The organism is Streptomyces sp. NPDC003691, from assembly GCF_053981115.1.
On sequence record NZ_JBSFNQ010000011.1, the window covers coordinates 1 to 55057 of the forward strand.

Below are 55057 nucleotides of genomic sequence, written 5' to 3' on the forward strand. Positions count from 1 at the left end.
CTGCGCTGAGGGTGCCCGGGAAGACTCCCCGGTGCAGGCTCCATTCCCGGCCCAGCAGCGTGAAGGAGTCCGGCAGGTCGTCACCCACGAGGGCGACTTCGGCGTAGTGGTCGGACAGCTCGATCCCGACGAAGCTCCGGCCCTCCCGCAGGGCGGCGACTCCGGTGGAGCCGGAGCCGGTGAAGGGGTCGAGGACGGTGCCGCCGGGGCGGGCGACCTGGACGAGCTGGCGCATCACCTCGACGGGCTTCTGGGTGATGTGGACCCGGTCCTTGCGGGGCTGGGAGGCGACGTAGTGGCCGGGGAGGTAGAGGTCGCGGGTCTTGTCGAGGGTGCCCTTGACGCCCCAGAGGATGAACTCGGAGTCCTGCTTCGGCCCGCCCTTCCTCGGCCGGGACGCGGGCTTGATCCACGGGATCGTGCCGGACCAGGTCCAGCCCGCCATCTGCAGCGCGTCCGAGGTGGTCGGCTCCTGCCGCCAGTCGGTGAACACCATCACGACGGCGTGCTCGCGGGCGGCCCGGTAGGACTCGGTGAGCAGGTCGGTCAGCCAGGCTCGGTACGAGCGCTGGTCGCGGTTCTCTCCGGGGAAGTTCGCCAGGTCGTGGCCGGCGTCCCCGCTGGTGTACTTGGCGCGGGCCGTGCGGGCGGTGCGCTCCGAGGACGTCCGGCCGCCGGAGTTGTACGGCGGGTCGGTGATGACGGCGTCGACGGACTCGTCGGGCAGGGTCTTCAGGACGGTGAGCGCGTCGCCTCGGTGCAGGGTGTACGGCACGGCGGTTTCTCCTTCGGGAAAGACGGCTGCACGCCCAGCCGCGCGGGGCGGGGAATAGGCGTGGGACCGCTCGGAAACCCGGCGAGGGGTGAGCGGTGCCGCGAACAGTAGCCGTCTTTCCCGGCCGTACCCAATGACGTGATCCGGGGTTCCGGTGTCGTTTGGTGCGGCCGTATTTCCCTCCTACAGTCCCCCTCGTGTTCGCCGCTCCGGGTTCTGGCCTGGGGCCGGTTGAGCTGTGCTGTTGCGTGCTGTCCCGTCCAGAAGGCCGGGGTGCGGCTCTGTTTCGAAGGGGGCTTTCGACATGTGGCGGGTGAGATTACGAGGGCGGCTTGCTGCCGCTTCTGAATGACGGGCCTGGTGTCCGGGAGTTAGCCGCTCCCGGACACTCACCCGGCCCTCTTCTTCTCTTTCTTCTTTGACCCGCCCGATTTCCGGTGACCTTTCGACGAGAAAGCCGGGGCCGGGCGGCCTGCACGCAAGGAGCCGTTATGCGGCATGCCCAGATACGCCCGTCGCCCGGTTCGGCGGGGCGGTCGTGAAGAAGGTCGCGTTGATCGCGGGCGGGGTCGCGCTGGCCCCGCTCCTGCTGATCGCCCCGGTCGCCGTCGCCCTGGTCGGCGCCACCAGCGCCCAGGCCACCTGCGACACCGGTGCGCAGGGTGTGGATACGGGGGCGGTCGCCGCGCAGGTGGAGTCGATCCTGAACGGCGGGGACGGCGGCGGTGTTTCGGTGCCGGGTCTGACCAGCCCGAAGGAGCAGATCCCGCACGCGCGGACGATCCAGGCCACCGGGGTGGCGATGAAGGTCCCCGTCCGCGGGCAGATCGTCGCGCTCGCCACCGCCCTGCAGGAGTCGGGCCTGCGGAACCTGGACTACGGGGACCGGGACTCGCTGGGGCTGTTCCAGCAGCGGCCGTCGATGGGCTGGGGCACCCCGGAGCAGGTCCGGGACCCGGTGTACGCGTCGACCAAGTTCTACGAGGGCCTGCTCAAGGTCTCGGGCTGGGAGTCGATGACTTTGACCCAGGCCGCGCAGGCCGTCCAGCTCTCCGGTTTCCCGGACGCCTACGCGAAGTGGGAGCCGCTGGCCACCGCCCTGCAGAAGGCCATCGCCCCCACCCTGACCGGCGACGAGACCACCGATCCCGGTGCCTCCGCCCCTGGTGGTGGATGTGGTCCCGGCGGGGACGGGTCGGAGTTCGGTCCGATCCCAGCCGGGGTGCTGCCGAAGGGGTACGAGATCCCGTCCGATGCGCCGAAGTCGGTGCAGACGGCGATCCGCTGGGGCCTCGGCGCCCTGGGCACCCCGTACCAGTGGGGCGGCACCTGTGCCGATCCGCGGGGGCAGGACCCGATGGGGCGGTGCGACTGCTCGTCCCTGATGCAGATGGCCTACAAGGCCGGCGGTGTCTCCCTGACCCGGACCACGTATACGCAGGTCAAGGAGGGCAAGGCAGTCAGCGCGAAGGCGCTGAAGCCCGGTGACCTCCTCTTCACCCGGGGCACCGCCCAGGTTCCGGAGCACGTCGGCCTGTTCATCGGCTCGGGTCTGATCCTGCACTCCCCGCGTACCGACGACGTCGTGAAGATCGCCACTCTCGCGGAGTGGCGGCCGGACATCCTTGCCGTCCGCCGCGTCGTCTGACGCCCTCGCGTCACCCTCCCCCTCCCTCTTTCCCTTCCTCTCGGGCATTCGTATGCCCTGAAACAGGAGTTTTGCGGTGAACATCAGCCAGTCGGGGCAGTTCCTGGCCTTCAACCCCGGTATCAAGCCTGCGGACGGCGGTCTGCCGGGCCTGGATGTCCTGAAGGACGTCATCAGCTCGATCAACCTCTTCGGGATCATCGCGGTCGTCGGGGCGCTCGCGGTGTCCGCGCTGGTGTGGGCGTGGGGCCACCACTCCGGCGGCCACCAGGCCGAGGCGAACGGCAAGAAAGGCACCGTCGTCGCCGCCGGGTGCGCGCTGCTGCTGGGCGCGGCGAACGGCATCGTCAGCTTCTTCTCCGCGATGGGCACCCAGGTCAACTGATGCCCACGCACGAGAAGAAACCTTCCTCCCACCGCAGCCCGAGGGGTTCTCTGGTGCCGGGCCCGGGGTCGTCGGTGCTGCACCGGTCCCTGATCGTGGCCGTGGTGCTGGCGCTGCTGACCGGCCTCGCCGGGTTGGTCGCCTTCCTCACCCGCGAGGACGCCCGCGATACGGCGACCCCGGCGTCTGCGCCGGATACGCGGCACTCGGCTCCGCCGGCCCCGGCACCGGTGAAGGTCCCGAAAGGGGGCCAGGTGGCGGCGCCCGTGAGCACGTCCGATCCGGTGGAGTTCGCCAAGGCCGCCGCGAAGGTCCTGTGGTCGTACGACACCCGCCGTCTCTCCCAGGCCGAGCACGTCGCCTGGCTGAAGAAGTGGATGACGACGGAGACGAAGTACGCGGACTGGTCCTCGGTCGCCGACCTGGTGCCGGATCCGGTGCTGTGGTCGCGGATGGGTGACCAGGCCCAGTACGCGACCGCGACGGTCGGCGAGGGGCACTTCCCGCAGGCGTTCAAGTCCGCGCTCGCCGCCGATCCGGGGGCGATCACCGACGCGTACATCTACGCGGTCACGGTCACCGGCCGCCAGTCGATCGCCTGGACCGGCTCCGACAAGGGCACCGGCGCCGAGGCCCGCTCCTCGACGCTCGCCGTCCAGTGCCGCCCCGACCACAACTGCCGCCTCGCGGCCGTCCTGCCCACCACCGCCCCATAAACACCCCGCACGAAAGGAGGTGAACCATGCCTTCAGCATGTGATCTGCCCCTGATGAACACCGTCTGCGACGCCGTCGGCGGCGTGGCGAGTTCGACCGGCCAGGCCATCACGGACGGCATCGGCGCCTGGATCGCCAAGTCCATGGGCGAGATGGCCCAGGCCGCCGCCGACCTCGCCGCCCAGGCCGTGGACAAGACCACCGCCGTCGACCTCAACGCGACCTGGTTCCGCGAGAACTACGAGCTGCTGCTGCCGATCGGCCTCGTCATGATCGTCGGCACCTTCTGTCTCCAGTTGATCCGGGCGGCGTGGCGGCGGGACGAGCGGGCTCTGTTCCAGGCCGTGACCGGCACGGTGGCGGGGGTGTTCTTCGCGTTCGCCGCCATCGCCTGCACCACCATCGCCCTGACCATCGTGGACGCGTTGTCCGCGGGGTTGTTCAAGGCGGCGAACAGCTCCGTCGATGATGCGATCCGCCGTGTCATCAAGGTCAATTCCTACGGGGCGATGTACGGGCTCGGCTGGGGCATCCCCGCGATCGTCGCCCTCGGTGCCACCATCGGCGCCTTCCTCTACTGGGCCGTCATGGTCGCCCGCAAGGTCGGGATCCTGATCTTGGTCACGTTGGCGGTGTTCGCCGGGGCCGGCGGCGGCTGGGAGGTCGCCCGCCGCTGGCGGCGCGGCTGGATCGAGGCCACCAGCTCCCTGATCGTCAGCAAGCTGCTGATGACGATCGTGTTCCTCCTCGGCGTCTCCGCCATGGGCAAGACCGACCCCGCCGACGGGCTCGGAGCCCTCTCCGACGCCATGGCCGGAATCGTGATCATGGTCCTCGTCCTCCTGTGCCCGTACGCGACGTACAAGTTCGTGCACTGGGCGGCCGAGGGCGGCGGGCAGGACGATCTGCACCGCACCGGCGTCGCCGGGGTCGCGGTCGCGGCCGGGGCGGCGAAGACCGCAGGCCAGCTCGCCATGCAGGCCGGGACGGGTATGCCCGCGCCGCAGGGCCCGGCCAAGGTGCCCGGCCAGGGCGCCGGAGGCGTCGCCGCCGGGATCAACCCCGCCGGAGGCAGTAACACCTCGCCGGAGGGGATCAGCGGGGACGAGCCGCCGCAGACCACCTTCCGGTTCGGCGAGGACCCGAACGCCACCGGCGACAAGGGCCAGCCCCTCATCCGCCGCCCCCGGACCGACGGTGACAAGGGCCGACCGCTCATCCAGCGCCCCGGCCAGCCCACCGGCACCGGCGGCTCCACCGGGGGAGCTACCGGAGCGACCAGCACACCGGGCCCCACCGGGACTGCTGCCGCGCCCGTCTCCGGCACGGCTGCCCCGGGTCCCGCACCCGCTGGTCCGGGAACCACCAGCCCAAGCGGGTCGGGCGGTTCGGCGACCGCGCCAGGCCCGGCGCCCACCGGGGCGCCGACCAGCCCTCCGCCGGTGATCCAGGCGGTGTCCACCCCGCCGACCACGCCCCCGCCGGCTCCGCCGGGGCTGAGTCCGCAGGGCGGTACGACCCCGGCCCGCTGGGTCTACCCGCAGCCGCCCACCGGTCTGGGCGGCTCGGGCCCACGGTCCTGACCGGCTGACCGGCATCCCCTGGGGGCGGACCTCTCCGATCCGCCCCCAGGGGGCACCCCTCTCTTCTTCTTGAAGGACGACCCCACCTATGCACCCTGATTCCACGGCTCCCGTCGCTCCGGCCACGGTGAAGTTCCCCCACCGCTCCCGCCGGGGCGTGCTCCTCGGGCTGACCGCGCCGCAGCTCGTCGCCGTCGCCCTGACCGGCCTGCTCCTCCTCGCCGTCCTCATGTCCACCGGCGTCCCCGGCGCACTGAAGCTCATCCCCCTGTGGACCGTGATCCTCGCGGCCGTGTTCGTCCGCTACCGGGGACGCTCGCTCGCCGACTGGGCCCCGATCGCCTGCCGCTACACCCTGCGCCGGGCGAAGGGGCAGCTCGTGTGGCTGACCCGCCCCTCGTCCCGGCCCCGGCGGGAGGGTCTGCTCCACCTCCCGGGCACGGCCGCGTCCCTGCGGGTGGTCACCTCCCCCGACCGGCACACCGGTGCCGTCCACGACCCGCACCAGGGCACTCTGACTGCGGTCGTCCGGGTCTCGTCGCGGGCGTTCGCGCTGCTCGACCCGGCGGCCCAGAACTCGAATGTCGCCGGGTGGGGCCGCACCCTGGCCGCGCTGTCCCGTACCGGGCACATCGCCCGCGTCCAGGTCCTGGAGCGGACGGTCCCTGACTCCGGCGACGCGCTCCAGCGGTACTGGACCGAGCACGGGAACCCCGGCACCCACCTCGCCGGGCCCGTCTACACCGATCTCCTCACCGCCGCCGGGCCCGCGGCGGCACCGCACGAGAGCTACGTCGCCATCGCCCTCGACCTGAAGGCCGCCCGCCGTCTGATCAACCAGGCTGGCGGCGGCTTGACCGGGGCGTTCTCCGTGCTGGCCCAGTTGACCGCGGCGTTCGACCAGTCCGTCCGTAACGCCGGTCTGGTCCCGGGCGGGTGGCTGACCGCGGGCGAGATCGCCGCCGTGATCCGTACCGCCTACGACCCGAAGGCGGGCGCCGCGCTCGACCAGTGGTCCCCGGGTGACCGGGCCCAGGCCGATCCCGCTGCCGCAGGTCCGGTGGTGCTGGTGGAGAAGGCGGACCGGATCGAGACCGATTCGGCCCACCACGCCACGTTCTGGATCGAGAACTGGCCCCGCATCGAAACCGGCGCGGGGTTCTTGCACCAGCTCCTGTTCACCTCCGGGGTCCGCCGCACCCTTTCCCTGACCTACGCGCCGAAGGGTCTCGACGCCGCTTTGAAGGATGTGCAGCGGAAGAAGGCGACGGTCATCGCGGATGCGGCGGAGCGGCAGCGCAAGGGCCAGGTCGACTCCGAGGAGGACAACGTCGAGTACGCGGACATCAAGAACCGCGAACGCGAGCTGATCGCCGGCCACGCCGACGTCGCCCTCACCGGCCTGGTGACCGTGTCCGCGGATACCCCTGAGCAGCTCAACTCCGCGTGCGCGGCGATCGAGACGGCGGCCGTTGCGGCGCTGGTCGATCTGCGCCCGCTGACCTGGCAGCAGGCCGAGGCGTTCACCAACGCCGCGCTCCCCCTCGCCCGCCCGTGACCCGGGGACCGAGATACCGATGCCGACCGACCTGGCGTTCGCCACCGAGGCCCTGGACTTCCACCGGGCGATCACCGTCCCCGACGGCCCGCTCGCCGCCACCCGCCCCGAGCTGGACGCCCTCCACCAGCACTGCCTCGCCCTCTACGCCCTCCTCGACGCCCACACCACCCGCACCACCCCCCTCGACCAAGCCGGAGGCGAGGCCCTCCGGGCGGCACGGGTGCGGATGTGGCAGGCGGCCGAGCACCTGCACACCGCCTGGCACCGCGCCCCCACCACCGACACCGACCGGCTCCTCGTCCGCGGCGGGTGCCGTCCCCGGCTGCCGGTCTGCGGGCGCCACCTGCGGATGTCCGTACGGGTCCGCCGTACCCACACCCCCGCCGAACTACGGGCCCCGTTCACCGGCCCCGACCGCCTCTGAGCCTCTGACCGACCGGAGTACCCACCGATGTCTGTTCGCCCCCGGGCTTCTGCGAGCCTGCTGTTCACTCCCCACCGCGCCGACCGCCGGACCAACCGGCGCGCGAAGGTGGAGTTCACCGCAGCCCAGGCCAAGGCCCGCCACGCCGTCCGCCCCCAGGATCGCCGTACCGCTACCGGGCCGGACCCGGATCTCCAGCCGACGTATCCCTCATCCGGCCGTCCGGGACCGGCCTCCGCCCGCGGCGGGCACCTCAAGCTCCCGGCCCACCGGATGACCACCGCCGTCGCCAGCGGCGCGTACCCCTTCCTCGCCGAGGGCGGGCTCGGCCCCCAGGGGATCTATGTCGGGCAGGACGTCCACGCCGAAGCCAGCTTCTGCTACGACCCCTTCGCTCTCTACGGGCGGCTGGAGGGGTTCACCAACCCGAACATCCTGCTCGCCGGGATCATCGGCATGGGCAAATCCGCCCTCGCCAAGAGCCTGGCTCTGCGGGCAACCGCCTTCGGCTACAAGGTGTATGTCCCCTGCGACCCGAAGGGGGAGTGGACTGTCGTCTCGCGGGAGCTGGGCGGGCAGACCATCGCGCTGGGGCCCGGCCTCCCCGGCCGGCTGAACCCGCTGGACGCGCCGGAGAAGCCGTACGGCATCAGCGACGAGGACTGGACCACCGAGGTCCGCAAACGGCGCCTGCTCCTCCTCGGTTCCCTGGCGAAGACCGTGCTCCGGCGAGAGCTGCACCCGATGGAGCACACCGCCCTGGACATCGCGCTCGACCAGGTCGTCGCCTACACGCAGCAGACGGGGACCACCCCCCTGCTCGGCGACGTCGCCTTCGTTCTTGGCTCGCCCCAGCATCTCGACGCCGCCACCGGCGAATCGTCCGGGCGGCTCGGGCGGGCCGCAGAGGACCTCGCCCACGCCCTCCGGCGCATGATCCACGGTGACCTGGGCGGGATGTTCGACGCGCCCTCCACCGTGCGGTTCGACCCGTCGGCGCCGATGCTCTCCATCGACCTGTCCCGCCTCGGCGGCACCGGCGACGACACGGGGCTGGTGCTGGCGATGACGTGTGCGTCGGCGTGGATGGAGGCGGCGATCTCCGACCCGACCGCCGGGCGGCGTTGGGTGATCTACGACGAGGCGTGGCGGGTGATGCGGCATGTCGCGCTGCTGGAGCGGATGCAGTCCCAGTGGAAACTCTCCCGGGGCCTGGGCATCGCCAACGTCATGGTCATCCACCGGCTGTCCGACCTGCTGACCGCGGGCGAGGCCGGCTCCCGGGGCCGCGCCCTCGCCGAGGGCCTCCTCACCGACTGCTCGACCCGGATCATCTACCGGCAGGAAGCCGACCAGCTCGCCTCCGCCGCCACCCTCCTCGGCCTCACCGGCGTCGAAACCCAGGCCGTCTCCGCACTCACCAAGGGGCGCGGCCTGTGGAAAGTCGCAGGCCGCAGCTTCATCACCCAGCACCTGCTCCACCCGGCCGAACGGCAGTTGTTCGACACGGACGCCCGGATGTCCGCCTGACCCGGGCCCTCTCTGAAGGGGCCGCCATCCTGGGGTCCGATGGCCCCGTCATTCCCTCCCCCGGACGGCGCACTCGTCTGAAGGAGTGGGCACAGGAGTGGGGACCGGTCGTCACCTGGCACCGGGCGACGGGCTGAACACGGTCGCACGGCTCTGACGAGCAGCACGGGTGAGCGGGCGGACACTCGGGACGTGGTTGATGGCCCGGCACCGGGGACCGCCGTCCCGTCACGGAGGTGGGGCCTCTACGGCCTACGCCTGTGTGGTGCAGACGGGTGCGGCGGTGACGCACACGGTGACGCTGTCGGTGTTGTCCGCCTGGTCGGGGTCGTTTTCGCTGCCGGTCACGGTGGTGGTGTTGGTGACCCGGCCGGTGGTGATGGCCTTGGCCCGCAGGGTCAGGGTGGCGGTGGCGCCGTGGGCGAGGGCGCCGACGGCCCATTGACCGGTCGCCAGGTCGTAGGCACCGGTGGAGGATTCGGCCGAGAGGAAGACGAGGGAGGCAGGGAGCCGGTCGGTGACGGTGACGCCGGTCGCCGGGTTGGGGCCGGTGTTGCGGACGATGATCCGGTAGGTCACGGTCTGCCCGACGGTGACGGTGGTCGCGTCGGCGGCCTTGGTCACGGTCAGATCGGCGGCCGGGCGGACTTCGACGGCCGTCTGGTTGGAGGTGGCGGTCAGTTGTTCGGGGGTCGCCGCGAGACGGTTCTCATAGGTGGCCGAGGCCGTGTTGGTGATCCGCCCGCCGCCGCTCGCGGTGTTCACGGTGACCTTGTACTCCACCGTCGTCCCCGCGGGCAGGGCGGCGGTGTTGGCCAGCGCGCCGCCCTGCGTCGAGGACGCCCCGGTGCCGAGCCGGAAGACCACCTTGTTGCCCGTGGCGTCGAAGTTCGCCTGGTCGTCGCCGCTCTGGTCGGACTTCGCGCCGACGTTCGGCCCGTCCACGATGCGCAGGGAGCCCGGCAGGAAGGTGGTGCCGGCCGGGACGGCATCGGTCAGGACGAGGGCCTCGGCCGCGTCGCCGCCGGTGTTCGTCGCCCTGACCCGGTAGGTGAGGACACTGCCGACCTCCACCGGGCCCGCCGGGGAGACGGTCTTCTCCAGGACCACGGCCGGGGCGGTCCCGAAGAAGACCCCGTCCAGGAAGTTCCCGACCGCCGGGCCCCCGACGGAGGAGACGGAGCGGAAGGCGAACCGGGTCAGGGTCTGGCCCGCAGGGACCGTGTAGGTCCCGGTGTAGAAGCCCCAGGCGGTGGTGCCATCGCTGAAGGTCTGCTGCTGGACCACGGCCCCCGGGGCACCGATGTCCAGCGCCATGACATCCGTGCCCGCCCGCCCCCGGTGGTACAGCTTCCAGTAAAGCCTGGTCCCCGGCGTGGTCGGCAGATCCTGGTAGAGCGTGGACACCTGATACGCGTTCAGCTCGGCGAACTGGGAGCCCACGGCCGACGGTACGCCGCTGAAGCCGGAGCGCCACAGCTCGATCAGATGGTCGGTCGCGGTGGTGATCCAGCCGGGAACCTTCCTCGCCTGCGACTGGGTCGAGTCCGGCAGGATTTCGAAGCCGGAGTTGAGGACCGGCTCCTCGAAGCCGCCGTTGACCAGGGCGACCCGGAGCGGAGTGGTGGGAGGTGTGGTCATTACTCTTCCCCTTGATCGGTGCTGCTGGGGGTGCGTCCGGACGCCCGGACCACGGCCACGGCGGATCCGGGACCGATGGTGGATCAGAGCACAGTCGGATAAGTACGAAAAGCGACGCTGACAGCTCCTCGCCAAACCACCCGCACCGGGTTTAACGGACGGCTTCGCCGATGCCGTCGCGCAACCCTCTCCTTTCGTGTTTCACCCCCGTCACACCAGGCGCACCTCTGACTGTCGTCGCTCTCTCAAGCGCCCGAAAACATCGCCGCGCCCCTCCCTGAGCGCCCCTCGAAAGAGTGGTTTGCCGAACATCGGGCCGGTTCGGGAGCGCACCCCGCCAAGACCGAGACCCCAAGACCCCGGAGGGGCGGGGGTCACGCTCGCCCACTCACCCCGGACCAGACTCTCCTCGCCCGCACCAACCCTGTCGCCCATGCCCTCGACCGGGGGCGCACCGGATCGGCGCGGGGGCCGGGGCCGCTAACCCAAAATCCCCGGCACCGCCAAATCGGCGTCCCGGCCCGATCATCGGGCTCCCCGTGCCGGACTCCCGGCCGGGGAGGTCGCTGCCGAGGAGTGGGTGCTGGTGATGCGGTTGGAGCCCGATGTGGCCTTCGGGGCGCATCCGGAGTTCGGGGTGGTGGCGGAGACGGCGGACGAGCGGCCGTTCCTGGCCGAGGTCCTGCGCCGTCACCGGTTCGCCTACAGCGACCGTCTGCGGCTGTGGCAGCTTGCATCCGGGACTCCGTTCAACACGGCGCTGCGGATGGTGGCGTCGGCGTCGCGGGAGTTCCAGGACACGGGGCTGGCGGTGGTCGCCGACCCGAGGGTGATGCTCCCGCCGGCGGCCCCGGCCGAGGACGGGGCGCGGTGCGGGAGCCGCTGCCGGGGCTGTCGCTGACCGCGGTGAGTGCCGAACTGTCCGGGCTGGTGCGGGCGGTGGATGTCGCCGATGCCCTGGATCCGGTCCTGGACGAGGACCACGGGGTCTTCGCCGGGCTGGAGGACGTCTTCGCCTCGGCGGCGGGGTGGTGCGAGCGGCTCGGCACCGAGCACGGGCGGGAGCTGGCCGGGGAACTGCGGGCCGGTGTGCACCAGGTGGTCACGCTCGGCGAGCGGCTCCTCGACGTCCAGCTCTCGCTCGCGGTGATGCCGGACGCCCTCCCGCAGAACGCCCCGGCGCAGACGGTGGAGCGGTCCGCGGAGCCGGTGGTCGCCCACGCCGAGCGGGCCCGTGCCGCCGTCGCCGTCTCCTCCCGCCACCCGTTCACCCCAGTGCCGCCCACGGGCACGGCTGCCCTGTCGCTCCGGCAGGCGGCGCCCGCGCCGGGCCGTGCCCGCTGACCCCCTTCCCTTTCTCGTTCGACAAGGAGCACGTTCATGGCAGTCAAGACCGTCTGGCCCGTTGACCATGCCTGCGGGCACAGCGTCGATGCCGACCTCTCCGCCCGTCGGGCCGATCAGCGGGTGGGGTATGCCCGGTGGCTGGCCGGGCGGGACTGTACCGCCTGCTGGCAGGCCACCCGTACCCGGGACGCTGAGGCCACCGCGTCCTGGCTGGCCGGGCAGCGGGCCGCCGAGGCGGAGGCTGCACAGGTGTGGGAGGTGGAGTTCCGGATGCCGCCGCTGGAGGGCGGCGAGCGTGCGATGGCCTGGGGTGCGCGGTGTCGCCATCAGCTCGTCACCGCCGCGTACGCCGTCCTCGTCACCGAGGGCGAGATGGCCGAGGCGGAGTGGGCGGTGGTGGAGGACGCGGTGCGGCCGGTGACACGTGCCGGTTGGTGGATCAACCAGCGCGATGCCGAACCGGCGGATCTCCCGGAGCTGCTGGCCGCCGCCGGCGGAGCCGACCGGCCCACCGAGAACCCCCACTTCTGACCCTGCCCTTCACCCCTGGAGTCCTTGATGTCCGAGTCCGAGCAGCCGCATGTGGTGATCGTCCGTGAGCGGGGCGGCAATGTCGCCGCCATCCCCAGCGGTGGGTTCGCGCGGGCCGAGCACGGTGTCCTGGCCGTGGAGATGCTGCGGCACGCCGGGTTCATCGACGACCACAGCCCTCTCACCCGGAAGTACCGGCTGCACTGGGACATGGGCCGGGAGTACGAGAACCGGCAGGCCACCTCGGCGGCGAAGATGCTCACCGCGGCCGATTTCCGGGTCGACCTCGACCCCACCCTCGACACCGACCGGCTCACCACCCCCTCCGACCCCACCGGCCGTCGTGTCCTCGGGCAGCAGCTCCTGCGCCTGACCGACCAGCTCGCCGCCGCCCGGTCTCCGACGGAGGCAGCCGATCTCGCGGAGCACGTCCTCGACCCGCACGACGGGGTCCTGGTGCGGCTGTCGCAGTTCTTGGAGACCGCCGTCGAGGTCGTCAGGGACGTCGGCGCCGACGACGGCTGGGAAGTGGCGGACACGTTCGAGGCCACCGCCGAAGCACTCACCACGATCTCCGACGACCTGGACGAAACCGCCGCAGAGCTGCGCTCCCTGGACTCCGGTGATGCCGCCCCGGAGTGGCGGGCCCAGGTGACCGGGTACTACGCCACCGCCCCGGCCAGGGCTGCGGCCCCGCCCTCCGGTGAAACCCGGCCCGCGGTGAACCCCGGGCCCGCTCCGGGCCGTATCGCACCCCGCTCCCGCTGACCAGGAGGTACAGCATGACCACCGTCCCGCCCCCGGCCACCAACGCCGCCGGACTCGCCAACAACGCCCTGGCCTCCTTGATCGGCCGCCTGCTAGCGGAGGAGGAGACGAGCACGGTCGCCGCCGAGGTGCGGCCGTTCTTCGAACCCGAGGGCGGGGTACTGGGCAAGGCGGCCTCCGTCCTGTGGGCCGTCGGGGAGCACGCCCAGTCCCTGATCGTGTCCATGGCCGAGAGTGATCCGGCCTACCGGCTCTGGCACCAACTGGCCTCCGCAGCCGAACATCTGGGCGATCTCCAGACCGAACTCGCCGCCACCGCGGACACCCTCCATGCCCTGACCACCGGCCAGGGACCGGGGCTGTGGGAAGCCGCCCGCGCCCAGTCCCCTGCCCTCGGCGGCCGGACCGTCTCCCCCTCGCCAGCTGCCCCGCCGGCCTCCGCACCGTCCACCGTCCCGGACCGTGGCCGGACCCGGTGACCACCCTGTTTCTTCGCTGAAAGGTTCCTGCGTTTCCTTCCGCCATGAGGCGTCCGGCACCGATGCCGCGATCTACCGCAAGCCCCTGAGCAGCGAGGTGATCGCCGACGCCACCGATCCTCTCGCCCACCAGGTCCTGCGGGAGTGCGGGTTCACCGAGAACTCGGTGCCGCCGCTGTATGTGTGGCACGAGCTGCCCGAGGGCTTCTCTGTCGAGGAGGAGAGGATCCGGTCCATCCGTGCGGCGGTTCTCCTGCGGGCCGCTGGGTTCGACGCCGGCCTCGATCCGGACCTGTTCTCCGAGTCGGCGTACCGGGCCGTGCTGAACGAGGTCCGTACCAGCCGCGCCGACCGGAGCGCGGCGGCCACCGCCGCCTCCCCAGCCGCGTCCAACCGCGCTCCTGCCGTTCCGGAGCGGACCGCGTCTGCGACGGCCCGCCCGGCCACCACCATGGCCTCTTCCTCTTCCGTTCCTTGCCGCCGCTGAAGGAGTCCGCCGTGTTCGTGATCACCAGAGCCCCGGGCCGTCCCCGCCCCGCCGCCCGTCCGCCCGCTCCGTCTGGGACCGCTCTGTGTCTTCTTCTCGTCCTCCCTCGGCCACCACCGGGACCGACTTCCTGCTCTACCTGATGCTCGGCGCCGCCGCGCTCGGCATGGGCGCCGGAACGCTCGGTTGGCTGTTCGGCAATCTCGCCAACCTCCTCGTCGGCACGGGTGCCTGGGTCCCCTACGACCCGGCCGCCGCCCTGCTCCGTCCCGAGGAGGTATGGCCCGGCCTGCCCACGGCCGCGATCGTCGCCGGGTGCCGGGGCCTTCCCGCCCTCGCCCTGTTCACCGGCGGGTTCGTCGGCGCGAAGCTCTGGCTGCGCTGGCGCGGCGGCACCAGCGGCCTCGCCACCGCCCGGGACCTGGCGATCCTGCTGCCCAAGGAGAGCGCGGCAAAGGCCATCGGGCTCCGGCCCAGTCTGAAGGGCACGGCCCCGAAGGACGTGGCGCCGGACGACCGGGGCGTCCTGCTCGGCACCCTGAAGCCGGGGCGGGCGGAGGTACGTTCCTCGTGGGAGGACGTACTGCTGGCGATCATGGCCCCGCGTTCCGGGAAGACGTCCGGTCTGGCGATCCCGGCGATCCTGCGGGCCCCCGGCCCGGTGCTGCTGACCTCCAACAAGGCCGCGAACGACGCCTTCACCGCCACCGCCACGGCGCGGGCCGAGGTGGGCACCGTGTGGACGCTGGACCCGCAGCAGATCGCCCACGCACCTCGGGAGATGTGGTGGGACATCCTCGCCGACGCCCACGATCTCGCCGGGGCCCGCCGGCTGGCCGGGCACTTCGTCACGGCCTCGGTCGATGAGTCGTCCGCGGGAGACTTCTGGTCGACAGCCGCCGCGAACACCCTGACCGCACTGTTCCTGGCGGCGGCGAACGACGGGCGGCCGATCACCGATGTCCTGGCCTGGCTCGCCTCGCCCGCCGACCGTACCCCGGTCGATCTCCTGCACGACGCCGGTTTGGACGCGGTCGCCGCCCAGCTTCAGGGCACCGTGGCCGGCGCCGTCGAAACCCGCGACGGGATCTACGAGACCGCCCGCCAGTACGCGAGCTGCCTGCTCGATCCGGAGATCGCCGCCTGGGTCACCCCGCCCCGCCGCAGCGAGCGGATCGCCGAGTTCCGTCCCGAGGCATTCGCCGCCAGCCGCGACACCCTGTTCCTGCTGTCGAAGGACGGCGGCGGCTCCGCGTCGGCGATCATCGCCGCCGCCGCTGACGCGGTGATGCGGGCGGCGGTGATCCAGGCCGAGCGCGACGGCGGACGCCTCGACCCCTGCCTGCTCGCGATCCTGGACGAGGCCGCCAACGTGTGCAAGATCCAGGATCTGCCCGACCTCTACTCCCACCTGGGGTCCCGTGGCGTGATCCCGATAACGATCTTGCAGTCCTACCGGCAGGGGGTGCGGGTCTGGGGCGAGAGCGGCATGGACGCCCTGTGGTCCGCGGCGACGGTCAAGCTCATCGGCTCCGGCATCGACGACGCCGACTTCGCCGACAAGCTCTCGCGCTTGGTCGGCGATCACGACGTCCGCACGGTCTCGGTGTCCACCAGCGAGTCGGGCAAGTCGACATCCGTGTCGATGCGGCAGGAGCGGGTCCTGCCCGCAGACGCGATCCGCGCGCTCCCGAAGGGCTCGGCGCTGCTGCTGGCCACCGGCATCCGCCCCGCCCTCCTCGACCTGAAGCCCTGGTACAAGGAGCTGGACGCCGCCCGGCACGGCGCGGCCTCCGCAGCGGCGACGGCCGGGATCACCGAGCGGGCCCTCGCCAAGACCCTCGGCCGCAGCGAGCTGGGGCCCGCCGCATGAACACCCAGCTCCAGTACGGCCGGTGGAGACGGACTCCCACCACCGCGCCCCTTCCCTCGTGTCTCTTCTCCTGGAGTCCTCGTGCCCTCCCCTTCTTCCCGTTCCGGTCCACTGGGTGATGCCCCGGTCGTGCGCCACAGCGGTGAGTGGTGGCTCACCGCCCCCATCCTCTCCCTGCGGGTCGATGACCCCCTGTTCGCCGGGGATCTGGACCGGTTCGCCGCCGATCTCGCCGACGCCCAGCAGGCCGTCGCTGCCCTCCGCTCCCGCCGGGGCCCGGCGTGAACCCGCTGCACCGGGCCGAGCAAGCCGTGCTCGGCGCTGTGTTCCTCGACCCCGGCCAGCTTGAACGGCTCTCCCCGTGGCTGCGGCCGGAGCACCTCTACCGGCCCGCCCACCAGGCCCTCTATGCCTCCGCCCTCGCCCTGCGGGAGCGCGGCCACCCGGGGAGCACGGCGGCGGCCGGGTCGGTGCCGGTGTCCTGGGTGGCCGACGCGGTGACCGAGGCCGGCACCCGCACCCGGGGCGTGACGGCCTCGTACGCGCACCAGCTCGTCGCCGCCTGCCCCCGCCCGGAACACGCCGTGGTGTACGGGCGGATGGTGCTGGAGGGCGCCATCCACCGCACGGTCGCCGAGCACGCCGTCCGGCTCCACCAGGCCGCCCGCGCCGACACCGTCCGCGGCGGCGCCGAGGAAACCCTCCTCCGTGCCGACGCCCTTGCCACCGTGCTGGCCGATCTCGCCCGCCGCTGGGGCACCGACCCTCGGCCCGTCCCACCCCCGGCCCAACCGGAACCGGCACCCCGGGCGACCGCGGTGGCGGACGGAGATCTCCTCGCGGACGAGGAGTTCCTGCTGGCCTGCCTCGCCGCCCGCCCGGACCAGCTCGACGCGGTCGTCGGCTGGCTCCGGCCGGGCGACTTCGCGGACCCGGGGCATCAGCAGCTCTACCGGGCGCTCGGGGCCCTGCACCACCGGGGCGAGCCCGTCGACCAGCTCACCGTGCTGTGGGAGGTCCAGCGGCGCGGCGCCCTCACCAGCGGTTCCCTCGACACCGAACGGGTCCTCACGGTCTGCGACCCGCTCGCGGTCGCCGGGTCCGCGGAGCACTTCGGCGAACAGGTCATCGGCGCGGCCCCGGTTCGTACGGCAGCCGAGTCCGCCCGGCAGATCCGGGCCCTGGCCGAGGACGCGGCCCTTCCGGCGGGGCGGCTGATCGGGCACGCCCTGCACGCCCTGGGCCCGCTGGACGCGGTCCGCCGGCGGTGGCACACCGCCCGCACCAGCCCCGTACCCGAGAAGGCACCCGGTCCGGCGCGGTCGGCGCCCGGCCGCGCGGAGGCGGCGCGTGCCCGCAGCCGCCCCCGCCGCACCAACACACCCTCCCCGGCTGCCGCTCCGGTCCGCACTGCCCCCACCCGCACCTCCCGACGGAGCCCCGCATGAACGACCTCACCGGGCGGGCCGCCCTGGAGAGGGACGAGCTGTACGCGCTGGCCGACGAGGCCGAGGAACTCGGCGAGGAGATCACCGTCCCGGGTTCCCTCGCCGGTCTCCCGGACCTGGTCACCGCCTCCCAGGAACTCACCGCGCTGAACAGCCTGGTCAACGATCTGTCCGACCACGTCATGCACCGGACCGCTCTCGGTACCCCCGGGCCCGAACAGGCAGCGGCAGTCCAGGGCTGCACCGCCGCCGCCGAGCACGCAGGGCAGGCGGTGGCGAACTTCACCCGCGCCTACAGCCAGCTCGGCCAGCTCCACCACCGCGCCGCAACCCTCCCGGCCGCGAACACCCACGCGACCTTCCGCCTGCTCCGCCACCACCTGGAACTGTCCCGGGAAAACCTCGACTCCGCCGCCCTGGAGCTGCGGACCGCGGCGGACACGATCGACCGACCCCTGCCCCAGGTCAGCGCCGCGCTCAGCCGCTCGACCCAGCCGGCGCCCCCGGCCCGCCCCGAACACCGTGGCATCCCGGGCACCTGGGCCTTCCTCCCACCCCCGTCGGCACCCCGCCATGCACGCTGAACCGGTGCCGTCGGGCGAGCGGCTGATCGGGAGCCTGTGCTCCGGGTACGGCGGCCTGGACCTGGGCGTCCAGACGGTCCTCGGCGGCCGGCTCGCCTGGCACGCCGACACCGACCCCGGGGCGTCGAAGATCCTGGCCCGGCACTGGCCCGGGGTGCCGAACCTCGGCGACATCTCGACGGTGAACTGGGCAACGGTTCCGGAAGTCTGCGTCCTCACGGCCGGTTTCCCCTGTCAAAGACGTCTCCGTCGCCGGTCGCCGGGCCGGACTGTCCGCGGGCACCCGGTCCGGTCTGTGGCACCACGTCGCCCGCGCCCTCGCAGCCCTCCGACCCTGTCTGGTGGTGATCGAGAATGTCCGGGGGCTCCTCACCTCCCCCGCCGCCCCCACCTCTGGCGAGCTGGAACCCTGCCCGTGGTGTCTGGGAAACCATGCAGGTCAGCCTGCTGTGCGGGCACTCGGTGCCGTACTCGGCTCCCTGGCCGACCTCGGGTTCGATGCGCGCTGGCGCGTGCTTCGCGCCTCCGACGTCGGCGGACCCCACCGCCGCGAGCGGGTCTTCCTCACCGCCTGGCCCCGGGGCACCGCTGTTGAAGACGCCGACCAGCAACATCGGGAAGAACGGGGGCAGCCAGCACCCGGCGAAGAGGAAGCAGGGCGGGCACGGTCCGAATCTCGCGGACGAGGTGGAGTGGCTGCTGCCGACCCCGAAGGCGTCGGACGGGATCAAGGGCTCGCCGAACCAGCGGCACGGCAACGGCGACCTGACGCTTCCCTCGGCTGCGGCCCGACTGCTGCCGGCTCGGGGAACGAGCGGCCCCGGTGCCCCGAGCCCGGTGCCCCGGGCCCGGTCGGCGGTGGCCTTGACCCTGTTCACCGGGACGGACAGGGGTGGGGACCGTACACCGCCGCCGTCACCCGATGGGAGAACGCCACCCGCCCGGCACCGCCGCCGACGGACGGCGCGGGCCGTCTGAGTCCGGCGTTCGTGGAGTGGATGCAGGGCCTCACACCCGGCTGGGTCACCGCCACCCCGGCCTCGGACGGCCTGCGCAGCTCACCGCGCTCGGCAACGGCGTCGTCCCCCAACAGGCCGCCCGCGCGGTCGAACTCCTCGCCCCGCCCCTGGGCCACTGCGTCCACGGGGCGGGGTGAAAGGCCCCTCTACCCCGGGGTTCCCAGCCGGGCCAAACCGGGATTCATCCGGACCATCGGCAGCCCAACACCCTTCCGATCCGCGAAAAGTGAGGGCTGCCGATGTCCGAACCACTCCCCGACGAGCCGGTCCGTGTCGCGGACCACGACCTGAACGACCTGGTCTCCACCATGAACCGGCTCGTGACCGAGACCCAGCGGCAGGGCGAGACCATCGCCCGCCTCACCGGCGAGTACGACGGCGCAGGCGCCGAGGAGGGCCCCGGCCCGGCCGGTCCCTCCACTGAGGACACCCCGGCCGAGCCGGAGGGCCCGTCCTCGATCTTCATCCTGGCGCTGGCCGGGACGGCGTACGAGGAAGAACTCAAGGCCCTCGGAATCTGGGTGGAGCGGCTGCTGCTTCCGGTCTACGGGCGGGAGATCACCACCGGTCGCCCGTGGTGCTTCGAGTGGCGCGAGCACCCCGAGGCCATCGCCCGGCTCCACGGCCTGTGGCTGGCGTGGCAGCAGTTCACCGACACCGAGGCAGGGCTGGCGGGGCCTGCGACCTGGCACCGCGACCACCTCGACCCGACCTGGCTCCAGCTCCGCGCCCCCGACGGTCCCTTCGGGGCCTGCACCACCAGCCCGGCCCGGCGCAGCCACCGGCTGCTGGCCACGCCCGGCGACGGGGTGGAGGTGAACTGACCATGTCCACCAGCACCGAGCCCGACTACCGACTCGACGGCTTCACCGCCGCCACGGCGGAGGTCGAGAGGGACTTCTTCCACACGACACTCTCCGACGACTCGTTCGTGCAATTGGCCGCCCACCACAGTCCGGACGGCCGGGACAGCTACCTGCTGTTCTTCGACCAGTCGGCCACCTGGGGCATCCCCGGCAGCCCCGCATACATCGCCCTCCACCTCACCCGCGACGCCAACCTGGGGACCTTCCGGTTCAGCCAGGAGACCCACCCGCTGGCCCCGCTCGGGCAGCGGTGGCTGACCGGACAGGGCTGCCCGCCGGACGGCATCGGGCTGACGAACACCCACGGCCTGCAGCCCGCCGACCCCCTCACCACCCTGCTGGAGAACCGTCTGCGCACCGGCCCCGAGGATCGGCTGGAGGTCCTGGACCACTACACCAACGACGAGGAGACCTGGGCGCTCCTGCGTGACACCGACCCGGGCTCGGCGGAGCTGCCGTTCCGGGTGTTCCTCGAAGAGGTCAGCTTCCGGGAGAACACCTACACCGTCCGTGAAGGCGCCTTCGCCACCGCCGACGCGGCCGGTGACTGGCTCTCCGACCGGGACACCCCGCTGCCGCCCGCACCGGCCCTCTCGCGGGCCGAGGCCGCCGTCGCCCGCTCACCCCGTGCCCCGGACCGGCCCGCCGACGCGCCGAACCCGGTTCCCCCGGCCCGCCCGACCGCCACAGAGGCCGTCCGCACCGGTCGGGGGCGGTCGTGAAGCAGGCACGCTTCGGGTTCTCCGCCCACCCGGAAGCCCTGGAGGACCTGCGGAACATCCCCGGGAACATCCGGGATCTGGCCCTGCTGGAACTCCAGCACCTCGTCCACGGGAACGAGCGCGGGGCACGGATGCACCGGGAGCTGGCCGGCTGCCACAAGGTCTATGTCGACCCGCAGACCCGGTGGCGGATGGTGATCCAGTTCCGCGACTCCCCGCCCTCTTCGCAGCACCGGCGGGAGATCTTCCTGGTCGCGGTCGGCGAGCGGTACGACAACACGGTCTACCGCACTGCCGCCGACCGCCTCCGCCGGGAAGCCTCCGCCGGGGTGTTGGACCAGCGGGCCGAGGCCGCGCGCTCCCGCTCCGTGCACATGCGCACCGCCAGCGCTCAGCCACCAGAGGCTGCCGCGCCGACCGCGGCACCCGCCCCGGCCGCCCAGCGCCGTACCCGTTCCTGAACCGCCCTCCCCCTCTCCTGGAGTTGTTGTGCACGGCACCCCGCCGCCCGGCCTCGGTACCCGTCTCGTCCGCGAGACGCTCGGCGCCGACTCGGCCGCCGACCTCCTCGGCCGCCATCCCTTCCTCAGCCCCTACGGCCAGCTCACCGCCCTGATCGCCGACGCCGCGTTCAAGGTGGACGACCTCGACCAGCGCGTCCAGGAACGCACCGCGCACATCGCCCGGGAGCTGGACTGTGTCCGCGGCGGGCAGAGCGCCGCCACCCTCGGGACGGCCAGCACGGAGATCGCGCTGCTGTCCGCCCGGCGGGACCAGAGCGCCGACCACCTGCGGACCATGGCCGGCGCCTACCGCCGCTCCCTCGCCAACGACACCGGACACGCCCCCGCACAGGTGCAGGCGCTCGGTCAGGTCTCCCGCGCCGAGGCCGCCGTCTCCCGTACCTCCGGCGGACCTCCGTCAGCCGTGCCCCCGGTGCCGCCGATCACCGGCCTCCCCACCACCGCCGCTGTCCGCCGCACCCGCTGACCTGGGAGGAACCTCCGTGCCCACTCTGCATGCCGCCCTCGCCGGGCGGACCGAATCCATCGACCACACCCTGACCGTGCTCACCCCCCGCTGGACCACCTGGACCCTGCAGACCCTGCGCCAGCAGGAGTCGATGCGGGCGGCGGAGATCGGGGCGGCCATGCCGTGGAACAGCTACCCGACCACGATCCAGATCCTCAACCGCATGCACAACCAGGGGCTCGTGCAGCGACTCGGCCACGGGACGTACGGGATCACGGCGGCCGGGCGTGCGGCCGAACCGGTCCACCGGGCGCTCGCCGACTGGCACCACCAGAACTTCACCACGGTCACCGCCGACGCGGAACGCGCCGAGGACGTCCTCGCCCGGCTCCGCCCCGCCGGGACCACCGCCACCCTCACCGCACTGGACCGGCACGGCCCGCTCACCTACCCCGAGGTCGTCGAGACAACCGGACTCCACCCCAGCTCGGCCCACACCCGCCTCGCACGCCTGGAACGCGACGGCCTGATCCTCCGGGACTCCCCGGGGCGGGGCGCCCGGTACGGGGTGAGCCCGGCGGCCGAGCAGCTCGGCGACGCGTACGTGGCCCTGGCCTCCTGGACCCCTGGTGCCTCGGATCCGGGGGCGGCTCCGAACCGGCCGGTCGTCCTCCGGCCGCAGGCCGTGAGTAACGGGTGGGCGGCCGTTGCCGTTCAGCGCGCCCCCTCCGCGGCGGCGGTCCCGGGGCTGTTCTCGCACCCGCCCGCGGCCCAGCCCTTGGTGCCGGCCGCCGTCACCGCGATCTCCCGTCCGCCCCACACTCGCTGACCACCCCGCCCCGAGGAACGGAGCCCCCGCCATGCCCGCTGCTGATGAGATCGACGGGGACGTCTTCGTCTCCCCGGTGTACCTCGCCGGGTCCACCTACACCGGTGACCCCGCCCTCGCGCCTCTGCTGGAGGCGGGATTCACCATGGTCAGTGACGACCTGGCCAACGCCTATCTGTCCTCTCCGGACCAGAAGGTGCAGGTCGGGTGGCTGCCCGAGGGCGAGGACGACTGCCTGTGGCGGATCACCGGCCACGAGAGGCCGTTCACTCCGCCCCGGTGGCTGGCCACCTTCGACCACTACACCCCCGTCGAAGTAGTTGCCGCGTTCACCACCGCCCTCGCCGAAGACCACGCCCACGACGACAGCGCCTCCGTCCACCACCATCTTGGTGGCGGGAAGGCGGATCCGTTCCTCGCTCTGATGGAGGCGGGCTGGCGGGTCAACCACGGGCCCTACGTCAGTTCCAGTCGGCCCCCGGACCGGCACGCGCTGGTCAGCTACAGCCACGGGCGGATGAACCACTTCGAGGAGATCAACGACCAGCGCTCCCGGTGGACCGTCGGCGGCGGCGCCTCTGGCTACTCCTCCGAGTGGCTCGGCACCTTCACCAGCCACACCCCGACCCACCTGATCACGGCCACCATGACCCGGCTCGCCGACCCCACCCCCGTCCCCCGCTACAAGGACCACCTCCCCGAGCGCAATCGGGCCGCCTCCCGCATCACCCCGGTCAAGCCGCCGGTCCCCAGCCCGCTGGACATCCAGCGCGCGGCGGTCGCCCGCTCCCGCTCGACCGTGGCCAAGACGGTGATCCCCTCACCGACTCTCGTATACCGGACGACGACCGCGCTCCCGGCCGCCGCGTCGGCCCGGCGCCGCTGAACCCCGTATGGATACTCCGCCGTGCGGTGGTCCGCCGCTTCCGTTCCAGCCGGTGGCCTGGGCGACCGATCCCGAGCTGACCGAGCGCCTGCGCCGCGCGACCCAGGCCCTCCTGGACTCCCTGCCCACGGTCATGGAGGACGGCCTGCACTTCTCCGAGGCGCTCCACGGCGGCGCCCAGCACGTCTGCGACACGGCCGAACTCGACTACGCCTGGGCCCCGATGATCGAGGCCGAAACCATCCGGGCCGTGACCCGGGAGGCCGGCCACGGCGAGCTGACCCTCTTCACCCCGGACCTGTCCCGGGCCGTCGAGCGCATCGAGTTTCTCCCACTGGACTACCAGCAGCGGCTCGTCCAGCGAGTCGCCGACCGCTACGCCGACCCCGCCCGGACCCCTGGACGGAGCGTGGTGGCGACCGCCGTCTCCCCGGCCTGGGACACCACCCGGCCCCGGCATCCGGCCGGACCCAACGTCCTCCCCTTCACCCCACGCCAGGGGCCACCGCCCCGTTCCCCCAGCCGCTGACCACGCGCCGACCGGTGTCCCCGATGGCCGGTAAGAGCCCGGGGACACCGGTACGGCGGCGGCCGGTTTCCCGGAGTCGATCAGTGCTGAACCGCGTCCGATTCCGTTGCCTGCTCCTCCGTCGCGAGCGGGCCGACGTACTCCAGCGTCCACGTCTCCTGGAACTCGGGCTTGGGAGCGACGAGAGTGATTTGGGCCCCGCGATGTCCGGCGCGCAGGGCGAGCCCGGCGTCGGAGAGGATCTTGATGCCGCCGATGACCCGCTCGAAGGTGAACTTCGCCCACTCTGCCTTCGGCACGCTGTTGACGTAGAGCTTGTCCTTGGCGACCACGAGGCCCGCCGCTTCGTGGTAGGCGAGGTGGATCACGTACGGTGAGCCCGGCTCGGAGTTCGCGGGCTCGATGGCCCACTCCTGTTCGATCGGGAGCGGATTCAGCTGGTCGGTGATGACGGGCGCCCCGTACTTGACCGCGTACTCCGTGGCCGTCAGCAGGGACGTCGGGCCGATGATGTGCGCGTGGATCTTGTACTTGCCGGGCCTGACGGGAATAGCAGCCAGGGACGGACTCTCTTTCGTTCTCGGAACTGCCGGTGATCGGAAAGCGCCGGATGGCTACCCTCCGCTTCACTCCCTAAAGCGACGCAATTCGGCTGAAAAGGCGCAGAGGAATCAGCCGGGCCACCCTGGACCTCCAGCGACCCTCCGGAGGCCGCCGGGATTCCCGGAGACGAGAACCTGCGCCGCTCCACGGAACTCGCTGCTTCGTTCCCGGGGAGCGTCAGGGCGGATGAGGGTGGCGAGTTCTTCGACGGTCATCTCGATCCGGCGGCCGTCCGCGATCCGCGCCCGCGCCTCCGACGCCGCCTGGACGTCGTCGGTCAGCTCCGCGTACTCCCGGGCCTCGTCCCCGTTCACCCTTCCGCCTCCCTGTTGCCCTGCTTCTGCTCGAAGGTGCCGCTCGGGACAGCGTCCGCGGGCGGCACCTTCCTTCCCTCCGCTGGCCTGTCCGGGGCGGGATTCGCCCACGGCAGACAGCCGCCCGCCCGAACGGACTGGAACACGTCTCCGGACCCATGTTCAAGTACGGGTGTTGGGAAAAACCGCAGGTCAACGAAGGGATACCCGTACCCGTGGCGCACTCCGAACTCCTTCTTCCCCGCCCCGCGAAGCTCCACCCGCTCCACGCCCCGGACGTACGGGAATGGCCGCGCGGGTGCGGCTGCACGGGCCCCGTCTTCCCCTTCCTCGAAGCACACGGGTGGGCCGTGATCACCGACCCGGACGCCAACGTCCACTGCACCAGCCCGGACGGCGGGATGTACGTCGGGTTCCTCCCTGAAGCCCCCGCTGCCCGCCACGGCGACCTCTGGCACATCCGCACCCTCGACGCCCACGGTGAGCCCGTCTGGCAGCAGACCTTCCCCGACGGAATACCCCCGCAGGCCGTCGCCGGGTTCCTCGCCGGACTCATCGCCACCCCCACCGCCCTGTGCGGTCACTGCTCCTGATCCACCTCACCCACCCCCGCCGAAGGAGTCCCGTGTCCCACAAAGTCACCGTGACCTCGTACCACCCGGACAACACCGTCTGCCCGCCCCAACACAAGTACACGACCAGCAACAGACCCCTCACCGAAGGCTGCCCCGGCCGCACCGTGTTCTTCGCCATCTGCGCCTGCGGGAGCTGGTCCAGCACCGCCTCGGCGACCAAGGGCTACGCCGCCGAGATGGGCCGCCGCCACCGCGCCGCCCGCTGAACCGCCCCCCGCCTGTCTCCGAACCGGAGGTATCCATCCTGTCGAAGCCGCTGACCGTCGCCCAGCTCGTCCACCAGCTCCAGACCCTGAACCCCGCCCTCCCCGTCTTCCTCGCCGTCAACCCCGACTGGCCGTACGGCCACAGCATCGGCAAGGTCATCGAGTGCACCGGCCTGGACGGCCCCGCCGTCTACATCGCCGAGGACGGCCAAGACCACTACCTCCCGCCTACCGTCGCCGCCGAACTCGACTGGGCCGACGCATGACCCAGACCGCCACGGCTACCGGCCTCTTCCCTCTGCGCGAGGCCACCCGCCGCCCCATGCCGGACGGCTACCGGGGAGCCCTCGTCCGCGAGGTCTCCCCACACCCCGGCGACACCCTCCGCACCACCTGGCACCCCACCCCCACCGGCCGCCGCGACCGCCTCGGCCCCGGCGCCCTCCTCCTCGCCTGGACCCCGAGTTCCTCGGGCGGCATGGACGTCAGCGCCCACCTCGGCCTGAACACCATGGACGTCACCCTCGCCACCTGGCCCGGCCTCCGGGGCGACTGGAGCACCACCGTCCACCCCACCGTCTACGAAGCCCTCGCCCTCCACGCCGCACTCCGCGTCGCCACCAAGGCCCTCGCCATCCTCTGACCGCATCGCCCCACGACGAGGCCGCCCGGACTCTTCTGGGCGGCCTCGTCGTCGTGGCGTCTGGCCCTATGACGCGGTTTCCCTGACAGGAGCGATCCGCTCGCGGATACTCTCCCCGTACTCCGCCAAGCGCTGGAGCGCGCTGCTTTCGATGATGATGATGTCGTGCCTGCCGGCGAATGCGCGGGCGCGGTCGGTTGCCCAGCCGTTCGTCATCATCACGGCCAGCGTTGCCCGGTGTTCCGGGCGAGCTGTTCCGTTGAACTTGTGTACATCATCCGCTCCGATGACGTTCTTGGCCATTGATGCTGATGTGTGCTTGCACTGAACCACCACCCTGGCACCGAGTTTGTCGGTGGCGATGACGTCTGCGCCCTCATCTCCAGGGCCACCGTGGCGTCGCTCGATGGTGTACCCGTCCCGTTCGAGCAGGGAGGCGACGAACAGCTCGAACCTTCGGTGGCCAAACCCCTTGATGGTCTCCATCGCTGTGGCGTTCCCGCTGGCGATGAATGCCTGGTTCCGGCTTTCCCGTTCGGATAGCGCGCTCATGGTCCGCTCGTACTCATCTCGGATCTGAACGAGCTTCATGCGTTCGGTGCGCAGCCGGCTGTCGAGCTTCATGACCGTGTCACCCGACGATGCCGTCCCCAGAACACGATCCCGCGTACGGCGGCCGAAGTCGTGCGCAATGGTGTCCTGTAACACCTCGCACTGTTTCAGGGCGGCCTGTGCCTCGCGTTGCAGGAGGTTGAGAGCGTCCTCCCGGGCCGATTCCTCATAGAACCGGTCTCTCCGGACCGTCTCCCGGTTCCGCCCACGGATCAGACTTTGCAGGTTCTCCAGGCAGTTGGCGATGTCGGCATCGACGTCAGCCTGATGAGATGTCCAGTCGTCCGCGAGCCGGGCGGCAAGCCGTCCTTCTGCCATCCACAAGAGGGCGTCCGCATGGTCACTCCAGGTGATCTCACCCAGCACTGCGGCTATCAGGGGATCGGGAGCGGCCTCTCGGATAAGGCGCCCTGTCATCTCGGAATGTGAGTGGACTGTCACAATACGAGACTACTGGTGGCCACTGACAGCAGATCCGCCCGCTCCGGGCACGCCGCTCTGGCAGCAGTGCCCGGAGTCGCAGCCCACCCCCTTCATCCCTGCGGGCGCCGTTCGTTCAGGTACATGCCGGTGAAGGCGCCGTCGAAGCCGGTGGCGCGGGCGGCGTCCTCCAAACTCGGGTAGACCGGGCCGGTGGTGTTGCCGCCAGTCATGACCTCGAAGTCGGCGCGGCTGAGTTCGGGCTCATGCCACTGATGGGCACACCGGCAGCGGATGTCGATGCGGTTGCCGTCACAGATGACCATCCAGTCGCGCCGGGCCGAGCAGCTGGGGCAGATGACGACGAGGCCCGTGATGAAGAGTTCCTCGGGGTGGTCAACGCTGCGGATACGGATACGGACGCCGTCGGGGCGGATCTCCTCCTGGAGGCGGCGGAGCGGGTCGTCGCCCGGGGCCGGCACCGGGACCAGGGAATCAGGTGTGGGGGCGGGCTGGGCGGTGGTTCTGGGCAGCTGGTGGGTGTCGTCGTGGATCACGGTTCTCCTCCGGGTCTCTCTTCTTCGAGCCATAGCAGTGGGGGCTGGTGGGAGTCCAGGGGTTTGTGCTGGTCAGCGGCATGGCCGTCGCTGACCGGACAGGCTCGGGATGGTGTGGGCGGGGACCTCGGTGGGCTTCGGGGCCCGGGTGCGGGCCGGGCCGAGGGCCATGGCTGGCTTCGGCGCGGTCGGGAGGTTGGCGGTGTGGCGGATGCGCCAGATGAGGACGTCGTTGACGTTGTCGGCGGTGTCGAGTTCGCGCTGCTCGACCACGGTCTTTAGGAGGGCGCCGGGGTCGTGGCCGGCTGCCTGGGCCTGGTCGAGGGTGGCGATCAGAGCGTCCCAGCCGGTCTCCTGCCGGAGCCGGTCCGCGTACTTGGGAAGAGCGGCAGTCACCGTGGTGGTGTGCTGGTCGCGTACAGAGTCCGGCAGCCGCTCGGCATGATGCCCCATCGCCCTCAACGGCGTTGCGGCGGCACCCTGGTAGGCGGTTCGGAGGTGCTGGGCGGCCTGGCGTGCGGCGGCGGCTTGTTGGGCGTGGCCGTGGGCGGAGTGCCAGCGGGCGGCGGCGAGGGTGACGAGGACGAGGGTCGAGAGGACCATGGCGGTGGTGCCGCCGTCCTCGCCCCGGCCGAGCGCGTCCCCGGCGCGCAGGACTCCCCGCGCAGCGGAGCGGAGGGCGCGGTGTTCGGCTCGGGCGGCGCGCTCGTGGGTCCGGGTGGCACGCTCGAACGCGAGGGCGGCCTGGGACAGCTCCCGGCGGGTGGTGGCCGGGGCCGTCTTGGCGAGGGCGTCCAGGAGTTCTCCGGTGCCGACGAGGTGGGCGACCGCGGTGTCCTCGTCGTCCTGGTCGAGGACGGCGGCGGCCTGTACGGCGGGAGCGACGGCGTCACGGCGGGCGGCAGCCGGGCGCGGCCGGGGTCCCTCCTCCGTGTCCAGAGCACCGGCCTCCAGGCGCTGGCGGATCTTGGGGAGGGAGAGGTCGGGGGCGAGTTTGGAGCCGGAGAACCAGACCGGTTCGCCTGCCCGGTTGCGGTCGCCGGGGAGGGCGACCTTGTAGCCGAGGTTGTCCTCGGACGGAGCCAGGCGTTTCTCAACGCGGAGGCCGGCGGCGGTGAGCCGGGCGAAGAACTCGTCCTCCGTGGCGGCTCCGGCCAGGGCCTGACGGACGGTTTCACGGAGGGTCTCGCGTGGCGGCTCGACCCGCCCGCTGCGCTCCGCCTTCGACCGTTCGGCGCTGGTGGGGTGCTGGGCGGCGGTGCGGTCGCCGGAGTTGAGGCGCTGGAGTCCGAAGTCAGCTTCGATCCGGCGGCACTCGGCCTGGGCCCGGACGGCGTCCTGGTGACGCCGGGGGCTGCGGCCGTCCTGCCGTTTGAGGGTGGCCACGATGTGGATGTGGTCGTCAGCGTGGCGGACGGCGATCCAGCGGCACGCCTGGTCGTCACCGGCTTCGGCGATGCCGGTGGCGTGGACGATCCGGCGGGCGACCTCGCCCCACTCGGCGTCCGACAGGAGGCGGTCGCCGGGGGCGGTGCGGACGGGGCAGTGCCAGACGTGCCGCTGGGGGCGGCGGCCGGCGGGAAGGGCGAGGACGGGGAGGTCGAGCCGGTCGGTCAACTGCTTGAGCGTGGCCGCTGGGTCCCGACCCGGGTCGGGCGCGAGGCCGGGTTCCCAGGCGGCGACAATGTGAGGGTCGGCGTGTTCGTCGCGGCGGCCGGGACCGTAGAGGTAGGCGAGCAGGCCGTAGGTACGGCTGCCGGTGGAAATGTCCGGAACCACGGTCACCGCCGCCGGGCGATCTCGACCGCGGCGCCCTCGACCCGGACCGCCGCTTTGAGTACACGCTCGACCGCGTGGTCGACGCCGTCGCTGTGCCCGCCGGAGTTCAAGACCCTCGCCACCTGGTTGAGGTTGTTCCCGGCGCGGGCGAGCTGGGCGGCGGCGGTCATCAGCTCTGTGACCAGAGCACGCTGGTCGGTCAGCCATGCGCGGGCGTCGTCGTGGGTACGGGCGAGGGCGACGGCGGCATCGGCGAGAAACCCGGCCGTGGTCAGCCCGACCGTACGGGCGGCGTGCTGGACAGCAGCGAGTTCGTCGGCGGTGAGGCGCACGCTGCGGACGTGATCGCGCTGGACGGTCTGGCGCAGGCGCGGGCGCTGGCGACGCGCGGGCGGTTCGGCCTCTCCGTCTTCTGGCTGCGGTCCGCCCCCGGTCGCAGCCTCTCCTCCCGGCGCCCCCTGGTGCCGGGAGGTTTCCTCCGCCCCGTTCGGGGTGGGGGCATGCGCGTCCGAAACTCCTCCGCTGCCCGTGGCTGCGGAGGAGTTTCGGACGCTACAGCTTGCTCGGCCTCGTGCCGGGCAGTCGCCTCCGCACCCGGCGGTGGTGGGCTCGGCCGGTTCGGGCCGGGTCATCGGCGGGTCTCCGGGGCGGTTCGCCGCAGGTCCCGGAGGATCTCGGCGGCGTAGTCGAGGGCGAGGGCCGGGTGGTGCAGGGTCCACGGCCGGCTGGTGGCCGTACGGCGGACGGTCCAGGTCCCGTCCGGGCCGCGCTCGGCATGGTGGAGGTGTCCGTGGCGGTGGAGGGTGGTGATCCAGGCGTCGGCTTCGGCCGGGGTGACCGGGGTGGTGCGCACGAGGGCCTCCGGTACGAGCAGGAGCAGGTGGGCTCGGGGGTTCGGTGTCCGGGTGTCCCGGGTGGGGTGACCGGGCCCGTCAGTGTCCAGCCCGGTCACCCCGTGGGGCCCCGGTCAGCCGGTCGCAGTGACCGGGGCCGGTCGGTTGCCGGGTCGGGCCGGTCGGTTCTCGTCGCGGAGCTGGGTGACCAGGGCGGTCAGCCGGTCATTGGCCAGCGGGATGCCCTGCCCCCGGATGGCGTCCGCGACGATCTGGCGGGTGACCTTGTCCGCCCGGGTGACCGCCGCGCGGGCGATCGGGAGGAGTTCGTCCTCACCCTCCGGCCCGGTCAGCCCGGTCAGCCCGGTCAGCCCGGTCGGTCCGGTGTCCGGGGCCGGTCTTCTGGCCGGTTCCCCGGACGGCGCGGCCTCGTCGCGGCCGGTGTGCTCGGGCTCCGGGTCAGGGAGGATGACCGGGGCCGGGGTGACCGCCGGGATCTCCGGGGCGGAGGGTGCGGGCGGGGTCAGTTCGGCCGCCGGGTGTCCGGCGGTCACCGGGGCCGGTCGGTCAGTGTCCGGCGGGCCGGTCAGCTCCGGACGGTCCCGGTCACTGCCGCCGGTCAGTCCCGGCCGGTCGCTCTCCGGCCGGTCGGTCAGAACCGGGCGGTGGGTGGTGATCCGGTCGGTGCGGACGGTCGGGGTGTCCGGCTGTCCGGAGTGACCGGGCCGGTCGGTGGGTTCCGTGCGGCGGGCGATGAGGATGTAGAGGTGGACGGCTCCGGCGAGGGCGAGCGGGGCGACCGTGGACAGGACGCCGACCGTGAGGTCGCCGAGCTTCAGCCCGCTCCCGGGCGGGCCCTGCTGGTTGAGGCGGACGGCGTGGAGGGCATTGGCCCAGATACTGACCGCGGAGGCGGTGCCGAAGAGGGCCCAGGTGTAGAGGCGGGCGGTGAATGGCGCGGTGCGCAGGACGAGGAGTCCGCGGACGCCGTAGGCGATGAAGCCGTCGATGATCAGGGGGAAGAGGTAGGTGAGGGCGCCCCGGATGTGGATGGAGGCGGCCATCTGCTGGAGGGCGTCGTAGGAGAGGGCGCAGGCGGCGGCGCCGAGGGTGACGACGGCGGCCTTGTCCCAGGCGGTGGTGGCGTGCGCAGGTATCGGTGCCGGAGTGGTCACGCGGCCGTCTCGAGGTCCGTACGGGCCGGGGTCCTGGCCGTGGTGATCGGTGCCGCCTTCGCCGTCGCGGCGGGCTTGGTGTTGCGGTTGCGGATCTCGCGGGCGGCGCGGCGGTAGAGCTTCTGGGCATGCTCCTTGCTGATCTTGAGGAGGCGGGCGAGCTGGTCGGCCGGGACCCCGGCCCGGTAGGCGTCGCGGGCGACCGCGCGGCGCTCGTCGCGGGTGAGGTGGACGTCGCGGCCGGCGAGGGTGGCGTTGATCCGGGTGTAGTCGACGCGCTGCGGGAGCTTGCTGTGAAGGGCGTCGCGTTCCTCTTCGGTGAGGCCGCCCCGGATGCCGTCGCGGTCGCCGTTCTCCAGTGCGGTGTCCAGGCAGGTGCGGCGGACCGGGCACCGGGCGCATAGGGCCTTGGCTGCGGCGATGCGGTCCGTGTCGTCCGGGGCGGGGAAGAAGAGCTCCGGGTCGGTGTGAGGGCTGGTTCGACAGGCGGCCTGGTCCTGCCAGGTGTGGTCGCCGAGGGTGCGCGGCTCGTGGGTGGTGGCGCTGTGCATGCGTGGTCTCCAGAGGATCCCGGGGCAGGAGTGTGCTCGTCCGGGGTCGGTGAAGGCGGGTCCGTTGTGGTCGGGGCCCGGTGGCGGCAGGTGGGTCAGGCTGCTGCGGCGGCGGGGTGGCGTCGCCCGGCGGCGTGTGTGCGTCTGCGGTCGGGGCCGTCGAGGATGACCTTGTCGGCCATCTCGGTCAGCCGGGAGGCGACGCGGTCGCCGATGTGGGCGCGGAGGTCGGCCATGCCGAGGTTGGTGGTGACCAGGGTCGGGAGGAGTTCGTTGTAGCGGCGGTTCATCAGCCGCATCGTGATCTCCTCGGTCCACTCGGAGTACTTCGCGGCCCCGAGGTCGTCGATGATCAGCAGCGGGCAGCGGGCGAGGTCCCGGAGTTCGCGTTCGCCGTCGTGCCCCGGGCGGGGGCGGAGGTCGGCGTAGAGGTCGGCGGCCGTGACGGCCTTCCAGCGGAGGCGGACCCCGGCGCCGATCAGGGAGCGGACGGCGCCGTACGCCTGGTGGGTCTTGCCCGTGCCGGTGGTCCCGGCGATCAGCAGCGACCGGCCCTGCGCGATCCCCGGCGCACCGCCCGGACCGGGCCGTCCAGCTGCGGCGATCTCGCAGACCCAGGCGGCGACCGCCGGGTGGTCGGCGACCGCGGTGCGGTAGCGGGCGGGGATGCGGGACTCAGCGGCGAGCAGTGCCGGGACCGGCTCCGGGCCGGCGACCGGCGTGCTGGTGGGGTCGATGCCCCGGGTGGTGAGGATGTGGGCGAGGCGGCGGGCGAGGCCCCCGACGGGCTGGGGCTGGGCATTGGGTGTGCGCATCACAGCTCCTCGGCGTAGGCGGCGGCAGGGTCGGCGGGGTTCGCCCAGGCCCGGCGTGCGGGCACGGTAGCCGGGAAGCCCGGCCGGTCCAAGCCGCCCCCGGCGTTCATCGCCTCGTGGACCAGGCTCGGCAGGGTGCTCGGGTGCAGGCCCCTGGCCCGGTGGCGAGCGAGCCCGGCGCGGACGTGGTCCGGGTCGATGCCCTCCGCCAGCAGCCGGGCGGTCTCCCGCCCGAGGTGCCCCAGCACCCCGCTCGGGGGCCGGTGAGTGCAGGCCGCCTCGTACTCGTCGATGAGCTGCTTCGCCGAGGAGGTCCGGGGTGCGGGGGCGCTCGCGCCCCGAGCAGTTGTTCCTAGGTCCAGGTTCCTAGGTCCTAGATCCGGACCATGAGTCCTCACTGAGGGCTCACTGAGTGCCGTTTGACCTGCGGTTTTGTCAGGTGCTGCGGATTGCGTGAGGGCTCCGTGAGGGCTCACTGAGCACTCAGTGAGTACTCCGTGAGTCCTCACCGCATCCTCCGTGAGGGCTCCGTGAGCCATCACGGCCGGCTCCGGTACTGCCGTGGTCACGGTCGGCACAGCGGGGGCGGTGGGGGTTTCGTGGTGGGGGCAGGGCGGGGTCCGGACCCCGGAGGGCCGGTTGATCCTCTGGTGCCTGCGGAAGGAGACGATGTGGGCATAGTGCCGGTCTTCGCCGTCCTCGTGGACCGTGTAGCGGCAGACGAGGTTGTGGGCGGCGAGCTGAGTGAGGTCGTCCTCGACGCCGAGGGGGCCGTGGCCGGGGCGGTAGGACCAGAGGGCTCCGGCGAGGACGGCGGGCTGGTCGCGGAAGCGACCATGGTCGTCCGCCTCGGTGAGCAGGCCGAGGAAGGTCCGTTCGGCAGAGAGGGAGACCGCGGCGAGGGACTCGGACCGGAATGCCTCCGGTTTGATGGTGCGGATGCGCGGCATCGTCAGCGGCCCCCGCCCGTGGTGGCGTACGCCTTCGCGGCGGGGCGCAGGGTGCCGGCGGCGAGGTCGAGGTCGTGGGCCTCGGCCCAGTCGACGTCGGGGTGGGCGCGGATGATCCAGCGGGCGGCGGTCAGCCCCTTCGCCCGGGTGACCGACAGGAGGCGGCCGTACTCGTCGTAGGCGCGGAGGTGGGGGCTGGGCCACTTCTGGGCGGGGTCGCACTGGGAGACGCGGGCGGTGGCGGCTTGGGGGATCATCGCGGCGATGACGCGGGCGAGCCGGAGGACCCGGTCGGGGGCCGGGGCGGTGGCCCTTCCGTTCTGGTGCGTGGGCATGCAAGAATTCCCTACTTGTAGGTGGAGCGGGGCGGCCTTTCTCGTCGAAAAGGTCGGCCGGCCCGCTTCGGTTATGTGCACCCTTCGGGGTGTCGGCGGCGCTCGGGAGCGGCTAACTCCTGGGCGCCGTTTCCGTTTCCCCGGCTTGTGGCGGTGGGTCGTTCACCGTCATCCCCCTTCTTCTCGTTGGTTCCCCGGCTGTCGTTGCCGGGACCAACAACATATGCACACTCCGTCCAACACTCCAGCGCACGCAGGGGGTTGGGGGCATCGACACCAACACGACATCTGCATCTGGAGGATGTGGCCGAACGCGCCGTCCGACCGGGTCCGGCCCTTCCGGGAAGCCTCGTTCGCCGCGATATGCGGGACCGGTCCTGATTCTCCCGATGGCGGGGTGTCAGCGAGCGGGGTCCGGCGGCGGCCCGGTGCGCGGGCAGGTGGCGGGCCGGACTGTGGCCAGCGCCGGAGCAGCCGGGCAGGGGGCCGGCGGTCGTGTCCAGGGAACGACGCCATGCCTCATTTACTTCACCCTCCCGGTCTGCTGACTGCCCCGTCGATCACCGGGCCCTTTGGTTTTAAACCGAGTGTCATCCCCCCGTCAACGCCTTGTGGAACCGCCGGAATCACCCCTGCCCGCAAGTTATAAGAGCCGTTTCGGAGCCCGCCAGTAGCGTCAATTCCCTTGCCCGCAAGAGGGGTTACCCGCGTAGAGTTCCGAAGTATTTCAAGATCGAGTAATTCTGCTGCATCGCTGCCGGGGTGAGCGTGCACAGAAAAATGGGCGTGCCAAAAATCTGGGCACGCCCTCGAATAAGTCATACGAATGTCCAGTGCGACCCGAAATCAACAAGATCGCCACCCCGGCTGCCGGGGGTATTGGTTCAATGTCGAACAAAGCAGGAAGTGGGGGTCTCAGTCAATCCCCGGGGCGATCAATTCATGATCGCTTTGCGCATCCTTTACTCTGGTTACTGACACGTAGGGCGGGGGCACCACAAGTGCTCCCGCCCTTTTTCGTGCGCCCGGACATCCCCGGCACCCGAAATGCCCCCACACCCCCTGGAGGAACCCCATGGTCGACGGCGCCTTCGCGCCCTGCCCGGACACCGGCTCCGAGCCGCTGTCCCCAGGACAGCTCCTCGGCCACCCCGGTCTGCTGCGCGCCTGGCGCGCGGTCGCCGGGGAGAAGCTCGGTCTGGGCGGGCCTCTGCCTCAGGTGGATGTCGCCACAGCCATCGGGCGGAGCCGGGGCTGGTACCAGAACCTGGAGAACGGCGCCCGGCCCAAGATCGACAAGACGGTCCTGGACGCGCTGGCGAAGGTACTGCTGCTGGGCCGGGACGAGCACCAGGCGCTGGTGCTGGCGCTCATGGACGGCGCCCTGACCACGATCCCGGACAGCTTCGGCGACGCGACCGTGCGGCGCGACCTGCAGATGATGCTCGACCAGCAGCTCCCCAACCCGGCGTATCTGACCGACCGGGTGTGGAACATCATCGGCTACAACGCCGCCATGGCCGCCCTGTGGCCCTGGGTGAAGGAGCCCGGCGCGAACCTGATCCGCTGGGCCATGCTCAGCGACGAGGCCCGCCTCCAGTACGTCGACTGGCACCACCACGCCACCGAGTACGTCAAACTGCTGCGGTTCGCCAGCGCCCAGTACCCGCACGACGCCGAGCTGTCCAAGCTGATCACCGATGTGAAGGCCGACCTCGTCTGCGGCCGGTTCTGGAACACCGACATCGCCGCCGTCTCCGAGTCCCGCGACGGACACCTGTTCAAGATGATCCTGCCCTCCATGGACCACCAGCCCATCGAGGTCATCAGCCACGTCCTGTTCCCGGTCTCCCTGCCCGGCGCCCGCGCCGTGATCATCACCTGGGCCGGAACCGACGAGGACGCCACCCCGACCGCCACGGTGACCGGTCAGCCGACCGATCGCACCCCGGAACGCCCCTCCATGCCCTGGCCCGGCCTGCCCTTCGCCGCCGAGCGCACCGCGAGCCCCCGCCTCACCGCCACCCCGGCCGAAGCTACCGAGCTGGCCGGCCCCCACGCCGTCCCCCTGCCCCGGCTCAGCAACCTGGTCGGCGGGGACAACTGCCACCTCGTCCTGGACCCGGACGCCGGAGACGTGATCCGCTCGACCCGCCACGCGGACGGCGAATGGGACTTTTCCGAGATCTCCGCCGCCGACCTCCTCCAGCAGCTCCCCGCCAAGGCCCCGGCCGGCGACACACTGGCCGAGTACAAGCTCCTCCTCAGGGCCGCCCTCCCCGAGAATCCCGCCGCAGCCGCCTGCGCCTGTGACACCCGGCTCCAGGAAGCACGGGACCGGTTGGAGGCCCTGGCCCAGGTCCGCCGCGAACTGCTGGCCAGCCTCGGAGCCTCCCGTACGGCGTAGGCGGGCAGCGCCCCTTCGCACATCCCTCCGGCCGACCCCAGCCCCGGACCGGTCGGAGGGGCGCGGCGTTGTGGAATTCCGGGCGGTGATCATGGGTGCTCGGTAGGGTCGGTGCTCTTGGACGGTGACGGACAGGAGTGTGCCGATGCAGTCTGGCGAGCAGTCTTCCCGGTCGGGTTCGCGGGTCGATCCGTGGCGCGGGCACTACGCGGCACGGGCGGCGGGGATGGTCGCATCCGAGGTGCGGGCGCTGTTCGCCGTGGCGTCGAGGCCGGAGATCGTGTCGCTGGCGGGCGGGATGCCGAACGTGTCGGCACTGCCGATGGACTCCATCGGCACGCTCATGGGCGAACTGGTGGCGGAGCGGGGGCCGGTGGCGCTCCAGTATGGCTCCGCGCAGGGAGATCCGGGGCTGCGGGAGACGATCTGCGAGGTGATGGCGGCCGAGGGCATCGACGGCCACCCGGACGACGTCGTGGTCACCGTCGGCTCCCAGCAGGCCCTCGACCTGGTGACCCGGGTGTTCGTGGACCCCGGGGACACCGTGGTCACCGAAGCCCCGACCTATGTCACCGCCATCGGTGTCTTCGCCGCCTACCAGGCCAACATCGTCCACGTCGCCATGGACGAGGCCGGTGTCGTACCCGAGGCCCTGGCCGAGACCTTCGCCCGGCTGGAGCGCGAGGGGCGTCCGGCGAAACTCTTCTACACCGTGCCGACCTTCCAGAACCCGGCCGGTGTCACCCTCTGTGCCGGGCGCCGCCCCCAGGTGGTGGAGATCTGCCGCCGGGCCGGGGTACTGCTCCTGGAGGACAACCCGTACGGCCTGCTCCATCTCGACGGCGACGAGCCGATGCGGGCCCTGCGCGCGGACGCCCCGGACGACGTGATCTATCTGGGCTCGTTCTCGAAGACGCTGGCGCCAGGGCTGCGGGTCGGCTGGGCGCTCGCCCCGGCGGCCGTACGGGAGAAGCTGGTGCTCGCGGCCGAGAGCGCGATGCTCTCGCACTCCGTCTTCAACCAGCTCGCCGTCGACCGCTATCTGCGCACCCAGCCCTGGCCGGAACAGATGAAGGACTTCCGGGCGATGTACCGGGAGCGGCGGGGTGTGATGCTCGACGCGCTGGAGAAGTACATGCCGCCGGGGGTGACATGGACCCGGCCGGCCGGGGGTTTCTTCGTCTGGGTGACCCTGCCAGAAGGGCTGGACTCCAAGGCGATGCTGCCGCGCGCGGTGCAGTCCCGGGTGGCGTACGTCCCCGGTACCGGGTTCTACGCGGACGGCGGGGGACGGCAGGCGATGCGGCTGTCGTACTGCTACCCGCCGCCGGAGCGGATCCGGGACGGAGTACGGCTGCTGGCGGACGTCATCGGCGCCGAGCTGCGGCTGCGGGACATCTTCGGCACCTCCGCCCCCGCGAACAGCACCGGGCCCCAGGCCCCCGGCCCCGACCAGGCATGACCACTGAGGGAGAACGAGGAACCATGACCGATCTGCGGGTGGTCGTCATCGCGGGGGGCCTCTCGCCCGAGCGCGAGGTGTCCGAGAAGTCCGGCACCAGGGTCGCCGACGCGCTGCGCCGGGCCGGGGTCGAGACCGAACTCCGCGATGTGGGGACGGATCTGCTGCCCGCGCTCGCCGATGCCCAGGGTTCCGTGGTCTTCCCGGTGTTGCACGGGGTGGCCGGCGAGGACGGCACCATCAAGGAGATCCTCGAACTGGCCCAGGTGCCATACATCGGGGCCCGTCCCGGGGCGTGCCGTGCCGCGTTCGACAAGGCGGTGGCGAAGGAGGCGTTCACCCGAGCCGGGCTCTCCACCCCAGCATCGGTGACGCTGCCGAAGGAGGCGTTCCACGACCTGGGCGCCGCCGCGCTCACCGCCCGGATCACCGAACGGCTGGGCCTGCCGCTGTTCGTGAAACCGCGGGCGGGCGGCTCCGCGTTCGGAGTGAGCCGGGTGGATGCGGCCGAGCGGCTGCCGGAGGCGCTGATGGCGTGCTTCGCCTACCACGACGAGGCCCTGATCGAACGTCTGGTGACCGGCACGGAGATCGCCGTCGGCGTGGCCGACCTCGGCGAAGGACCCTTCGCCCTTCCGGCCGTGGAGATCGTCGCGGAGGGACTGTACGACTACACCGCCCGCTACACCCCTGGCGCGGTCGAGTTCCACCGCCCCGCCCGGATCCCCCCGGCCGCCGCCGAGGAAGCGGCCCGGGTCGCCGTCGCCGCGCACCGGGCCCTCGGTCTGCGGGACCTCTCCCGTACCGACGCCATCGTCACCCCCGAGGGCGAGGTGGTGGTGCTGGAGACGAACGTCGCCCCCGGGATGACGCTGACCAGCACCTACCCGATGGCGTTGAAGGCGGCCGGGCTCGGCTTCGGCGACTTCTGCCGCGACCTGGCGGCAGCGGCCGAACAACGCCACCGCGCCTGAACCCGGCCCGTTCTCGCTGCTTCTTCAGCGGCGGATCACGGATGGCTGGAGGCAGGGTTGACGGAGGGGGGCACGGGGGCATGATCCAGTGGCTGAACATCCGGGGCGCCAGCCGGTGGGAACGCTGGGGCGCCACAGCAAGCGGAAGCAGGGGTTATGGCACAGGGCACGGTGAAGTGGTTCAACGCGGACAAGGGCTTCGGATTCATCTCCCAGGATGACGGGGGGCCCGATGTGTTCGTGCACTTCAGCTCCATCCAGACCAACGGCTACAAGTCGCTGGAGGAGAACCAGCGGGTCGAGTACTCCATCACCCAGGGCCCAAAGGGGCCCCAGGCGGAGAATGTGGTTCCCCAGGGCTGAGGCATGTGTGTCCGAGTGCCGCGGCGGCCCGTATACGTACCGTCGCGGCACTGCCCGCTGTGCGACGGAAGCCGGGCACCCTCCGGCCCCGTCGCAGAGCGAAACGGTGACCCCTGCCCCACGAACAACGGATCACCCAGCCTGCGGCGTTGAGATTACAGAAGCACCTATTTCCGGACGGGCCGCTGTATGAGGCGCACCCCCTGACGGCTGACGATTTGGATCGCCTCGTCCGCGGCGGCGCTGGTGCGGTACGGACTGTCCCCGGCGGCAACGCGGCGGATGATCTCGACCTGCCAACCGGCCGGGCGTCGGCTGAAGGAGCGGACGAGGGCGTCGGTGTGCTGGTCGGCCGTGGAGGTGGTCGGGGCCGATGTCTTCTCGGCGTGGGTCAGGACGCTGGCGAACAGGAGGCGGCGTCGTCCTTTGCGGGGCGGTCGCGGCGGGGGTTCCATCTCACGCATGATCCTGATCTTCCAGGGGTGGGGCAGGGCCTGGTAGCGCTGCCAGAGCTGCTGGGCGGCTCTGCCGTACTGCGACCGTCGGGGTGGTGCCTCGGGCCAGCGGCTGGAGGCGCCGGTGTCGCAGCTCCGGGCCCAGTGGGCTGCTTCGCCGATCAGTTCGGTGATCTCGCCCCCGACGCATTCGGTTTGGCCCTGGGTGACGCAGGCGCGGCTGACCTGGAGCCCGTGGGCGACGAACCAGGAGATGGCGGCGTGGTCGCGGGCGGGCAGGGCGTCCCAGAGGCAGCGGAGCGTCAGCTCTCGCCATAAGAGGGGGCCGATGTCCCGGGCGGCTGCGGCCCCGTCAGTGATGGTGGTGGTCGTCTCCCAGGCGGCGAGGAGGTCGAGTGCGCTGCGCACACGGTCGAGGGTGTGGGGTGGCAAGAGGGTTCCATCGGTCGGTGGCCGGTCGGGGACGGAGAGGCCCCGCGTCCCGGGAGGCGCAGGACCGGGACTCGGGGAGCTTCCAGGGGGCTGCGGTTGCTAGCCGTGGCCGGTGCGCCGGTAGAGGGTGATGTGCTTGGGGCTGGTGCCGGGCTCGTAGGGGGCACGGTTCCAGTCGGACCAGCGTTCGCGCAGGGCGAGGCCGGCGTCGGCGGCGAGGACGTCGATCTCCTCGGGCTGCCAGTAGCGCATCTGTCCGGGCAGGACGCGGGGCGGGGCTCCGTCGGCGAGGACGACCTCGTTGTAGTGGAACTCCCCTTCCTCCTGGTAGTTCTCGGCGGTGAACAGGACGCTGGTGCCGGGGGCGAGGCGCTTGAGGGAGACGGTCTGCCGCTCGGGGAAGACGCCGGGGTGCGGTCCGTCGGGCAGGCGCTCGCCGGGGCGGGGGACGAAGGTCTCGATCAGCAGGACGCCCGCCGGGGTCAGCATCCGGGCCGCCCGGGTGAGGAACGCGCGCTGGGTGTCCTCCCGGGCGAGGAGGAAGAAGGTGTTGAAGCAGGCGAAGACCAGGTCCACCGGGGTGGCGTGAACGTAGTGGGCGGCGTCCGCAGTGACGGGGGTGATGGGCAGGCGGCCGGTCTTCTTGGTGAGCCGGTCGGTCATCTCGGCGGCAGCGTCGACCGCGACGACGGGGACCCGCTCCGCCAGCGGGAGGGTGACCCGTCCGGTGCCGGAGCCGATCTCCACGGCCGGGGTGTCGCCCGCGAGCGCGGCCAGGAGCAGGATCTGCTCCGGGGGCGGGGTGAAGTCCCCGTACAGGTCGTCGTAGCGGTCGGCGGCGCGCTCGCCGTAGGTGTCGCTCTCGTACGTCACGGAGCAGTCCTCTCTTCTGGGTCGCGGGGACCCGGCAGGGTCGGCGGCTGCCGGGGGACAGGGACGGGCGGTGGCCCGGAACCGGTCAGGTGGCGCGCTTCCTGGTGCGGCTCCGGTTGTCGCCGCCGCGTCCGCGGAGGGTGACGTCGTCGTGCTCGGAGAGCGTGCGGTGGACGAAGCCGTACGAGCGGCCGGTCCTCGCCGCGATGGCGCGGATGCTGGCGCCGTCGTTGTAGGCGGTGGCGATCTTCGGGATCGCGCTGGCCGCGACCTCAGGGGAGAGGCGCTTCGCGTAGGGCAGTTCGGGCAGGGCGTCCATGGCGTCGGACACGGATCTCTTCTCTCTGGTATGTGCGGGCAAGCCGGTCAGGGAAGCCGGGCGAGCAGACGGGTGGTCTCCTCGCCGGGTCGTGGAGGTTCGTCCAAGGCAGCGGCCTGTTGGAGCATGTGCTGGGCCAAGCCGTGGCCCGGGGCAGGTCGCCGCCGTCGAGGGTGGCCCCGCTGGCGGTGAGGGAGGCGAGGGCGGTGCCCTCGTGGTTGCCGCACGCGTCCCAGAGGGTGATGGCTTGGCCGAGGCAGAAGGGCGCGGGGTCGGCGCGGGCGTCCTGGTGGTGGCACAGGGCCTGTCCGAAGGCGCCCCGGCCCTCGTCGTGGTCGTCCCGGGCCGTACGGGCGGACTGCTTCAGATCGGTGAACCAGCCCAGGGCATCCGCAGTGGCGCCGAAGGTGAGCAGCCCGGTCGCGCCGCAGAAGAGCATCTCCCGTTCGGGCAGCGAGCCCAGGAACCGGTATGCGCGCCGGACGTCGGGGGCGAGCTTGGCGTATCCACCATCAAGTACGGCGGGGACGGGCATGGTGTCTTCCCGGAGGCGGGGGCCGGTCACGGAGTGAGGACTTCCGCGAGACGCCGGTAAGCGAGGCTGATCAGGAGGATCGGGTGGTCGGACAGACCGGTGGTGTCGATGACGCGGAAGTCCTCAACCGCGGAGAGCACACCGGCGCTCGCGTACACCCGGTCGATCCGGCAGGGCCCGCCCTGGTCCGGGTAGCCGGGGGCCGGGGCCAGCACGTCGGTGCGGCCGGTGGTGGCGGCGAGGTGGCGTGCGATGTCCTCCAGGTCGGCGTCCCGCAGGGCCCGGTCGCTGTAGGTGTCCGGGACCAGCTCGCCGGACTCGGTGGTGGTGAACCGGTGCCGGATGTGGGAGCGGTCTTTGATGGTGCTCGGGTCCGGCGGCGGAACGTCCCCTTCGGCACCGGGCTCGGGGTACGAGTTGGCGTCCAGAACCACCAACGCCTCCCGGGGGCGGCCGTTGGGGAACTTCTCGGTGCGGTCGGCCGGGTCCCGGCGGTCTGCGGCCTTGGTCAGCTCTTGGGCCTCCAGCTCCCGGGCCTGGGGCGAGGCGTAGTGGTGGTGGGCGACGGTGAATACCAGCTCCCGTCGCGCCTCCGGGGTGCCGGTCAGGCGGAGGTCTACGGAGGTGGGCGGGCAGCCCCAGGGGCTGCCGGGGGGTGCCGGGTCCGTGCGGCGGACGGGCCGGAAGACGTCCGGGCGGACGAACACGGCGGTGCGCAGGTCGGCGACCGCGGGGCCACCCAGGATCGCCCGGGGGCGGAGAAGCGGTTCCCCCTCCGGGGTGAGGGCCTCCTCGATGCCGAACAGGAACTCCTCGCTCGCGCCCGTTCCCCGTACCTCGGTCCGCCCGACCAGGTGCGGATCCAGGCTGCGCAACAACGCGTAGTAGCCGTACCGGGCGCGGGCGTTGCCGCCTCCTTCCAACTGGAAGTTCCCGAAGGCGATGCGGATCGTGTCCGGCGGCGTGTGCACGGCGGGGCCTCTTTCGACGGGCTGAGCGGAAGGGATGGGGCGGTGGGAATCAGGCGGCGCTGATGCGGCGGCGCGGCGCCCGGGCCCGCGCGGGAGCGGGAGCCGCTGCCGGTGCGGGGGCGAGTACCGGGGCCAGGGCCGGGGTGCCGGTCAGGACGGCGGCGAGGTCACCCACGGTGTAGTCGTGGTGGGTCTGGGGCGGGGTGAGCCAGTGGATGTCCCAGCAGCGGACCGCGACGGCCGGCGGGACTTCGACCGTCACGCCGGGGCGCAGGAACCGGGTGCCGGGCACCGCCCAGTGCTCCCGCCGGGCGCTGCGGGGTATGAGGAAGGTGACGACGCGGGCGTACGGGTTGACCACGACAGGTCCCTGGGCCAGCTCCGGGTGGGCGCGAAGGGTCCACAGGGCGGGCTCGTAGGGGACGCGGACGGTCTGGAAGTGCTCCCCGTTGGGGACCTTGCTGACTTCCGTGGCGTGGATCCAGCTCTCGTACCGTCCCCCGTAGGCGGGGTAGTCGAGGCCGTTCTCGTGGAGATACTCGCCGATGATCCCGCGCTGAGCGGTGGTGGTCTGGGCGGGGGAACGCATGGGACTGCCTTCCTCGGCTCTGCGGCCGGGGTGATGGAGGGGATGCCGTACGGTCCGCTGTCGGCAGCGGGCAGCGACGTGGGAGTTACGCAGCGGCGGTCTGGGCCCTGGGCACCGGGGCGATGGCCTGCAGGTTGGGCAGCAGCTCCCCGGTGTCGTCGAAGTGCACGACGCCGTTGCACAGGAGGGCCCAGCCGGTGACGCAGTCCCGGCTCAGGGTGACGGCGGCGGACCGGTCGGCGGCCTCGGCGGCAGGGCACGGCGTCCGGTGCGCACACGCACGGCCGGGCACCCGCTTCGTCTCGGTTTCGGGCACGGCGACATCACCTTTCGGCAAAGGGGTGGGCAGTCTCGGGCAGCCGCCCGGGGACCGGGAAACGGCAAGGTGCTACGGGGTGATGTGCAGAAGGATCGGTCAACTCGCCAGGGAGGTCATCCAGAGGGCCGCCTCTGCTGGCCGGACACGAGCCGGTGCGGGAGGCGCGGGCCCGGTGCGGGCGGGCCGGTCCGCGGGGACGGCGGCCACTGCCAGGCAGCGCAGGATGTCCTGCGTGACGTCCACCAGGTCGTCCAGATACCGCCGCGCCTGGGTCATGGTGAGTGCTTCCCCGGCCTCCAGCAGGTGCTCCGCGCGCCGGAGCGCCCGGAGATCACGACGGCGGGGACTGGCACGAGACCGATCCCGCAGTACGGGGACCAGCTCTTCAATCTGCTTCCTGAGCCGTACGGTCAGTTCCCGCATCACCGGACCAGTCACACACGGGCCCTCGCCCCGTACGGCTTCGAGGGTCGCCCATGCCGCAGGGAAGAAGCCCGGCTGGTACGCCTTGATCCCCGCGAGCAGCCGCTCCAGGGTCTCCCGGTCGAGAGGCGGCTTCCACCGCTCCACCGCCAGGCGTTGCGGTACGCGGCGCGAGTGCCCCTGGTCGGGTCCCGTCACGACGGTTCCCCGTCCCGTTCTTCGCAGGCCGGGAGTTCGCACCAAGTGCGTGTGCCGTCCTCGCTGGTCCCCCAGGCGCTGGCCAGGTGCTCGATCAGCACCATGCCCCGGCCGCCCTCCTCGTATGGGTCGGCCTGCCTGCGGACCCGTGGCCGGCTGCGGGAGCCGTCGGCGACTTCGATGCGTACGGTCGTCCCTGCGTACGAGATCGAGAAGCCCACGGAGGAACCGCTCCCGTTCTCGATGGCGTTGGTGACCAGCTCGCTGATGATCAGCTCGGCGCTGTCCACGGCCTGCACCAGACCCCAACTGCGGAGGGCCGCACGTCCGATTCGGCGCATCTGCGAAACGCGCCGAGCGTCGCCGGGGCGCATCTGCTCTCCGACCGCAGGGTGGTAGCACTCGAACTCGACGGCATGGCGTCCGGCTGACGGACGGGGTCGCCGAGGGGCGGCAGCCACTACGGCCGTCACCGTGCTCGCCTCATGAGGAACCTCCGGCTCGTCGACACTCCGATTCCCACCCGCACGGCACTCGGACGGCCACTGCTGGATGGCTCATGCACGGGACCTCCTGCTGATGGCAGGCGGTACATCCCGTAGGCCGTCCCTTTCCGGGACGAGTCGGGACCCGGGCTCCCCTGGTCGATTGGGTGCGGGGTCCAGCGAAGCGTGGTGATCAGCTGTGGTGAAGACTGCACCGGGGATGCACTCGGGCACGGGAATGCACACAGGTTGCACGGCGAGGAGACAGCTATGGAGAGGGTGTACGGCGGATCGGTTCCTGGCTCAGCGCGATCCCTCGAAGGTCGCCACTATGTGATCACTGGTGGTTCGCGTGGACTGGGGGCGACCGTCGTCCGGTCACTGCTCGGCGAGGGAGCTCGGGTGTCCGTGTGCGCCCGGCGGGCGGAGGGACTCGACGCTCTGAACGCCTCGATCCAGCAGGACGGCCACCGTGCTCTGTTCGCCCAGGTCGTGAACGTGGCCGAGCCGACGGCTCTGGAGGGGTTCATCGACGCCGCCGCGGCGGAGCACGGTGGGCTCCACGGCGCCGTGGCCTGCGCGGGCGGGGCCTCGGGCCGGGGTATCGGAGCGGCTTCGGCGGACGACTGGCGAAGGACCTGGGAGCTGAACGCGGGGCACGCGGCCACCCTCGTCTCCAGCGCGGCGCCCCATCTTCGCGCCGCGGGCGGCGGCTCCATCGTGGTGGTCTCGTCGATTTCCGGCTGGAAGCCCGGCCCTCAGGCCCAGTACGGCTCCGCCAAGGCGGCGCAGATCCATATGGTCGCCTCACTGGCGCGCGAGCTGGGCCCGGACGGCATCCGGGTGAACGCGGTGTCACCCGGCTCGATGCTCATCCCGGGCAAACGCTGGGACCGGATGCGGCGGGAGGACCCCCCGGCCTACGAGCGGTTCCTGGACGAGTTCCCCGCACGCTCCCTCGTCGCCCCGGAGGAGGTCGCGGAGGTGGTCGCCTTCCTGCTGTCCGAGCGTTCCCGTGGGATTTCGGGGGCGAACATCCCGGTGGACCGGGCACAGAACGCCCCCACTCCCGAGGGCTATTGAGGCTTCAGGCGCTCACTCCGAGCACCGGCTTCGCCCTGCGCTCGAACTCGCGCACCGAGGGCTCCTGCCGGTGCGGGACGAGCCGCAGCCGGAAGTCCCGCAGGGCCTGGACGGAGCGCTCCGAGTGCACCCCTTCGAGCCCGTCCAGAGCCCGGGTGGCTGTTCCGAGCGCCTCGTCCAGGCGGCCCTGCTGGAGACGGGCGGTGGCGAGCACGGATCTGCTGATCGCTTGCCGTCGGCGGCGTTCCGCGTTGGCGTCCACGGATGCCTCGGCGAGCCGTTCCGCCGACGCCGCCTCCCCGAGGTCCCGGTGGCAGAGCGCGGCCTCGGCCTCCAGATAGTGGGCGTCGAGGAAGCGGACCCATACGGATTCCTGGGACGCGCCCCTGCTTTGGTCGAGGGCGTTGGTCGCCGCGTGCAGGGCCGTCGTGGCGGCCCTGCCGTCTCCCAGGGACGCGTGCCCGCGGGCGGCCATGGCGTGCAGGCGCATCAGCCCGAGAGGACTCCCGGCCGACTTGGCGGTGGCGAGTCCCGCGCGTGCCAGTGCGACACCCTCCTGCGGATGGCCGAGGCTGGTGCACAGGTGGGAGAGGCCGGCGAGGATCTGTCCGCCGAGTACGCGGTCGCCGCCCTCACGGCACAGACGTAAAGCCTGGATCATATGGCGCTGGGCCAAGCCGTAGTCCGCCGAGTCGTACGAGCTCCAGCCCGCCATCGCCGCGAGTTTCGCCGCAGAGGTGAAGAGCTGTTTGCGCTGGTGGTGCGCGGTGCCTCGCTTCTGGAGCATCGGAACCACCTCGATGGTGAGGTAGTTGACGATGCTGGTGTGGACCCCGACCCCGCCGTACGTGTTGTCCATCTGGTCAAACATCTCGATCATCGCGTGGACCTGTTCCACCTGGCCGCCGCCGGCGACCACGGCCAGCGTGGGTGCCTGCTCTTCTTCCAGCAGCCACAGCAGCCACTCGCGCTGGGGTTCGACCAGCGCGGACGCGACGAAGGGCACGCTCCCGAGCAGACTCCGCCGGGAGACCGCGGTGGACCCGAGCTCCGCAAGCGTGTGCAGTGATTCACCCACGTCATCACAGTAGGCGAGAGCACGCGCGACGACGGGTCTCTGGACAGCGGTCGTCATGCCGATGTCCGTGGGGGTGACCGTCCTCTTCAGCATGTCCGAGAGAGCGGCGGCGATGAACTCGGGGGCTCTGCCCCGCGGCTGCATCCCCTGGAGCCACCGTGTGACGGACGCCTTGTCGTAGCGCATCACCACGCCCTGGCGGTGGGCGAGTTCCACGACCCGTCTGGCCAGAGCCGCATGCGAGCAGCCAGCCTCTTTCAGTACGGCCTGAAGCGCCGTGTTGGCTCCTGTTCTCGCTGTCCCACCGCTCATGTACCGATGATGCCCAACCGGCCACGCTCTGTCGTTGCCAGCCCACCGTTCGGGCCCGTTTACAACCCCCGTACAACCGAACAACCGCAGCGCCCACTCCTGGACCGGAACGCTGCCGCTGAGACTGAGGCAGCCGGGCGCACCAGCTCCGGCCATCGCATGAGCGCGCGCTAACGGCGAGGAGAGACGGGCATGTCGCAACCGGTCGCTGTGATCCTGGACTGCTTCACCGTGGAGCCGAGCGGCCTGGGGGTTCCGCCGTACGTATCGACGTACGTGCGCACCGTCTGGTCCGCTCTGCGGGCGGCATGGCCCGAGGCCGACGTTCGGTACGTGACCATCGACGATGTCCGCTGGTGCCGGTCGGGCGGGAAGCCCGGTGTGCAGCCCCCGTTGTCCGACCCCCTCACGTACTCCGCGACCGTCAACCGGGACGGAGCGCTCGACCTCTTGCGACGGGCCGCGAGGGTCGTCGTCATCGCGGGTGACAAGGTCCCCTCGGTCCATCTGCATGCCGTCAACGCCGGGATCGAGGAAATCTCCGAGGTACTGGAAGGCGCACCCGGTCGGCGCGTGCTCCTCGGCCCGATGGCGGCGTACGTCCTGGCTCCTCCCCTGTCCGACAAGTACGCGGGGCTGTTCGACGCCGTGCACACGCATACCGTCACGGCGGCGAACCTCACCTCGGGCAGCCGGACTCCGGCGGCGTACGGCGTTCTGCGAGGCAGCCGTGACAGCTTCTCGGGGCTGGTGGAGCAGATGCGGTGGCGGCCGATCGCGGAGCTGGAGCTGTACCGCGGCTGCACCCGGAGGCGGTTCTGCTCGTTCTGCAACGAGCCCGGGAAGTCTCCGCTCGTTGCCTTCCGGAACGTGGAGGACGTGATCGAGGAGGCGGTCCTCCTGTACGACGCGGGGGTGCGCAACTTCCGCCTGGGCCAGCAGACCTGCTTCTTCTCGTACCGGAACCGCGACGAGGCCGCGATCCACGGGCTGCTCTCCGGCATCCGCGAGCGGTGCCCCGACCTTGAGGTCCTGCACATCGACAACGCCGACCCGCTGGCCGTCGCTGCGCCGGTCGGACTGCGGATTGCCAAGCTGGTCTCGGAGTTCTGCACGGAGGGCAACTGCGCTCCGATGGGGATCGAGTCCTTCGACCCAGTGGTCATCGAGCGGAACGATCTCACCTGCTCGCCGGCCATCCTGCGACGGGCGGTCGAGCACGTCAACGAGGCCGGCGCGGAGCGCGGACCGGGTGGGCTCCCCAAGCTCCTCCCCGGTCTGAACCTCATCTACGGCCTGCCGGGCGAGACGCACGCGACCCACACGGCCAACCTCGACCGTCTGACCGCGATGCTGGGGGACGGACTGCTGTGCCACCGTACGAACGTCCGCCTGGCCCGTGCTTTCCCGGGCACTCCGCTGGCCCGCGAGGGCATACCCGGCGATCTTCCGTCCTCGGAGCACTACGACGCCTGGAAGGCGGAAATCGACCGCGAGTGGGACCAGCCGATGAAGAGGCGGGTCTACCCGGCCGGACTGACGATCCCTCGCCTGCACTCGTACTTCGTGAACGAGCAGGGGACGTGGTTCCGCCGTCTCGGCTCCTACTCCATCCAGATCGTGGAGCGGGGAGCCACGGTGCCTGTGGGAACGGCAGCCGCGCTGCGGGTGACCGGGCACGCACCGCGGTTCATCTACGGGGAGCGCTGTGAACTCGCCGGTTGAGGGAGTCCTGGACCTGATCGGCCGGTACGACCGGGAGGCGCTCAGGGCCGTACGAGTCGGTCTCCTCCTCCCCTGGGCGAACGTCGCGGTGGAGGAGGAGCTTCCCCGGTGCGGTCTGGTGAACACGGTCTTCCACCACGCCCGGCTGGTCCCGGCGTCCGGGACAACGGCCGTGGGCGCGTCGTTCTGGCACGGACTGCGTGGCGCGGCGGCGGAGGCCGTGGAGTCGATGGTCCATCTGCCGCTGGACGCCACGGTCCTGGCCTGCACGTCGGCCGGCTTCACCGATGGGCCACCTCTCCCTGCGGGGACTGTTACCGCCTTCGATGTCCTGGTGGAGGGACTGAGGGCGATGAAGGCCCAGCAGGTGGTCCTTGTGACGCCGTACCCCGACCGGGTGACGTGCGCTGAGGCGGAGGCCCTGCGCGACGCGGGGTTCACCGTGCTCGCCCACGCCGGTCTCGGACTGGATGACGGATACCCCGACGTACCGCCGGGAGAAGTCCGTAGGCTGCTGCGGGAACTGCCGACCGGACCGCTGAGCGCCGCCGACGCGGTGGTGCTCTCGTGCACCGGCTGGCGCACGCTGACCTGTGTGGAGCCGCTGGAACGGGATCTGGGCAAGCCCGTGCTCTCGTCCAATCTCGCCATCGCGCTGCACGCGGCCCGACTCTCAGCCGGAGTGATCCCGTGACGGCACTCACCCGTACCAAGCCCGCCCCCGCAGAAGCGGAACGCATTTTTCACCTGGTCCAGCGCGCGGCTGGCCTCGCCGATGTGAAGGCGGAGGTGGAGGCGAACCACGACAACAACCGCTGGTGGCCCACATCGATCACCGATCCGCGCGTACGCATGGCCGTCGCCGGCTGGTCCAGCAGGGTCTCCTACCGGATGATCGGCACCTATAGCCGGGTGGTGAGGGAGGCCGCGTCCACCGGGTTCGACGGTCTCGTCGCCGCGTCGGACGACGAACTCGCCGAGCTGCTGACTCCGCTGGGGCTGGTCGGTTCGCGAGTCGGGTACTTCCGGTCACTGACCGAACTACTGCTCTGGTGGGAGAAGGAGTCGATCGACCCGACCGCGGACGGAGCCGACTGCGACGCCCTGATCACGGCCTTCGCCCAGGAGGTGCGGGGTGCCTCCTACAAAGTGGCCCAGTGCGCCCTGCTCTACGCCCGGGGCTATCACTGCGGCGTCATCCCCGTCGACTCCGGCATGGTCACCAAGCTGGCCCCCGCCCTGGCTGTCTCCCTGCCCTCGGGACCGGTCGCCCACGAACGCTTCCGGCACCTCCTCGAAGCCGTCGTGGAGGACCGGGCGGACGATCTCCGGTCGCTGTCCCGTAGCTCGGGATACGCCGTTTCCATCCCGGAACAGACCGTGCCGAGCTGGTGGACTCACCTGGTCCTGATCTACTTCAAGAGGCTCTATCTGAACGGACCTTCGCCACGGCTGTGCCCTCTTCGACCGCTGTGCGGCGACACCGTCGACTGCTCGCACGCCCGCTCGGCACCGGACGGATGAGCGCTGCCGACCGTCTCTCGGTCATCGGCAACATCTCCCGCGACCGGCCCCGGTATCCGGACCGTGCCGCTCATGAGCAGCTCGGCGGGGCGGCTCTCCTGGTGGCGCTGGCAGCCGGACGGGCGGGCATGCCCGCGGTTCCGGTCGCCGTCGTCGGGGACGACCTGGCGCATCTGCCCGGGACGGTGAACCCGGAGGGTCTGGAGTGGTCGGCGCTCGACGTACAGCCCGGGGAGTCCGCTTCGTTCTCCCTGGAGTACGACGCTGCGGGTGGGCTGGTCTCCGTCGTCACCGAATACGGCGTGGCCGCGCGGGGGACCGAACACGCTCTCCGGCACATCGAGGCACACCGGGATGACGCATACCACCTGTGCTGCCGCCGTCCGCTTGATGTCGCCGCACTCCTCGATACCCTCGCGGCTCGTACTGACCGCTTCAGCGTCGACTTCTTCCTCCCGAGCGCTCACGAGCTGATCCCCCGGGCCGTGCCCTGGCTGGACCGCGCCGCGACCGTGTTCGTCAACATGTCCGAGTACCGGCTTCTCGCCGCAGCCGTCGACATCGCCACGCTCCCCGAGCTGGTGATCACGGATGGCCCCCGGGGCGCCCGCGTGCTCGTGCACGGCGTACCCAAAGCGGCCAGCGCACCATCGGTCCCGGTCAATGGCGAGGTGACCGGGGCCGGCGACACCCTCGCCGGAACTTATCTCGCCCATAGGCACTCCGGAGCCGCCCCCGACATCGCCCTCGCCGCCGGGGTCGCAGCGGCGTCCGCTCACATCCGCTGCCCGTACCCGCGCCTCGTCAACCACGCAGTTCGTGACGCTCGACCCACCGATGGGAGCTTCCGGTGTACTACGTCGCCCACCGACTGTTCGCCGCCCACGACCGGCTGCTCGCCGCCCGCCTCGCCCGGCTGCTCGTCGCCAAGACGGGTCCGGAGCAGGTCTTCCTGCCGTTCTGCGACACGGACGAGGAGGATCTGGTCGCCGAGGTGAAGGGCCGGCGCCTCTTCGAACTGGACCGGGAACGCCTCGGCCGACTCACCGCCATGATTGCCATCCTGCACGGCCCGAGCCTGGACGACGGGGTGTGCATGGAGATGGGGTACGCCCACGCCTTGGGCGTACCCATCGTCGCCGTGACCACGGACTTCCAGACGTACTCGTTCGACGAAGACGGCCCGCGGTTCGAGTTCCCCGACCCGCTCGTCCAGACCGTGATCACCCATCTGGTCCGTCTACCCCGGCTCGGCACTGATCCCGGCAGCGCGGACATGGCGGATTCGAGGTACGCGGTGTTCGCCGACCGCAATGACCGGCAGCTTGATCAGGCGCTGGCGACTGCGGTTGACCGTGTGCTGGCCCAGGATGCTCCTCGCCCTCCGGCTTCCGCACTCCCTCCGGGGGACGCCTCTCCCGCCTTCGTGGAGCAGTCCCCGTACACACCGATCATGGGCACGCTGACCACTCTGGTCCAGAAGGCCGGCTGGGCGACCGAGGAGTCGAGCCGCTTCACCGCCCACAACCCGCTGGAGGCCGCCCGGATGGACCTCGACCGCTCCCGGACGGCTGGCCTCCTCGTCACCGACGTGTCCGGGCCGGAAACCCCTCCCGGTGCCGCGCTGCTGATCGGCGCGGCGGCTGCCCGAGGGGCCCGCATCGTCGCCTACTACCCCCGTACGGTGCTGACCCACGCTTCGGGCCGGGAGCCCAACTGGCGCAATCTCATGATCCAGTACGCCGCCGAGGCCCGTTTCGCCAACCCGGAATCCCTCGTGGCCTGGCTGCGCCGATGAGTGAACACCTCGACACGACCGGTCGCCGCACCCTCGTCGTCGAAGGCTGCGACGGCGTCGGCAAGACCACCCTCGCCACCCGCCTGGCCCAGGACCACGGTTTCACCATCGTCCACTCACCCCGCACCCCCGACCACCTCGACCTCGCCGGCCGCTACCGGGAACTGCTCGACCGCCCCGGCCTCCTCGTCCTCGACCGCTGCTTCCTCAGCGAACTCGTCTACGGCCCCCTCCTGCGCGGCCGGTCCCGTATCACCTGGGCCCAGGCCATCGACCTCGCCGAGGCCGTCGTCGCCCGCGACGGCGCCTTCCTCCACCTGACCGCGCCACCGACCGTGATCCAGCAACGGCTCTGCCAGCGCGACGGCCAGTCCGCAGAGCTGGTGGAGGTGACGGCGCTCGTGGCCGGCTACCAGCGCGTCTTCGACGCACTCGCCTCCTACTGCCCCGTCGAGACCATCGACACCACCAGCACGGGACTTCCCCCGGCACGCCGGACATCCCCCGTTCCCCAGCAGACACCGCCCGGGGCTCACTAGGCTGCGGCGACAACGTCGTCACCGCCGGAGGACCCCGTGGACATTCGCACCGCCCAGAAGCTGGCCTGGGAGAACAAGCTCACCAAGGGGTTCAACACCACGGACAGCGCCCTGGAGTTCGGCCTGCTCACCGCCGAGGTCGGCGAGGCATTCACCGCCTGGCGCAAGAACCTCCCCGACTTCGGCGAAGAACTCGCCGATGTTTTCCTCTACCTGGTGTCGGTCGCCGAGATGAACGGCATTGATCTGGGCGAGGAGGTCGCCCGCAAGATCGACAAAAACACCCGCCGGGTGTACGAGCGGGATGCACTCGGTGTTCACGTCCGCACTCTGGACCCCGAAGGGTAGGGACCCGTCCGACGGCTTGGCACTCGCCTTGGCCACGCCGCCGTTGGTGGCTCTTCAAGGTCACGTGCCTGAGGGGTAAATGTGCCAATTATGAAAACCAGCTGACCATACCCCACTCCTGGCGCTAGCGTCACGATGGCCCCGAGGGCCACGAGCCCTCCATCATTCGCGCCATCAGGACCCTCGTGAAGATCAAACGTGTACGCATCGAGAACTTCTGCTGTCTCAAGAACACAGAGGTCAGCTTCGATTCCACCACTTCGCTCATCGGCCCCACCGGTGTCGGCAAATCCACCGTGCTGCGTGCCCTCGACTGGTTCTTCAACGGCGAGAAGGACAAGGCTCTGGAGGAGGGGGACGTCCACTCGGCATCAGACACGAAGCGGATTCGCGTCGAGGTGGAGTTCGATGGGCTCACAGCCCTCGATCGCGAGGCTCTGGGGCACTACGCGCCAGAGGGGGTTGACTCGGTCCGCGTCTGGCGCACCTGGGACGACGGAGTCGACACCATCTCCGGGAAGGCTCTGGCGTACGCGCCGTTCGAGGAGGTCCGGCAACACGAAGGCAAAAGCGCCAAGAACAGTGCCTACAAGGCATTGCGGGCAGAAAAGGTCTCCTTGGGCCTCCCGGCGGTCCGAAGCTGGGACGATGCCGAGGCGGCAATGATCGCGTGGGAGTCCGCCAACCGGGACCAACTGGTCGAGTCGACAGTGGACCGCACCCAGTTCTTTGGCTTCGCGGGGCAGGGCCTGCTCGCCAAGTTGATCGACTTCGTCTTCGTCTCCGCCGACCTGCGAGGGTACGAAGAGGCCGACGACGGCAGGACCACGGTTGTGGGCCGGATCCTTGAGCATGCACTGGACCGTTCGGAGGCCGACGCGCGGTTCGCAGTCATCGAGCAGGATGCACAAACAGCACGCCAGCTGGTCCACAAGGAGATATACGGTCCGATGCTGAAGGAGCTCTCCGGCTCCCTGTCCGACGAGGTCGCGAAACTCACCATGGGACGGCATGTCGTCGTCTCCCCTGTAGCGCAGACTCCGAGGCCGACCAAGACCGCGTTCGCCGTCAACATCAAGGACGGAGCGGCACTGACGTCGGTCCGCCGGCAGGGCCACGGGTTCCAGCGAGCACTCCTCATCGCCGCCCTGAAATTTCTCGCCGAGAGCAGTCGCCCAGAAGCCGGACACCGTGCGCTGTGTCTCGCCATCGAAGAACCTGAACTGTTTCAACACCCGGCACAGACGAAAGTGTTCGCCAGGGTTCTACGCAGTGTGGTCACCTCGGCCCCCGACCGAACACAGGTGATGTACGCGACACACAGCCCGGCACTGATCGACCCAAGCAGCTACGAGCAGGTCCGTCGCCTCACCAGGGTGAACAGTGGCGCCCATCCGGAGGTACGTGTGCAGCACCTTCGGGAGAACGAGCTGGTGCAATCACTGGCGGGCAGGGTCTCAGAGAAATCCATCAGACAGCGTGCGAACACGCGCTACGTCCACGACCTCGCCGAGGCATTCTTCGTGACAGCGGCGATCGTGGTCGAGGGCCCGACGGAGCGAGCCCTCATCCTGGGGTTCGCCGAACGGCAGGGCATCGACCTGGGCGCCAGCGGCATCAGCGTTGTCAACGCCGAAGGTAAAAGCAACCTCATGCTCTGCCACGCGATCCTGAGCGGTCTGGGAGTGGCCTGCCATCTGGTCTTCGACAGCGACACGGGACCGAAGGCCATGGACACCAAGAAGCCTGAGGCGATATCTAAGGCCGGAGCGGAAAACCTGGACATTTTCAACCACCTGGGTGTTCCCGCAGCG

General features: G+C 71.3%; 65 protein-coding genes and 2 pseudogenes (1 of these 67 cut by a window edge). 42 read left to right on the forward strand and 25 right to left on the reverse strand.

The features are described 5' to 3' along the window. Positions 1 to 775 (reverse strand): DNA-methyltransferase (locus ACWDR0_RS07655; RefSeq protein ID WP_456350737.1); only part of this gene is annotated, 775 nt, incomplete at its 3' end. 538 nt (positions 776 to 1313) lie between these two features. Here ACWDR0_RS07655 and ACWDR0_RS07660 point away from each other — a divergent pair. The 7 genes from ACWDR0_RS07660 to ACWDR0_RS07690 all read left to right on the forward strand — a co-directional run bounded on the left by ACWDR0_RS07660 (position 1314) and on the right by ACWDR0_RS07690 (position 8622). Continuing rightward, positions 1314 to 2423, forward strand: coding sequence for a C40 family peptidase (locus ACWDR0_RS07660; protein ID WP_456350738.1), 1110 nt, complete (start codon positions 1314 to 1316; stop codon positions 2421 to 2423). A 76-nt stretch (positions 2424 to 2499) separates the two neighbouring features. Then, positions 2500 to 2808: a DUF6112 family protein gene (locus ACWDR0_RS07665; RefSeq protein ID WP_040914073.1), complete on the forward strand. Its 309-nt coding sequence runs from the start codon at positions 2500 to 2502 to the stop codon at positions 2806 to 2808. Continuing rightward, positions 2808 to 3524 (forward strand): hypothetical protein, encoded by a 717-nt coding sequence (locus tag ACWDR0_RS07670; RefSeq protein ID WP_456350739.1) that lies wholly within the window; start codon positions 2808 to 2810, stop codon positions 3522 to 3524. The genes ACWDR0_RS07665 and ACWDR0_RS07670 overlap by 1 nt, the downstream gene beginning before the upstream one ends. 26 nt (positions 3525 to 3550) lie before the next feature. Then, entirely contained in the window at positions 3551 to 5107 is a 1557-nt protein-coding gene (locus tag ACWDR0_RS07675; protein ID WP_456350740.1) for an SCO6881 family protein, read from the forward strand. Positions 5108 to 5195: 88 nt separating this feature from the next. Then, a complete protein-coding gene (locus ACWDR0_RS07680; protein ID WP_456350741.1) occupies positions 5196 to 6665 on the forward strand; it encodes an SCO6880 family protein in 1470 nt (489 codons plus the stop codon). Positions 6666 to 6684: 19 nt separating this feature from the next. Continuing rightward, positions 6685 to 7092: a DUF6238 family protein gene (locus ACWDR0_RS07685; RefSeq protein ID WP_456350742.1), complete on the forward strand. Its 408-nt coding sequence runs from the start codon at positions 6685 to 6687 to the stop codon at positions 7090 to 7092. A gap of 27 nt (positions 7093 to 7119) precedes the next feature. Beyond that, positions 7120 to 8622, forward strand: coding sequence for an ATP-binding protein (locus ACWDR0_RS07690; RefSeq protein WP_456350743.1), 1503 nt, complete (start codon positions 7120 to 7122; stop codon positions 8620 to 8622). A gap of 252 nt (positions 8623 to 8874) precedes the next feature. Here ACWDR0_RS07690 and ACWDR0_RS07695 read toward each other — a convergent pair whose 3' ends face one another. Further along, complete coding sequence (locus tag ACWDR0_RS07695; RefSeq protein ID WP_456350744.1) at positions 8875 to 10263, reverse strand: isopeptide-forming domain-containing fimbrial protein; 1389 nt, start codon at positions 10261 to 10263, stop codon at positions 8875 to 8877. A gap of 586 nt (positions 10264 to 10849) precedes the next feature. On the opposite strand from ACWDR0_RS07695, the gene ACWDR0_RS07700 reads away from it, so the two are divergent. The 12 genes and pseudogenes from ACWDR0_RS07700 to ACWDR0_RS07755 all read left to right on the forward strand — a co-directional run. Then, positions 10850 to 11164 carry a hypothetical protein gene (locus ACWDR0_RS07700; protein ID WP_456350745.1) on the forward strand — a complete coding sequence of 105 codons (315 nt, stop codon included), beginning with the start codon at positions 10850 to 10852 and terminating at the stop codon, positions 11162 to 11164. Continuing rightward, positions 11134 to 11607 (forward strand): hypothetical protein, encoded by a 474-nt coding sequence (locus ACWDR0_RS07705; RefSeq protein ID WP_456350746.1) that lies wholly within the window; start codon positions 11134 to 11136, stop codon positions 11605 to 11607. Before ACWDR0_RS07700 ends, ACWDR0_RS07705 begins: the two co-directional genes overlap by 31 nt. 36 nt (positions 11608 to 11643) lie before the next feature. Beyond that, entirely contained in the window at positions 11644 to 12141 is a 498-nt protein-coding gene (locus tag ACWDR0_RS07710; RefSeq protein WP_456350747.1) for a hypothetical protein, read from the forward strand. A gap of 27 nt (positions 12142 to 12168) precedes the next feature. Further along, positions 12169 to 12909, forward strand: a complete 741-nt coding sequence (locus ACWDR0_RS07715) for a hypothetical protein (RefSeq protein WP_456350748.1) — start codon at positions 12169 to 12171, stop codon at positions 12907 to 12909. Positions 12910 to 12923: 14 nt separating this feature from the next. Next, positions 12924 to 13388: a hypothetical protein gene (locus ACWDR0_RS07720; protein ID WP_456350749.1), complete on the forward strand. Its 465-nt coding sequence runs from the start codon at positions 12924 to 12926 to the stop codon at positions 13386 to 13388. Further along, on the forward strand, positions 13372 to 13875 hold the full coding sequence (locus ACWDR0_RS07725) for a hypothetical protein (RefSeq protein WP_456350750.1): 504 nt from the start codon (positions 13372 to 13374) through the stop codon (positions 13873 to 13875). Before ACWDR0_RS07720 ends, ACWDR0_RS07725 begins: the two co-directional genes overlap by 17 nt. A gap of 142 nt (positions 13876 to 14017) precedes the next feature. Continuing rightward, positions 14018 to 15748, forward strand: coding sequence for a type IV secretory system conjugative DNA transfer family protein (locus ACWDR0_RS07730; protein WP_456350857.1), 1731 nt, complete (start codon positions 14018 to 14020; stop codon positions 15746 to 15748). A 129-nt stretch (positions 15749 to 15877) separates the two neighbouring features. After that, positions 15878 to 16033, forward strand: coding sequence for a hypothetical protein (locus ACWDR0_RS07735; RefSeq protein ID WP_456350751.1), 156 nt, complete (start codon positions 15878 to 15880; stop codon positions 16031 to 16033). Beyond that, the gene (locus tag ACWDR0_RS07740; RefSeq protein WP_456350752.1) at positions 16030 to 17196 is read left to right on the forward strand and encodes a DnaB-like helicase N-terminal domain-containing protein; all 1167 of its coding nucleotides are present in this window, start codon (positions 16030 to 16032) and stop codon (positions 17194 to 17196) included. Before ACWDR0_RS07735 ends, ACWDR0_RS07740 begins: the two co-directional genes overlap by 4 nt. Then, positions 17193 to 17780 (forward strand): hypothetical protein, encoded by a 588-nt coding sequence (locus ACWDR0_RS07745; protein WP_456350753.1) that lies wholly within the window; start codon positions 17193 to 17195, stop codon positions 17778 to 17780. Before ACWDR0_RS07740 ends, ACWDR0_RS07745 begins: the two co-directional genes overlap by 4 nt. Beyond that, positions 17770 to 17955, forward strand: a pseudogene (locus ACWDR0_RS07750) (DNA cytosine methyltransferase); the annotation flags it as partial. The gene ACWDR0_RS07745 and the pseudogene ACWDR0_RS07750, both read left to right, overlap by 11 nt. Before the next feature lie 118 nt (positions 17956 to 18073). Next, a pseudogene (locus ACWDR0_RS07755) lies at positions 18074 to 18313 on the forward strand (DNA cytosine methyltransferase); the annotation flags it as partial. A gap of 341 nt (positions 18314 to 18654) precedes the next feature. On the opposite strand, the gene ACWDR0_RS07760 reads toward ACWDR0_RS07755, so the two are convergent. Then, positions 18655 to 18924, reverse strand: a complete 270-nt coding sequence (locus tag ACWDR0_RS07760) for a hypothetical protein (RefSeq protein ID WP_456350754.1) — start codon at positions 18922 to 18924, stop codon at positions 18655 to 18657. Positions 18925 to 19038: 114 nt separating this feature from the next. Between ACWDR0_RS07760 and ACWDR0_RS07765 the strand changes: the two genes are divergently transcribed. Genes ACWDR0_RS07765 through ACWDR0_RS07795 form a run of 7 tightly spaced genes read left to right on the forward strand, consistent with a single transcriptional unit; the run spans position 19039 to position 23603 of the window. After that, entirely contained in the window at positions 19039 to 19623 is a 585-nt protein-coding gene (locus ACWDR0_RS07765; protein WP_456350755.1) for a DUF4913 domain-containing protein, read from the forward strand. A 2-nt stretch (positions 19624 to 19625) separates the two neighbouring features. Then, positions 19626 to 20387 (forward strand): hypothetical protein, encoded by a 762-nt coding sequence (locus ACWDR0_RS07770; protein ID WP_456350756.1) that lies wholly within the window; start codon positions 19626 to 19628, stop codon positions 20385 to 20387. After that, positions 20384 to 20848: a hypothetical protein gene (locus tag ACWDR0_RS07775; protein WP_456350757.1), complete on the forward strand. Its 465-nt coding sequence runs from the start codon at positions 20384 to 20386 to the stop codon at positions 20846 to 20848. The genes ACWDR0_RS07770 and ACWDR0_RS07775 overlap by 4 nt, the downstream gene beginning before the upstream one ends. Positions 20849 to 20876: 28 nt before the next feature. Continuing rightward, positions 20877 to 21377, forward strand: coding sequence for a hypothetical protein (locus tag ACWDR0_RS07780; RefSeq protein WP_456350758.1), 501 nt, complete (start codon positions 20877 to 20879; stop codon positions 21375 to 21377). A gap of 16 nt (positions 21378 to 21393) precedes the next feature. After that, positions 21394 to 22188, forward strand: coding sequence for a MarR family transcriptional regulator (locus ACWDR0_RS07785; protein ID WP_456350759.1), 795 nt, complete (start codon positions 21394 to 21396; stop codon positions 22186 to 22188). Positions 22189 to 22219: 31 nt separating this feature from the next. Continuing rightward, complete coding sequence (locus tag ACWDR0_RS07790; protein ID WP_456350760.1) at positions 22220 to 23074, forward strand: DUF317 domain-containing protein; 855 nt, start codon at positions 22220 to 22222, stop codon at positions 23072 to 23074. Between the two features lie 52 nt (positions 23075 to 23126). Next, a complete protein-coding gene (locus ACWDR0_RS07795; protein WP_456350761.1) occupies positions 23127 to 23603 on the forward strand; it encodes a hypothetical protein in 477 nt (158 codons plus the stop codon). 80 nt (positions 23604 to 23683) lie between these two features. On the opposite strand, the gene ACWDR0_RS07800 is transcribed toward ACWDR0_RS07795, so the two are convergent. Together ACWDR0_RS07800 and ACWDR0_RS07805 are read right to left on the reverse strand one after the other, a co-directional pair. Beyond that, the gene (locus ACWDR0_RS07800) at positions 23684 to 23971 is read right to left on the reverse strand and encodes a hypothetical protein (protein WP_456350762.1); all 288 of its coding nucleotides are present in this window, start codon (positions 23969 to 23971) and stop codon (positions 23684 to 23686) included. A 303-nt stretch (positions 23972 to 24274) separates the two neighbouring features. Further along, positions 24275 to 24520: a hypothetical protein gene (locus tag ACWDR0_RS07805; protein ID WP_456350763.1), complete on the reverse strand. Its 246-nt coding sequence runs from the start codon at positions 24518 to 24520 to the stop codon at positions 24275 to 24277. Between the two features lie 215 nt (positions 24521 to 24735). On the opposite strand from ACWDR0_RS07805, the gene ACWDR0_RS07810 reads away from it, so the two are divergent. From ACWDR0_RS07810 to ACWDR0_RS07820, 3 genes are all read left to right on the forward strand, one after another. Next, complete coding sequence (locus ACWDR0_RS07810) at positions 24736 to 25113, forward strand: DUF317 domain-containing protein (protein ID WP_456350764.1); 378 nt, start codon at positions 24736 to 24738, stop codon at positions 25111 to 25113. A 32-nt stretch (positions 25114 to 25145) separates the two neighbouring features. After that, positions 25146 to 25361, forward strand: coding sequence for a hypothetical protein (locus ACWDR0_RS07815; protein ID WP_456350765.1), 216 nt, complete (start codon positions 25146 to 25148; stop codon positions 25359 to 25361). Between the two features lie 262 nt (positions 25362 to 25623). After that, positions 25624 to 26004 carry an esterase gene (locus tag ACWDR0_RS07820; protein ID WP_456350766.1) on the forward strand — a complete coding sequence of 127 codons (381 nt, stop codon included), beginning with the start codon at positions 25624 to 25626 and terminating at the stop codon, positions 26002 to 26004. A gap of 66 nt (positions 26005 to 26070) precedes the next feature. On the opposite strand, the gene ACWDR0_RS07825 is transcribed toward ACWDR0_RS07820, so the two are convergent. The 10 genes from ACWDR0_RS07825 to ACWDR0_RS07870 form a co-directional block, all read right to left on the reverse strand. Then, positions 26071 to 26982: a restriction endonuclease gene (locus ACWDR0_RS07825; protein ID WP_456350767.1), complete on the reverse strand. Its 912-nt coding sequence runs from the start codon at positions 26980 to 26982 to the stop codon at positions 26071 to 26073. A gap of 167 nt (positions 26983 to 27149) precedes the next feature. After that, positions 27150 to 27593: a hypothetical protein gene (locus ACWDR0_RS07830; protein ID WP_456350768.1), complete on the reverse strand. Its 444-nt coding sequence runs from the start codon at positions 27591 to 27593 to the stop codon at positions 27150 to 27152. 72 nt (positions 27594 to 27665) lie between these two features. Further along, positions 27666 to 29372, reverse strand: coding sequence for a mobilization protein (locus tag ACWDR0_RS07835; RefSeq protein WP_456350769.1), 1707 nt, complete (start codon positions 29370 to 29372; stop codon positions 27666 to 27668). Between the two features lie 2 nt (positions 29373 to 29374). Continuing rightward, positions 29375 to 29740, reverse strand: a complete 366-nt coding sequence (locus ACWDR0_RS07840; RefSeq protein WP_456350858.1) for a plasmid mobilization protein — start codon at positions 29738 to 29740, stop codon at positions 29375 to 29377. 260 nt (positions 29741 to 30000) lie between these two features. Further along, the gene (locus ACWDR0_RS07845) at positions 30001 to 30225 is read right to left on the reverse strand and encodes a hypothetical protein (protein ID WP_323447593.1); all 225 of its coding nucleotides are present in this window, start codon (positions 30223 to 30225) and stop codon (positions 30001 to 30003) included. 114 nt (positions 30226 to 30339) lie between these two features. Next, positions 30340 to 31380 carry a DUF2637 domain-containing protein gene (locus tag ACWDR0_RS07850; protein ID WP_456350770.1) on the reverse strand — a complete coding sequence of 347 codons (1041 nt, stop codon included), beginning with the start codon at positions 31378 to 31380 and terminating at the stop codon, positions 30340 to 30342. After that, entirely contained in the window at positions 31377 to 31931 is a 555-nt protein-coding gene (locus ACWDR0_RS07855) for a WhiB family transcriptional regulator (RefSeq protein WP_456350771.1), read from the reverse strand. The genes ACWDR0_RS07850 and ACWDR0_RS07855 overlap by 4 nt, the downstream gene beginning before the upstream one ends. 95 nt (positions 31932 to 32026) lie before the next feature. Continuing rightward, positions 32027 to 32746 (reverse strand): ATP-binding protein, encoded by a 720-nt coding sequence (locus ACWDR0_RS07860; protein WP_456350772.1) that lies wholly within the window; start codon positions 32744 to 32746, stop codon positions 32027 to 32029. Next, positions 32746 to 33696 (reverse strand): hypothetical protein, encoded by a 951-nt coding sequence (locus ACWDR0_RS07865; protein ID WP_456350773.1) that lies wholly within the window; start codon positions 33694 to 33696, stop codon positions 32746 to 32748. The genes ACWDR0_RS07860 and ACWDR0_RS07865 overlap by 1 nt, the downstream gene beginning before the upstream one ends. Positions 33697 to 33698: 2 nt before the next feature. Beyond that, positions 33699 to 34031: a hypothetical protein gene (locus ACWDR0_RS07870; protein ID WP_456350774.1), complete on the reverse strand. Its 333-nt coding sequence runs from the start codon at positions 34029 to 34031 to the stop codon at positions 33699 to 33701. Positions 34032 to 35106: 1075 nt separating this feature from the next. On the opposite strand from ACWDR0_RS07870, the gene ACWDR0_RS07875 reads away from it, so the two are divergent. From ACWDR0_RS07875 to ACWDR0_RS07890, 4 genes are all read left to right on the forward strand, one after another. Continuing rightward, a complete protein-coding gene (locus tag ACWDR0_RS07875) occupies positions 35107 to 36438 on the forward strand; it encodes a helix-turn-helix transcriptional regulator (protein ID WP_456350775.1) in 1332 nt (443 codons plus the stop codon). Positions 36439 to 36583: 145 nt separating this feature from the next. Further along, entirely contained in the window at positions 36584 to 37900 is a 1317-nt protein-coding gene (locus tag ACWDR0_RS07880; RefSeq protein WP_456350776.1) for an aminotransferase-like domain-containing protein, read from the forward strand. Between the two features lie 23 nt (positions 37901 to 37923). Continuing rightward, entirely contained in the window at positions 37924 to 38874 is a 951-nt protein-coding gene (locus ACWDR0_RS07885) for a D-alanine--D-alanine ligase family protein (RefSeq protein ID WP_456350777.1), read from the forward strand. 156 nt (positions 38875 to 39030) lie between these two features. Next, a complete protein-coding gene (locus tag ACWDR0_RS07890) occupies positions 39031 to 39237 on the forward strand; it encodes a cold-shock protein (RefSeq protein WP_456350778.1) in 207 nt (68 codons plus the stop codon). A gap of 167 nt (positions 39238 to 39404) precedes the next feature. Here ACWDR0_RS07890 and ACWDR0_RS07895 read toward each other — a convergent pair whose 3' ends face one another. The 9 genes from ACWDR0_RS07895 to ACWDR0_RS07935 form a co-directional block, all read right to left on the reverse strand. Next, complete coding sequence (locus tag ACWDR0_RS07895) at positions 39405 to 40100, reverse strand: hypothetical protein (protein WP_456350779.1); 696 nt, start codon at positions 40098 to 40100, stop codon at positions 39405 to 39407. Between the two features lie 123 nt (positions 40101 to 40223). Beyond that, entirely contained in the window at positions 40224 to 40997 is a 774-nt protein-coding gene (locus tag ACWDR0_RS07900) for a class I SAM-dependent methyltransferase (RefSeq protein ID WP_456350780.1), read from the reverse strand. 85 nt (positions 40998 to 41082) lie between these two features. Next, complete coding sequence (locus ACWDR0_RS07905; protein ID WP_456350781.1) at positions 41083 to 41328, reverse strand: helix-turn-helix domain-containing protein; 246 nt, start codon at positions 41326 to 41328, stop codon at positions 41083 to 41085. After that, positions 41270 to 41851, reverse strand: a complete 582-nt coding sequence (locus tag ACWDR0_RS07910) for a hypothetical protein (protein ID WP_456350782.1) — start codon at positions 41849 to 41851, stop codon at positions 41270 to 41272. The genes ACWDR0_RS07905 and ACWDR0_RS07910 overlap by 59 nt, the downstream gene beginning before the upstream one ends. 26 nt (positions 41852 to 41877) lie before the next feature. Further along, positions 41878 to 42822 carry a hypothetical protein gene (locus ACWDR0_RS07915; RefSeq protein ID WP_456350783.1) on the reverse strand — a complete coding sequence of 315 codons (945 nt, stop codon included), beginning with the start codon at positions 42820 to 42822 and terminating at the stop codon, positions 41878 to 41880. A gap of 49 nt (positions 42823 to 42871) precedes the next feature. Beyond that, complete coding sequence (locus ACWDR0_RS07920) at positions 42872 to 43411, reverse strand: hypothetical protein (protein WP_456350784.1); 540 nt, start codon at positions 43409 to 43411, stop codon at positions 42872 to 42874. 85 nt (positions 43412 to 43496) lie between these two features. Further along, positions 43497 to 43727 carry a DUF5999 family protein gene (locus ACWDR0_RS07925; RefSeq protein ID WP_456350785.1) on the reverse strand — a complete coding sequence of 77 codons (231 nt, stop codon included), beginning with the start codon at positions 43725 to 43727 and terminating at the stop codon, positions 43497 to 43499. 99 nt (positions 43728 to 43826) lie between these two features. Further along, entirely contained in the window at positions 43827 to 44351 is a 525-nt protein-coding gene (locus tag ACWDR0_RS07930; protein WP_456350786.1) for a DUF6415 family natural product biosynthesis protein, read from the reverse strand. Then, on the reverse strand, positions 44348 to 44725 hold the full coding sequence (locus ACWDR0_RS07935; RefSeq protein ID WP_456350787.1) for an ATP-binding protein: 378 nt from the start codon (positions 44723 to 44725) through the stop codon (positions 44348 to 44350). Before ACWDR0_RS07935 ends, ACWDR0_RS07930 begins: the two co-directional genes overlap by 4 nt. 381 nt (positions 44726 to 45106) lie before the next feature. Between ACWDR0_RS07935 and ACWDR0_RS07940 the strand changes: the two genes are divergently transcribed. After that, positions 45107 to 45919 (forward strand): SDR family NAD(P)-dependent oxidoreductase, encoded by an 813-nt coding sequence (locus tag ACWDR0_RS07940; protein WP_456350788.1) that lies wholly within the window; start codon positions 45107 to 45109, stop codon positions 45917 to 45919. A 4-nt stretch (positions 45920 to 45923) separates the two neighbouring features. Here the strand turns inward: ACWDR0_RS07940 and ACWDR0_RS07945 are convergent, their stop codons facing one another. Beyond that, the gene (locus tag ACWDR0_RS07945; RefSeq protein WP_456350789.1) at positions 45924 to 47309 is read right to left on the reverse strand and encodes a hypothetical protein; all 1386 of its coding nucleotides are present in this window, start codon (positions 47307 to 47309) and stop codon (positions 45924 to 45926) included. 192 nt (positions 47310 to 47501) lie between these two features. Here ACWDR0_RS07945 and ACWDR0_RS07950 point away from each other — a divergent pair, with 192 nt between their 5' ends. The 8 genes from ACWDR0_RS07950 to ACWDR0_RS07985 all read left to right on the forward strand — a co-directional run. Further along, a complete protein-coding gene (locus tag ACWDR0_RS07950; RefSeq protein WP_456350790.1) occupies positions 47502 to 49034 on the forward strand; it encodes a radical SAM protein in 1533 nt (510 codons plus the stop codon). Next, the gene (locus tag ACWDR0_RS07955; RefSeq protein WP_456350791.1) at positions 49018 to 49728 is read left to right on the forward strand and encodes a maleate cis-trans isomerase family protein; all 711 of its coding nucleotides are present in this window, start codon (positions 49018 to 49020) and stop codon (positions 49726 to 49728) included. The genes ACWDR0_RS07950 and ACWDR0_RS07955 overlap by 17 nt, the downstream gene beginning before the upstream one ends. Then, on the forward strand, positions 49725 to 50558 hold the full coding sequence (locus ACWDR0_RS07960; RefSeq protein WP_456350792.1) for a hypothetical protein: 834 nt from the start codon (positions 49725 to 49727) through the stop codon (positions 50556 to 50558). The genes ACWDR0_RS07955 and ACWDR0_RS07960 overlap by 4 nt, the downstream gene beginning before the upstream one ends. Continuing rightward, positions 50555 to 51556: a PfkB family carbohydrate kinase gene (locus ACWDR0_RS07965; RefSeq protein WP_456350793.1), complete on the forward strand. Its 1002-nt coding sequence runs from the start codon at positions 50555 to 50557 to the stop codon at positions 51554 to 51556. The genes ACWDR0_RS07960 and ACWDR0_RS07965 overlap by 4 nt, the downstream gene beginning before the upstream one ends. Continuing rightward, a complete protein-coding gene (locus ACWDR0_RS07970) occupies positions 51451 to 52356 on the forward strand; it encodes a nucleoside 2-deoxyribosyltransferase (RefSeq protein WP_456350859.1) in 906 nt (301 codons plus the stop codon). The genes ACWDR0_RS07965 and ACWDR0_RS07970 overlap by 106 nt, the downstream gene beginning before the upstream one ends. Continuing rightward, positions 52353 to 52895, forward strand: a complete 543-nt coding sequence (locus tag ACWDR0_RS07975) for a hypothetical protein (RefSeq protein WP_456350794.1) — start codon at positions 52353 to 52355, stop codon at positions 52893 to 52895. The genes ACWDR0_RS07970 and ACWDR0_RS07975 overlap by 4 nt, the downstream gene beginning before the upstream one ends. Before the next feature lie 36 nt (positions 52896 to 52931). Then, complete coding sequence (locus tag ACWDR0_RS07980; RefSeq protein ID WP_456350795.1) at positions 52932 to 53243, forward strand: MazG nucleotide pyrophosphohydrolase domain-containing protein; 312 nt, start codon at positions 52932 to 52934, stop codon at positions 53241 to 53243. A gap of 185 nt (positions 53244 to 53428) precedes the next feature. Next, positions 53429 to 55057 carry the 5' portion of an ATP-dependent nuclease gene (locus ACWDR0_RS07985; protein WP_456350796.1) on the forward strand. It continues 240 nt past the right edge of the window, so 1629 of the gene's 1869 nt are visible here — the first part of the coding sequence; it begins with the start codon at positions 53429 to 53431; the stop codon falls past the right edge of the window.

Bases quoted from the DNA above. Each gene is read 5' to 3' on its own strand.
- ACWDR0_RS07670 (WP_456350739.1), top strand. From the start codon at position 2,808: ATGCCCACGCACGAGAAGAAACCTTCCTCCCACCGCAGCCCGAGGGGT.
- ACWDR0_RS07675 (WP_456350740.1), top strand. From the start codon at position 3,551: ATGCCTTCAGCATGTGATCTGCCCCTGATGAACACCGTCTGCGACGCC.
- ACWDR0_RS07680 (WP_456350741.1), top strand. From the start codon at position 5,196: ATGCACCCTGATTCCACGGCTCCCGTCGCTCCGGCCACGGTGAAGTTC.
- ACWDR0_RS07685 (WP_456350742.1), top strand. From the start codon at position 6,685: ATGCCGACCGACCTGGCGTTCGCCACCGAGGCCCTGGACTTCCACCGG.
- ACWDR0_RS07690 (WP_456350743.1), top strand. From the start codon at position 7,120: ATGTCTGTTCGCCCCCGGGCTTCTGCGAGCCTGCTGTTCACTCCCCAC.
- ACWDR0_RS07695 (WP_456350744.1), bottom strand. From the start codon at position 10,263: ATGACCACACCTCCCACCACTCCGCTCCGGGTCGCCCTGGTCAACGGC.
- ACWDR0_RS07710 (WP_456350747.1), top strand. From the start codon at position 11,644: ATGGCAGTCAAGACCGTCTGGCCCGTTGACCATGCCTGCGGGCACAGC.
- ACWDR0_RS07715 (WP_456350748.1), top strand. From the start codon at position 12,169: ATGTCCGAGTCCGAGCAGCCGCATGTGGTGATCGTCCGTGAGCGGGGC.
- ACWDR0_RS07720 (WP_456350749.1), top strand. From the start codon at position 12,924: ATGACCACCGTCCCGCCCCCGGCCACCAACGCCGCCGGACTCGCCAAC.
- ACWDR0_RS07730 (WP_456350857.1), top strand. From the start codon at position 14,018: ATGCTCGGCGCCGCCGCGCTCGGCATGGGCGCCGGAACGCTCGGTTGG.
- ACWDR0_RS07745 (WP_456350753.1), top strand. From the start codon at position 17,193: ATGAACGACCTCACCGGGCGGGCCGCCCTGGAGAGGGACGAGCTGTAC.
- ACWDR0_RS07765 (WP_456350755.1), top strand. From the start codon at position 19,039: ATGTCCGAACCACTCCCCGACGAGCCGGTCCGTGTCGCGGACCACGAC.
- ACWDR0_RS07770 (WP_456350756.1), top strand. From the start codon at position 19,626: ATGTCCACCAGCACCGAGCCCGACTACCGACTCGACGGCTTCACCGCC.
- ACWDR0_RS07790 (WP_456350760.1), top strand. From the start codon at position 22,220: ATGCCCGCTGCTGATGAGATCGACGGGGACGTCTTCGTCTCCCCGGTG.
- ACWDR0_RS07820 (WP_456350766.1), top strand. From the start codon at position 25,624: ATGACCCAGACCGCCACGGCTACCGGCCTCTTCCCTCTGCGCGAGGCC.
- ACWDR0_RS07855 (WP_456350771.1), bottom strand. From the start codon at position 31,931: ATGCACAGCGCCACCACCCACGAGCCGCGCACCCTCGGCGACCACACC.
- ACWDR0_RS07860 (WP_456350772.1), bottom strand. From the start codon at position 32,746: ATGCGCACACCCAATGCCCAGCCCCAGCCCGTCGGGGGCCTCGCCCGC.
- ACWDR0_RS07865 (WP_456350773.1), bottom strand. From the start codon at position 33,696: ATGCCGCGCATCCGCACCATCAAACCGGAGGCATTCCGGTCCGAGTCC.
- ACWDR0_RS07870 (WP_456350774.1), bottom strand. From the start codon at position 34,031: ATGCCCACGCACCAGAACGGAAGGGCCACCGCCCCGGCCCCCGACCGG.
- ACWDR0_RS07875 (WP_456350775.1), top strand. From the start codon at position 35,107: ATGGTCGACGGCGCCTTCGCGCCCTGCCCGGACACCGGCTCCGAGCCG.
- ACWDR0_RS07880 (WP_456350776.1), top strand. From the start codon at position 36,584: ATGCAGTCTGGCGAGCAGTCTTCCCGGTCGGGTTCGCGGGTCGATCCG.
- ACWDR0_RS07885 (WP_456350777.1), top strand. From the start codon at position 37,924: ATGACCGATCTGCGGGTGGTCGTCATCGCGGGGGGCCTCTCGCCCGAG.
- ACWDR0_RS07890 (WP_456350778.1), top strand. From the start codon at position 39,031: ATGGCACAGGGCACGGTGAAGTGGTTCAACGCGGACAAGGGCTTCGGA.
- ACWDR0_RS07910 (WP_456350782.1), bottom strand. From the start codon at position 41,851: ATGCCCGTCCCCGCCGTACTTGATGGTGGATACGCCAAGCTCGCCCCC.
- ACWDR0_RS07920 (WP_456350784.1), bottom strand. From the start codon at position 43,411: ATGCGTTCCCCCGCCCAGACCACCACCGCTCAGCGCGGGATCATCGGC.
- ACWDR0_RS07935 (WP_456350787.1), bottom strand. From the start codon at position 44,725: ATGCGCCCCGGCGACGCTCGGCGCGTTTCGCAGATGCGCCGAATCGGA.
- ACWDR0_RS07940 (WP_456350788.1), top strand. From the start codon at position 45,107: ATGGAGAGGGTGTACGGCGGATCGGTTCCTGGCTCAGCGCGATCCCTC.
- ACWDR0_RS07945 (WP_456350789.1), bottom strand. From the start codon at position 47,309: ATGAGCGGTGGGACAGCGAGAACAGGAGCCAACACGGCGCTTCAGGCC.
- ACWDR0_RS07950 (WP_456350790.1), top strand. From the start codon at position 47,502: ATGTCGCAACCGGTCGCTGTGATCCTGGACTGCTTCACCGTGGAGCCG.
- ACWDR0_RS07965 (WP_456350793.1), top strand. From the start codon at position 50,555: ATGAGCGCTGCCGACCGTCTCTCGGTCATCGGCAACATCTCCCGCGAC.
- ACWDR0_RS07975 (WP_456350794.1), top strand. From the start codon at position 52,353: ATGAGTGAACACCTCGACACGACCGGTCGCCGCACCCTCGTCGTCGAA.